The following is a 55762-nucleotide window of genomic DNA, read 5'->3' as shown; positions in this document are numbered from 1 at the left end:
ATCCGCCGCGGCATCCCGGCCAGGCCGACAAAGTGCATGGGGAAGAACGCCAGGTTCATGCCGACGAACGACAGCCAGAAATGCAGCTTGCCGAGGGTTTCGTCATACATGTGCCCGGTCCATTTCGGCAGCCAGTAGTAGGCCGAAGCGAAGATCCCGAAAATCGCACCGGGAACCAGCACATAATGGAAATGGGCGACCACGAAGTAAGTGTCGTGGTACTGGAAGTCCGCCGGGGCGATGGCCAGCATCAACCCGGAAAAACCGCCGATGGTGAACAGGATGACGAAGGCGATGGCGAACAGCATCGGCGTCTCGAAGGTCAACGAGCCCTCCCACATGGTGCTGACCCAGTTGAACACCTTCACCCCCGTCGGTACCGCAATCAGCATGGTGGCGTACATGAAGAACAACTCACCCACCACCGGGATGCCGACTACGAACATGTGGTGCGCCCAGACGATAAAGGACAGGAAGGCAATCGCACCGGTGGCATATACCATCGAGGTGTAGCCGAACAGCGGCTTGCGCGAGAACGCCGGGATGATCGAGCTGACCGCACCGAACGCCGGCAGGATCATGATGTACACCTCGGGGTGACCGAAGAACCAGAACACATGCTGGAACAACACTGGGTCACCACCACCGGCTGCGCTGAAGAAGCTGGTGCCGAAGTGGATATCCATCAGCATCATGGTCACCACCCCGGCCAGCACCGGCATTACCGCGATCAGCAGGAAAGCGGTGATCAGCCAGGTCCAGACGAACAGCGGCATTTTCATCAGGGTCATGCCGGGGGCACGTAGGTTGAGAATGGTGGCGATCACGTTGATCGCACCCATGATCGAACTGATGCCCATCAGGTGAATGGCAAAGATAAAGAAGGTCACGCTTTCCGGCGCGTAGGTAGTCGACAGCGGCGCATAAAAGGTCCAACCGAAGTTCGGCCCGCCACCGGGCATGAACAGGGTCGAAACCAGTAACAGGAAGGCCGCCGGCAACAACCAGAAACTGAAGTTGTTCATCCGCGGCAAGGCCATGTCCGGTGCGCCGATCATCAGCGGAATCATCCAGTTGGCCAGGCCGACGAAGGCCGGCATCACCGCACCGAAGACCATCACCAGCCCGTGCATGGTGGTCATTTGGTTGAAGAACTCCGGCTGGACAATCTGCAGGCCGGGCTGAAACAGTTCGGCGCGGATCACCATGGCGAAGGAGCCGCCGAGCAGGAAGGCGATGAAACTAAACCACAGGTACATGGTGCCGATGTCTTTGTGGTTGGTGGTCAGTACCCAGCGCATCAGGCCTTTGGCCGGTCCGTGGGCATGCTCATGACCGTGGCTGTGGTCGTCGATCACTGCGCTCATGTCCTGTCTCCTGCAGTCCGGTGACTGATGCGAGAACCTTCGTCAGGCCGGCTCATTTGCTTTCTGCCTGTTTGATCGCCAATACGTCTTTGGGCGTGACCATGTCGCCCTTGTTGTTGCCCCAGGCGTTACGTTCGTAGGTCACCACGGCGGCGATATCCACTTCTGACAGCTGCTTGCCGAACGCGGCCATGGCCGTGCCCGGCTTGCCGTGGAAGACAATGCTCAGGTGATCTTCTTTGGGTCCGGTGGCGATCTTCGAGCCCTTGAGCGCCGGGAACATTGGCGGCAGGCCCTGGCCTTCAGCCTGGTGACAGGCCACGCACGTGGTGTGGTAGACCTTGTCACCGCGCTCGACCAACTCCTGCAGGGTCCACTCCTTGCTGGTCAGCTCCTTGAGCTTGGCCGCCTCGGCCTTACGCTCACTCAGCCAGGTGTCGTAATCGGCTTTGGACTTGACCTCGACCACCACCGGCATGAAGCCGTGGTCCTTGCCGCACAGCTCGGTGCACTGGCCGCGGTAGATGCCCGGTTTCTCGACCCGGGTCCAGGCCTCGTTGACGAAGCCGGGAATGGCGTCACGCTTGACCGCAAAGGCCGGCACCCACCAAGAGTGAATAACATCGGCGGCGGTGACCAAAAAGCGCACTTTGGCACCCACTGGCAGCACCAGCGGCTGGTCGACTTCGAGCAGGTAATGCTCGTCCTTGGGGGCTTTGTTGTGGATCTGGTCGGCGGGGGTGGCCAGGTTGCTGAAGAACTCGACGTCCTGGCCCAGGTATTTGTAATGCCACTTCCACTGGTAGCCGGTGACCTGGATATCCACGTCCGACTCACTGGCATCGTAGATATCGATCAGGGTCTTGGTTGCCGGAATGGCCATGGCCACCAGGATCAGGAACGGCACCACCGTCCACATGATCTCGACCCACGTATGCTCGTGGAAATGCGCAGGCTGCTGACCGGTGGAACGACGGTGGATGATCATCGACCAGAACATCGCGCCAAAGACCACCAGGCCGATGATCACGCAGATCCAGAAGATGGTCATGTGCAGGTCGAACACTGCGTTGCTGACTTCTGTCGCCCCTGGCGCCATGTTCACGGTCCAGGCGGCGTTGGCCTGACCGAATACCGACCACAACAGGAGGCCCATCCAGACGTGTGGATGTCGCATCATTGCGGGTTCCCCTTATCGTTCTTGTTATCCCGGAGGCGTGGACCTACGGCTAAGGGTACGGCGGCCAAGACTGCGAACTTCGACGACCGAGCCCCTGCGAACTGCAGTCGGGCCTCATCAGCGAATCACTTTCAAACCGGAGTATAGACAGCGACCTTGACCACGCAACGCGATAAAAAGAAATCCACCCGCTGCAGTTGAACGTTTGCGCGCCAGCCCGCGACTTATCTGGTGTGAAGGCGTAATGATGGCATTTCGATATAATTGTCGACTATAAGTGGTCCGCGGTTATGCCAAATACGTCTTAGCCATTTTCAGAACCGAGCTACCTTATGTCTTCCGTTTGTCACGCCTTTACCCTGGAGTTGTCATGAACATCGCCGCGTTGCGCGAGCAGATCACCCGTGCCCATCAACATGAGACCGAAACCGGCCAACTGAAAGTACAACTGGTAAAACAACTGCCACACCTGCATCCCTCGATTCAGCTACCGGAACTCGACGCACAAGGGGCTTTGACCCGTTTCGTCAGCGCCTACATCGAACAGGTTCCAGAAATGCTTGAGGCGGCCAATGAAGTGGCCCGTGAAGCTGGCATCGAGTCTCAGATCAAGCCAGTGCTGAAGATCGCTGAGCAGTATTTCCTGCAGCCGCCAGCCATTACCGACACCCACCTCGGTCTGGGGTGCTTGCTGGATGAAGCCTACCTGGCGCATCGCCTGGTGGAAGAAGTGAATGACCTGTACATCAAGCACTTCAATCAACCGCTGATCCCGCTGGACACAACGGTGGCCAACCTGATCGCCCATCAACTGATCGGAGAAGAATTCGCCAACCAGCTGGATGAAGTGGTGCACCACTCGGTAGACGAAATGCTCGATGAAGAGAGTTTCGCCCTGGAGACAGTCGAGCAATACCGCGACAAACTCAGCAGCCCGGACACAGGCGCCGCGTGGAAACGCTGGCCGTGCCTGTCGCGGCAGTTGGGTGTAGGGCTGGATCTGGACCAGTCGGCTTGACCACTGACTGCTCCTGTAGCCGCTGCCGCTAGGCTGCGATCGGCCGTGAAACGGCTGTGTTTCGCAGTCGATCGCAGCCTCGTGCCTCGTCAGCGGCTACAGTTGCATCAGGTACCGAGCCCAGCCGTCGTGCGCACCCGCCCCTCAATCCGGCGCTTGAGTCGCCGCTGCTCGATCAGCAAGCGCGAGCCCTTGCTCGCGTTGGCCCGCCCCCAGTCTTCGAGCAGCTCCAGGCAGGAGTGGTCGATGTAGCTGAGGTTGGCCAGTGGCACATGCAGCGTGGTACCGGCAGGAATGCCTTCAAGCACTTGAGCCAGCGCCGGCACCTTGAGAAAGGTCGCCGCACCGCTCAAGCGCAGCTCCAGGTGCCCCGGTTCACCTAGGCTGACCACACCAATCTTCAGCCGCGCAGCCTTGAGCGCAAGCTTGAGTAAGGTCAGTGCAAAGCCCAGCAACACGCCGGTCAACAGGTCAGTAAAGATGATCGCCAGCGCCGTCGCCGCATAGGTGAACATCGGCATCCGTCCATAGCGGCTCAGACCACGAAACGCCTTGAAGTCGACCAATTTGATGCCGGTATAAACCAGCACACCCGCCAGACTCGCCACCGGGATCTGCTGCAGCACGCTACTGAGCACCACCACGAAGGCCAGCAACCAGACCCCGTGCAAGATTGCCGACAGGCGCGTCCGCGCACCGGCCTGGACGTTAGCCGAACTGCGCACGATTACGCCGGTCATTGGCAACGCGCCCAATACACCGCAGAGCATGTTACCCAAGCCCTGGGCTGACAGTTCGCGATCAAAATCCGAACGCTGACCGTTGTGCATACGGTCCACCGCTGCGGCGGACAGCAAGGTTTCGGCGCTGGCGATAAAAGCCAGGGCGAAGGCCGCCACCAATAAATTGGGATCAGCAAGATTAAGCAGGTCGGCCGGGCGCAACCAGTCGATAGCCTGGCTCAGGTCCGCCGGCACCTGGACGCGATTGACCGGCAGTGCCAGCCAGAGACTGATAACGGTCATCAAGGCGACACCGAGCAAGGCGCCGGGGACAAAACGCAGTGACTGTGGCCCAAAGCGCTCCCAACCCCACATCACCGCGATCGTGCCAACGCCCAATGCCGCAGCCTTCCAGCCGTTGTCCGGGCTCTCCAGCGGAAGTGCCTGGATGACTGTGGCAGGAAAACCCAACAGGTTAGCCAGACCCGACGGTTGCGGCGCACTGTCAAACATCACATGCACCTGGGACAAGACAATCAACACGCCAATACCGGCGAGCATGCCGTAGACCACTGCTGGCGCGGTAACCCGGAACCAGCAGCCCAGGCGCAGACGTCCGGCGAGCAGTTGCAGCACGCCAGCCAATAGCAGAATCGGCCCCAACATTGCCACGCCATGCTGGCGCACCAGCTCAAACACCAATACTGCCAAACCTGCCGCCGGGCCACTGACCTGCAATGGCGAGCCCGCCAGCCAGCCGACCACGATGCCGCCAATAATCCCGGTAATCAGGCCTTTGGCCGGAGGCATGCCCGATGCAATGGCAATGCCCATGCACAAGGGTAGAGCGACCAGAAATACCACTACCGATGCCAGTAATTCACGCGGCAACGCCGCTTTTAATTGTGTCTTGTTCACCGTGTTACTCCTTCTCTCACGTTTCGCAGCCATTCCAATGGCCGATCGCACAACCCCTGACACACGTGCAGGCGCATACCGCCAGCAGGCCGGCAAGGCAGTCAGGGAAACTCAAGGCAGCCGATGACCAGGCCGCACCGTAAAGGTGCAGCCGTCATTCAAATCATCGCGGGGGTGTCAGGAACGCTTAGTAGCGTCCTCTCGGTGTTGCGCAAGGGATTGGCTGGCCTGCAGCCAGGGGCAGGAAACTGTCGCTCGCCGCGTCATAGGCCTCGATCTGACTGGTTTCGATATCGTAGATCCAGCCATGGATAAAGAGCTGGCCGGCCGCCAGGCGCGAGGCTACCGAAGGGTGAGTACGCAAGTGATGCAACTGGGCAATGACGTTTTCCTTGGTGAGCACCTGCATGCTTTCATGCTCGCTACCGCAGGAACAGTTGTCCTCGACCACTGTACGGGCAACCTCGGCATGGCGCAGCCAGGCCTTGACCGTTGGCATCTTCTCGAGACTTTGCGGGTTTAGCACCGCGCGCATGGCACCGCAATCGGAGTGACCGCACACGATGATGTGGTGTACACCAAGTGCCAGAACGGCATATTCAATGGCGGTCGAAACGCCGCCGTTCATCTGCCCATAGGGCGGCACGACGTTGCCCACGTTACGGGTGACGAACAGGTCGCCGGGGGAACTCTGAGTGATCAGCTCGGGCACGATGCGCGAGTCGGCGCAGGTGATGAACATCGCACGAGGCTTTTGTGCGGTGGCGAGTTTCTTGAACAACTCCTGCTGTTCAGGAAAGACATCGTGGTGAAACCGCAGAAAGCCGTCAACGATATGCTTCAGGGCGGCATCGGCGCTCTCGGCAGGTGCTTGCGGAGCGACCTTGGATGGGTCCTTGACGGGCATGCTTCATCCTCTTTGACGGTTTAGGTTAAGTCCATTTTACCGGGTTGATGATTCAAACAGCGCATGTCATTTGGATGATGTACGCGCACCAACAATCACATCAGTTATTGGCTGAATTCCTACGCTACTCGGCGAAACTTAACTCAAACTTAATGGCGAGGCTCTAGAACGGGCGTTCCAGAGATCCAAAGAGTGGTTTGAATAATATCAAAAAAACATCAATGGCCAATACCCATTATTGAAATCAGAGCAGCGACATCTGCCCGCCAGGAGGACAAAATGCACTGCAATCAAGCGAATAGCGCTCGCGTAGGTTCAGTCCAAGACGACGAATCGTCTTGTTGAATCGCTGCGCCAGCAACTCGGCAAACACGCCTTCGCCGCGCATGCGTGCGCCAAAGCGGCTGTCGTACAACTCACCGCCGCGGCTCTGGCGTATCAGGCTCAGGACATGGCTGGCACGTTGTGGGTAATGATCCTGCAACCATTGTTCAAATAACGGCACTACCTCCAGCGGCAGGCGCAGCATCATGTAGGCCGCACTCACTGCACCGTTAGCCTTGGCTGCTTCCAGCAGATGCTCCAGTTCGCTATCGTTGATCATCGGAATCATTGGCGAGCACAACACGCCCACCGGAACACCAGCCTCGGTTAGCACGCGAATCGCCCGCAAGCGTGCCTTGGGCGCTGCCGCACGCGGTTCCAACGTGCGCTTTAGCTCATCATCGAGAGTGGTCAGGCTGATCATCACCTTTACCAGACGTTGCTGCGCCAGCTCGGTCAACAGGTCCAGGTCACGGAGGATCAACGAGCCCTTGGTCACGATGGTAACCGGGTGACGGTAACGCAGCAGTACCTCTAGCAGCCTGCGAGTCAGCTGTTGCTCACGCTCGATGGGTTGGTAGGGATCGGTGTTGGAACCCAAATTGATCGGTGCACAGACATAACCAGGCTTGCTCAATTGTTGCTCCAGCACAGCAGCGGCATTGGTTTTGGCGATCAGCTTGGTTTCGAAGTCCAGCCCGGGGGACAAGTCCCAATAAGCATGACTGGGACGTGCATAGCAGTAGATGCAACCATGCTCACAGCCACGGTAAGGATTGATCGAGCGGTCAAAGGGCAGGTCAGGCGAGTTGTTGCGAGTGATGATGCTCTTGGCGGTTTCGATACGCACTTCAGTACCCTGGGTCAGGGGCACTTCCTGATACCAGCCGTCATCCTCGGCTACCGAACAATTAGGCGCGAAGCGATTGTGCGGGTTGCTGGTCGTACCGCGACCGCGCAGGGGAGCTGAAGCAGCCATGGTGCACCTTGATACTGTTTTTTTATACAGTACAAGATGTTCCTAAGATGATCCAGCACCGCTGAGCGGCTATTTTCAAGACGGCGTCAAATCGTACCAGCGCAAAAATGGCGCGGCGCTCGAAGGACGCTTGAGAAACTCTTCGATGCCAACCTGCACCGATTGCGCGGCACCAGGTGCAAAAAGCGCCTCCTGTAGTTCACGCCCAGTGGCTTGGTTGAGCAACCCCTCCTGCTCGAAGCGACTGAACAGATCAAAGGCATACACATCCGCCCAGAGGTAGCCGAAGTAACCAGCTTCGTAACCAGCGGTCAGATGATCGAAGGCATGCAGTGGTCGTTCGAAATCAGCCAACGGCCAGGCGCCAGCCCTATCAAAACTGTCTGCAACACGCTGCAGGACACTGCGCCCATCATCCGGCTTGCCATGTAAGTCGAGGTCAAACAGCGACTTTGCCAACTCCACGGCCAGTTTCGGCTGCTCTTGCGCCTGAAGTTGCCCCAGGTAAGTCTGCAATGCCTGCACCGACAGCGGCTCCCCCGTCAGGTTATGCGACGATATGCTCGCCAGGTACTCGGCTGACCAGCACCAACGTTCAAGCAACTTGCCCGCAATCTCGACGCCACCGGGGCCAAGGTTCTGTACATCTGACAGGTGGTAATTAGACGTGCGCACCAGCAGGTGATGCAGGCAATGACCAAACTCATGGAACACCTTGCGCAAGTCCAGGTGGCTGAGCAACGGTGCAGCATCGCCCTGAGCCGGGACAATGCTGGTGAACAGTGCAGCAGCGGCCTTGTGGTAGCGACCTTCGGCATCGATGTGGCGATTCCAGGCATAGTAGGTCCATGCGCTATCCGCTTGTTTGCCATCTCTGCCAATGGCATCGATGTACAGGTACCCCAGGAGCGCGTGGTCCTGCACCACCTCAAATGCACGAACATCGGGATCCCAGGTCGAGATACTGTGATCTTCCGTCAGCACGACGCCGAATAGCTGCCGAGCGAAATCCACCAGAGCCTTTACAACCGTATCCAACGAGAAGCAGGCGCGCACTTCGTCCTCGGACAGACTCAGGGGCGTATTGCGCAACTGCTTACGCAGATAGGCGACGTCCCAGGGCTCAACCTGCGGCAGTCCCTGTTGCCGGGCAAAGTCCTGCAGCTGCTGATGCTCTTGTTGCAAGCCTGGTTGGATCTGCCGAGTCAGGTCTGCCAGGAATGCACGGACCTGTTCTGCTGACACGCCTTCTCGGCGCTGCAGATTGAACCGAATAAAGTTATCAAATCCGAGTAACTGCGCCTTTTCCTGCCGCGCATTGGCCAATGCCTGAAAAACCTGGCCATTGTCAAAATCAGGCGCGGGGCTGGCGCCGCGTCTCTGATACGCCCGATAGACCTGTTCACGCAGATCCCGATCATGCGCATGTTCGATGACCGCCAGGTAGGCTGCCTCCTCAAGGAGAATCAACCAACCGTCTAGCGCTTGGGCTTGCGCCGCCGCAGCCATAGCGTTGCGATTGTGTAGGGGCACCCCGCGCAAGCGTTGCTCATCGACAATGTGCACACTCCAGTTATCGCTGGAGCGGGTCAGGTTGTCGTAGAACGTGCTTTGCCCATCATTGATCTGTTGTTCCAGTACCTGCAGCTTCTCGCGCTGATCAACCGCGAGGTGGGCACCTGCCAGACGATAAGATTTCAGTATTCGTTGTAACGCCGTCTTGCTCTGCCAATCCAGGTTCAGGCCATAGGGGCTATCAGCCAGACGCTGGTACAGGTCCAAAAGCTCGGCGTTTTGCAGTTTCTGCAGAAAATACGCTTGGGCCAGATCCCAGCACTTACTCGCTGCTTGCTGCCAGTCGCCACCACGCAGGAGCAAGGGGGCGATGCTGTACAGGGTATTGTTCAGACGAGCGTCCAACGCATCCACCGCCAGTACCAGGTCATCCCAGGTGGGCAGCTTACGTTGCTGCACAATGATCGCATCGATAGCACTATGGTTATCGGCAATGATTTGCTCGATGGCGGGCTGCAGATGCTCGATACGCACCCTGGCGTAATCGATCAACTGCTCGTAGTGCAGAAGGGGGTTAGCGTTGTTCATGTGGGCTCCAGAGCGAGGTGGTAGAACACCTCACTCTGGGGCGCCGACTGGCGCTATCGGTACTATCTATCTGGCACCTGGGGCGGTGACGCCTCAAGTACAGCGACAGCTTTATTCAGCCGGTTTCTTCAGCTTGGGATTGGGAAAGAACTGCACCGTCTGCACTTTGGCCTCGGCCGGTTTCCCCTCGACTTTGTTTACTCGGGTACCCAGTTCCTTCGGCACCGACAACCCCTGCTCATTGAGGGTGTCGGAAAACCCACAGGCCACACACTCACGATGCGGAACACTGTCTTCGCTCCACATCATCAGCTTGTCCGGCTCGCTGCACGCCGGGCAGACCGCCCCGGCGATAAAGCGCTTTTTCGTCTTGATCACGGGCGCATCACTCATGCCGCCACTTCCTCACTCAGGCCACAATGGCGCAAGAGTGCATCGATTGACGGCTCACGGCCACGGAAGTCGACGAACAGCAGCATCGGCTCCTGAGAGCCGCCACGGGCCAGGATCGCTTCGCGGAAGGCGCGACCGGTCTCGGCGTTGAGCACACCTTCTTCCTCGAAACGCGAGAATGCATCAGCCGAGAGTACTTCAGCCCATTTGTAGCTGTAGTAACCCGCGGCATAACCGCCGGCGAAGATATGCGCAAAGCTGTTGGGGAAGCGGTTGTAGACCGGTGGGCGCATGACCGAGACCTCGTTGCGGATGCCTTCGAGCACCTCCAGCACACTGCGGCCATCGCCGTGGCTCGCATGCAGCTCGAAGTCGAACAACGAAAACTCCAATTGGCGGACCATCATCAGCCCGGATTGGAAGTTCTTCGCCGCCAGCATTTTCTCCAACAGGTCCTGAGGCAGGGCTGCACCGGTTTCGTAATGAGCGGAGATCAGCGCCAGCCCTTCAGGCTCCCAGCACCAGTTTTCCATGAACTGACTTGGCAGCTCGACAGCATCCCAGGCCACGCCATTGATCCCGGAGACACCTGCATGTTCGATGCGGGTCAGCAGGTGATGCAAGCCATGACCGAACTCGTGGAACAGGGTGGTGACTTCATCGTGAGTCAGCAGCGCCGGTTTGCCAGGGGCTGCCGGGGTGAAGTTGCACACCAGGTTAGCCACCGGACTCTGCAGGTGGCCACCCGCCGCACGACGGCGGTCGCGGGCGCCGTCCATCCAGGCTCCGCCACGTTTGTTGGCGCGCGCATAGAGGTCGAAGAAGAAGCGACCGACGTGCTGGCCGTGCTCCTTGATTTCGAACAGGCGCACATCCGGATGCCAGGTGTCGAAACCCTTGAGCTCGGCAATCTCGATGCCGTACAGGCGCTGGACGATGGCAAACAGTCCTGACAGCACCTTGTCGATCGGGAAGTACGCACGCAGGGTTTCCTGGGAAACGCTGTAGCGCTGCTCCCGCAGCTTCTCCCCGTAGAAGCCACTGTCCCAGCTTTGCAAGTCAGGGCAACCCTGCTCGGCGGCATAGGCCTTGAGCTGGGCCAGGTCCTGTACGGCAAACGGCTTGCTGCGTTTAGCCAGGTCACGCAGGAAGCTCAGCACCTGATCGCTGGACTCGGCCATTTTGGTCGCCAAACTCAGCTCGGCGTAGTTGGCATAACCAAGCAGTTCGGCCAGCTCCTGACGCAGGTCGAGGATTTCGCGCATCACCGGGCCGTTGTCGAACTGACCGGCATTCGGGCCCTGATCCGAAGCACGCGTGCAGTAGGCGGCGTAGATTTCCTCGCGCAGAGCGCGATCTTCGGCGTAGGTCATCACCGCGTAGTAGCTAGGAAACTCAAGGCTGATCAGCCAGCCTTCAAGCCCCTTGGCCTGGGCCGCAGCAGCCATCTGCGCTTTGGCTGAATCGGTCAGCCCGGCCAATGCTGCTTCATCAGTAACAAGCTTGGTCCAGGCTTGCGTAGCATCAAGCAGTTGATTGGAGAAGCGGCTGCCCAGTTCGCTGAGCTTGCTCTGCACTTCAGCGTAACGCTGCTGCTTATCGGCCGGAAGGTCGATACCCGACAGGCGGAAGTCACGCAGAGCGTGTTCGAGAATAGTCTTTTGTGCGACATCAAAGCCCGCCGCTTCAGGGCTGGCGATCAGCGCCTCATAAGCCTGGAACAGCTCGCGGTTCTGACCCATTTCAGTGGCGTAGGCGCTCAATGCCGGCAGGCAAGCCTCGTAGGCTTCGCGCAGTTCGGCGCTGTTGCACACGGCATTGAGGTGACTGACCGGACTCCAGGCGGCGCCCAGGCGGTCGTTGAGTTCGTCCATCGCCAGAACCAGACCGGCCCAGCTTGGTTGCTGACCTTGGGTTTTGAGGATTTCGGCAATAGCGGTACGGTTGTCGGCCAGGATCTGTTCAATCGCCGGCTGCACATGCTCGGCACGGATCGCCGAGAAGGGCGGCAAGTCATAAGACTGCAGTAGCGGGTTGGTCGCGCTCACGGTTAAACACCTTGGCAGAAGAAACACTGGACCATCTTAATTACAATCGACGCCGACCGCAGCCCTATCACTACCAAAGAGACTTACTATCATGGCCATGCGCAGCTTCCAGAACCATACCCCCCGCCTCGGCGAACGCGCCTTCGTCGACCGCAGCGCGGTGGTTCTGGGCGATGTCGAGATCGGCGCAGACAGCTCAGTGTGGCCGCTGACCGTGATCCGCGGCGATATGCACCGCATCCGCATTGGTGCGCGTAGCAGCGTGCAGGATGGCAGCGTGCTGCACATTACCCACGCAGGGCCGTTCAACCCGGATGGATTTCCGTTGCTGATCGGTGATGAAGTAACCATTGGTCACAAAGTCATGCTCCACGGCTGCACCCTGGGCAACCGAATTTTGGTTGGCATGGGCAGCACCATCATGGATGGCGCGGTGGTCGAAGACGAAGTGATCATCGGCGCTGGCAGCCTGGTGCCGCCGGGCAAACGCTTGGAAAGCGGTTTTCTCTATGTCGGCAGTCCGGTCAAGCAAGCCCGCGCGTTGAGCGAAAAAGAACGGGCATTCTTTCCGTACAGCGCCAGCAACTACGTAAAACTCAAAGACCAGCATCTTGCCGAAGGCTATCACCTGCCTGAGTGAACCTGCCTGCAGCCCCTATCGAGACAGCCATGCACCAGCAAAATATCCTTTTCGACCTCGACGGTACCCTGACCGACCCACGCCTGGGTATCACCCGTTCGATTCAGTACGCCCTGGCCAAGCTCGGCATTGATGAGCCGGATCTTGCGCGCCTGGAGCACTTCATCGGCCCGCCCTTGCTGCAGGCTTTCATGCAGTTCTACGGCTTTGACGAGGCCAAGGCTTGGGATGCGGTGAACTACTACCGTGAGCGTTTCAAGGTCACCGGTTTGTATGAGAACCAGGTGTTCGACGGTGTCCAGCCACTGCTGGAAGCGTTGAACGGGCAGGGCCGGACGCTGTACATCGCCACCTCAAAACCCTGGGAGTTCGCCCGCGAAATTGCCCGCCATTTCGAGTTCGATCACCACTTCAAGGTGATCTACGGCAGCGAACTCGACGGTACTCGTACCAATAAGGTCGAACTGATTGCCCATCTGCTGGCTGAGGAATCGCTGGACCCGGCGCAGACGCTGATGATCGGTGACCGCAAGCACGACTTGATTGGCGCCCGCAGCAACGGCCTTGAAGCGGCGGCGGTGGGTTATGGCTTTGGCAGTCATGAGGAACTGACGGCAGAACAACCGGCTTATCACTTTGCCACCTTGAGTGATATGCATCGGGCTTTTCTTCGGTCTTGAAGGCCTAGCCCGCTACAAGATGGACTGCTGTAGCCGCGAAGGGGCGGCCTTGTCGGCGATGCTTTTCAGCGCCTGCAGCCGCTCCTCTGGTGAACGTTGCCCCAAGGCTTCAACCCGGGCATAAAACACCTCCCAGTCCCTTCCAGATTGGGCAAAAAGCACCTCAAACACCGGTACCCACTGGTCATACAAACCAAAAGGCAGCAGCTTGGCGTTGTTCATCGGTGCATTGATCCAGGCGTCATACCGCCCGTTGCCGCCCCATTGGCTATCACGCAGGCTCCGGTAATCCCGGCGCAAGCGCTCGAACTCAGCGTGTTTGCCCGCACGCTTTACGGCATCGGTCAGCGGCGCCGCGTACAGTGTCTTGAGCCGTTCCCGGCTGGCCAGTACCAACCCAACGAACTGATCGCGTTGCTGGCTATCGTCCTCGGTTTGCGCAGCTAGCCCACGCGCCACCCGCCACTGACGGCTTCCCTCCTGCTCGACAAACGTGGCGAAGGACTCATTGAACGAGGTGTCATCCGCGACATACAGCCGCTGATGCGCAAGCTCATGGAAAATCACCGTAGCCAGGCGCTCATCCCCCCAGCGCAGCATGGTGTTGAGGATCGGGTCATCAAACCAGCCCAGGGTCGAATAAGCCTCTACGCCGCCAACATAGACATCCAGACCCTGTTGTTTCTGCAAGGCCGCTGCACCGCGGGCAGCGCCCTGGCTGTAATAGCCGCGATAGGCGACGCACCCGGCAATCGGGAAGCAATGGGTCTGGGGCTCGAGGGAAAACTCCGGGGTGGCAAACACATTCCAAACCACAAACGGTCGGCCAATGTCGGCATAGACCCGGTAGCTGCGGTTGTCCGGCAATTTGAGTTGTGCACTGGCGAAAGCGCGAGCCTGCTCAGCCTGGAGCAAATGTTGACGCAGTTTTGGAGCAGTGGAGGGATCCGCCACCAGCTCGGCCACCGGTTTGCGTGCCTGCAACAGCTGTAGCTGGCCGCTGGCCAACTGCCCGTAGTAATTAACGCTGGAGCAGCCGTTGAGCAGCCCGAGCGCCAGCACGGGAACCAAACAGCGAAAAGAATGGTCGAGTGCCCCAAGACTTGAGCGCAATAAAAGAAATAGTCGAAGCATCCGCGTCCCGTTATCCGCTCAAGTGCTCATCAGCTTCAAGACTATCCTGCCCGGCTGGAGTTTTGCCATGCGTACACTGCTTGTCATCAGCGGTCTTTTGCTTCTGTCCGGCTGCGCCGGTTTTTTACCGCAGCCTGATCCCAATCAAGCCTGGATCGATCTTGCCCCCGGCAAGGACGATACCCTGCACGCCATCGAAGTGGATGAGCGCGCCTGGGCTGATAAACGCTATTTTGAGGTACAGCCTGGCAGCCATGAGCTGACCGTGCGTTACCTGTTCCCAGTGACGCCCAGCAACATCGGCCCGGTCAGCGAACCGCTATGGCGTGATTGCCAGCTGAATGTGAAGTTCAAGGATTTCAATGCCGGACAACGGTATCAGCTCGAAGCCGGCAGCATCGGTTTTCGCCCTTGGGCCAAACTCTATGACGAGCAGCGAAACCTGGTCAGCACAGGGTTACCGGCGGGCTGTCAGCGCACCTGATAGCACGATTGGCGCTATGCTTGTGCTTTAGTAGTTCGCAAGCGGGAGTTTGCCATGCGCCAGCCAATGATGCTGATTGCCCTCAGTACCCTGGGGGCTTGCGCCAGCCCCTTGCCACCTGTCGATAGCAAACAGGCCTGGGTCGACCTGTACACCATGACCCCAGGCAAATTGCTGATGGCCGACCGCCTGGATGGCGAGCGCCTCAATGACGGGCGTTTCTTCCAGGTGACGCCTGGCGCCCATGAGTTGGTGGTCAGGTTCGATTACGAGGTCTATTCAGGCGGCTTCACCACCGATCCTACTGACCGCACCTGCTACCTGAAGGTCAAGTACGACAGTTTTCAGGCCGGCCAGCGCTATCGCCTGGAAGCCCGGGCACCGGCCATGCAGCCCAGTGCCTACCTGTATGACGCGCAGCGCAAAGTAGTCGCAGAAGAGTCCCACGACATCTTCTGCATCCCCTGATACCTAGCGATCATTTTTCTGGTAGATGATTTTCTTGGTGCCACCCTCACAGCTACCGACCACCATGTTCTGGTCGTGAACTTCGTCATTCTTGACGATTTCCAGAGTGTAGGAACTTACATTGTTGGCCTGGATCTTTGCCTCGATCTCGGCCTTGAGTTCTTCGCAGGGCTTGGGCGCAGCCAAAGCAGTAGTCGCCAGCGTCGATGCCAGCACAGCGATTGCGAGACGGATCATGGGACAGCTCCTTGTGGCGGCAGCGATTGTGCCGACACCTATTTGACCACAAGAAGCCTATCCCGGTTCTGCCTTAGCTCACCAAAGTGGCATCCAGGCTGATCTTCGCATTTAGCACTTTCGACACAGGACAACCCTCTTTAGCCTTGTTCGCCACCTCGAGGAATTTCGCTTCACTGGCCCCAGGCACCTTGGCCTTGAGGATCAGGTGGACAGCGGTAATGGCGAAGCCTTGCTCCTGCTTGTCCAGCGTTACCTCGGCGGTGGTGTCGATGCGCTCCGCAGTGAAACCCGCCTCACCGAGCATCATCGACAGGGCCATGGAGAAACAGCCGGCATGTGCGGCACCGATCAATTCTTCCGGGTTAGTGCCCGGCTGGCCTTCGAAACGGGTGTTGAAACCATAAGGGTTGTTTTTCAAGGCGCCACTTTCGGTAGAAATCTGACCTTTGCCATCCTTAAGGCCACCTTCCCAGATAGCCGATGCTGTCTTTTTCATAAAGCCTCCAGAGCTGCGCAGGCACACGGGCGTGCGCCTTACCTTAATTTCAGAGAGCCCTGACTCAGGCAAGTTCAGCCGGATTACTATCCCTGGCATTGATTCCTGCAGATGTGCCCATACAGAGAAGTAAAGGCCGCCGCCAGATGTCGGCCATACGACTGCCCAGGAGGCTCAATAGCCCATGACGCAACTTGCCGATATCAAGTTTTCCACCCTCGATCTGGTGCCGGTGCGCGCCGACAGCGGCCCGGCGCAATCGCTGCGTAATTCCCTGGACCTTGCCCAACACGTCGAGAAATTCGGCTACAACCGCTTCTGGGTGGCCGAACACCACAACATGGACGGTATTGCCAGCTCAGCGACCTCAGTGCTGCTCAGCTACCTGGCCGGCGGCACCTCGACCATTCGCGTCGGCGCCGGCGGCGTGATGCTGCCCAACCATGCACCGCTGGTGATCGCCGAGCAGTTCGGCACCCTGGCCAGCCTCTATCCAGGGCGCATTGATCTGGGCCTCGGTCGTGCCCCTGGCTCCGACCAGATGACGGCCCGCGCCCTGCGTCGCGAGCGTTCTGGCAGTGCTGACGATTTCCCCGACGATGTCGAAGAGCTGATGCGCTACCTCGGCCCGCGCACACCGGATCAGAAAGTCATTGCCGTGCCTGGCTACGGCACCGAAGTGCCGGTCTGGTTGCTCGGTTCCAGCCTGTTTAGTGCGCAACTGGCGGGGATGCGCGGCCTGCCTTATGCCTTCGCCTCGCACTTTGCGCCGCGCTACATGCATGAAGCGATTCGCGTGTATCGCAATCACTTCCAGCCCTCAGCTGTGCTCGACAAACCTTATGTGATGCTCGGTGTACCGCTGGTAGCGGCTGATACAGATGAGCAGGCCGAATACCTGGCGACCTCGGTGTACCAGCGCATCCTGGCGCTGATGCGTGGGCAAAGCCTGGTGCAGCGCCCACCGGTAGAGAGCATGGATGGCCTGTGGCTACCGCACGAACGTGAAGCGGTGGGTAGCTTCCTTGGCCTGGCGATGGTCGGTAGCCCGGAAAAGATCCGCGCCAAACTTGAGGTGTTGCTGGAACAGACCGAAGCTGATGAGCTGATCTTCACTTGTGATCTGTATGAGCATGCGGACCGGATTCGGTCCTATGAGTTGCTGGCGCAGACAGTGCTGAGCAGCTGAGGGCCGCGCAACTGCCTTACCTGGCCCTTCGTAGCCGCTGCCGCCAGGCTGCGATCGGGCGTGAAACGACCGCCAATCAGGCCCCATGTCGACAACTGATTGGCGACTGCTTCGCAGCCGATCGCAGCCTGGCGGCAGCGGCTACGAATCGGTAGCACTCTTACCGCTCAACCGCGCTTGTAGACGATTTCCTTGGTGCCACCTTCGCAGGTACCGACGACGTTGCCATCAGTGGCTGCGCCTTTATCAACAACTTCCAGCGAGTAGCCACTGACGCCTTTGGCGTCGAGCTTGGCGGCTATTTCGCTCTTCAATTCTTCACATGGCTTGCCGGCGGCCAGCGCAGTGCCCGCCAACGTCATCAAAGCCACTGCCACTACCAACTTCTTCATCGATCGCTTTCCTTGTTCAGATCAAAGTGGAGGAGGGCGCCGGAGCCTGTCCGGACGCCTCTGGACTGTGTAACTCAATTGACCCGCACAAGCCAGTGTCGCCATTTCAGCTATTGGCGATTCGGAAGCCTACTTTGAGCGTGACCTGAAAGTGCGCAGCCTTGTTGTCCTTGATATGGCCGCGGGTGTCGATCACCTCAAACCACTCAAGATGCTTGATGCTTTTACTCGCTTCGGCCAGAGCATTGTTGATCGCCTCTTCAATACTGGTAGGCGACGAGCCGACAAGTTCGATTTTCTTATAGGTATGGTGATCAGACATGAGCAATCTCCTTTTTCGAATGTGAGATAGAGCCTAGCAGCGCCGGGCTGTTTTACCTGCGAGAGGTAAATACCCGGAAAAGTTCGACTGCACTTTCTCGATAGTGCGTAGTCGGAATCTACACTGCTCAACTCAACCTCGAAGGAGAGTCACCATGGCCAACACCTCGCTGCGTAAAGCTTCGCTGCAAAGCATGGAAGCGGAAATCGAAAGCCTGCTCAAGTCATTGGAAAGCCTCAAGGACGATGCCTCGGACGAGTCGCGCAAGACCCTGAAAACCTTAAAAGCCAACGCCGAAAATGCCTTGCGTCACTCACGCAGCCTGCTCAGCGATGCCTATGAAGAAGTGAAGACCAAGACGCGCCAGACCGGTGTGGCTACCCGCGACTATGCCCAGGAACACCCCTGGACCACCGCCGGTGTCGCCGTCGGCGCCCTTGGCTTACTGGCCGCCTACCTGCTGTGCAAACGCGGCAACTAAGCCACCTGTCGCGCCAGCTCGGCGCGCAACCACCCGGCCAACTGCTCGGCGCGCCCGTCTGCGGCGCGTCGCGGCACCCACAAGGCCAACGCCGCTTGTGTCTCGCAAAACCCCCAGGGAGCCGCCAGGCGCCCAGCACGTAGGTCATCGGCGACCAACGGCTGCGGTGCAATGGCCACACCCAGGCCAGCGACGGCCGCTTCCAGCAAGTAGTACAGATGCTCGAAATCCTGACCGTAGCGCAGTGCTTCAGGGTTGATACCCTGTTGTTGCGCCCAGTTCGGCCAGGCCTGAGGGCGTGAGCTCGTTTGTAGCAATGTTTCTTCCAGCAGCGCCTGGGTGGGTGCCTGCTGCAAGCGGGCGAAGCCTGGGAAATGCGGGCTAAGCACCGGGCCTATCCGTTCCTGAGCCAACACATGCACCTGCATGTCGGTCGGCCACGGCGGCTCGGCGAATACCAGCAAGGCATCAAGCCCAGGGCGACGCGGATCGAGATCACCTTCGCCAGCCGACAAATGCAAACGCAGCTCAGGCAGCTCCGCCTTGAGCCTGCCCAGTCGAGGAATGAACCAGCGCGCCAGTAAGCTACCGGAGCAACCTAGGACAAAAGGCGCATCGGCACTACTCTGGCTCAGCTCGCCACACACACTGCGCAGGCGATCAAACGCGTCAAAGCTGGCATCGCGTAAACGTAGCCCGGAATCTGTGAGTTTAATGCCGCGCCCGTCTTTAACAAACAAGCTGACCCCCAGATGCGCTTCGAGCACCTTCAATTGCCGACTCACGGCCCCATGCGTAACGTGAAGTTGCTCGGCGGCCTGGCTAACGCTATTGAGCCGGGCAGTGGCTTCGAATGCCCTCAAGGCATTGAGGGGAGGCAGGTCCTGGCGCATAACGTGTGAGTTTTCCTGACAGGTTGTCGCAATCTTATCGGTTTTCAGGCGCGCGTGTCGTGGGTAGAGTAAAGCCATTCTCAGTCTTCACTACGCCCTGGAGCGACCCATGACCCAGACCAACTTCCGCGCCGGCCCCGATGCCAATGGCCTGTTTGGCGCATTCGGCGGCCGCTACGTGGCTGAAACCCTGATGCCGCTGGTGCTCGACCTGGCTCGCGAGTACGAAGCGGCGAAGGCCGACCCCGAGTTCCTTGAACAGCTGGCCTACTTCCAGCGCGATTACATCGGCCGTCCCAACCCGCTGTACTTCGCTGAACGCCTGACCGAACATTGTGGCGGAGCGAAAATCTTCTTCAAACGTGAAGAGCTCAACCACACCGGCGCGCACAAGGTGAACAACTGCATCGGCCAGGTCCTGCTGGCCAAGCGCATGGGCAAAAAGCGCCTGATCGCCGAAACCGGTGCTGGCATGCACGGTGTCGCCACCGCCACGGTTGCGGCGCGCTTCGGCCTGCCTTGCGTGATCTACATGGGTGCTACCGATATCGAGCGCCAGCAAGCCAACGTGTTCCGCATGAAGCTGCTGGGTGCCGAAATCGTTCCGGTGACCTCCGGCACCGGCACGCTCAAGGACGCCATGAATGAGGCCCTGCGTGACTGGGTCACCAACGTTGATGACACGTTCTACCTGATCGGCACCGTGGCCGGCCCACACCCGTATCCGGCGATGGTTCGCGACTTCCAGTCGATCATCGGCAAGGAAACTCGTGAGCAATTGCAGGCCAAGGAAGGGCGCCTGCCTGACAGCCTGATCGCCTGCGTCGGCGGCGGTTCCAATGCCATGGGCTTGTTCCATGACTTCCTTGACGACACCAGCGTACAGATTATCGGTGTCGAAGCTGGCGGCCATGGCGTCCACACCGACAAGCATGCCGCCAGCCTGACCGGCGGTGTTCCGGGCGTACTGCACGGCAACCGTACTTATCTGCTGCAGGACGCCGACGGCCAGATTACCGACGCCCATTCGATCTCCGCAGGCCTGGACTACCCCGGCATTGGCCCTGAACACGCCTACCTGCATGAAGTGAAACGCGTCGAGTACGTCAGCATCAACGACGAAGAAGCATTGGCCGCCTTCCACACCACCTGCCGCCTGGAAGGCATCATTCCGGCCCTGGAAACTTCCCACGCCCTGGCTGAAGCAATCAAACGCGCACCGACCCTGCCCAAGGATCACCTGATGGTGGTGTGCCTGTCCGGGCGTGGCGACAAAGACATGCAAACCGTGATGAGCCATATGGCTGCCCAGGAGAAACAGGCATGAGCCGTCTTGAACAACGTTTCGCCGAGCTGAAGGCTGAAGGCCGCTCGGCACTGGTCACCTTCATCACCGCGGGTGATCCGGGCTACGACGCTTCGCTGGAAATTCTAAAAGGCTTGCCCGCTGCTGGCGCCGACGTGATTGAGCTGGGCATGCCGTTCACCGATCCAATGGCCGACGGTGTCGCCATCCAGCTGGCAACCCTGCGAGCTCTGGAAGCAGGCCAGACCCTGGCGAAAACCTTGCAGATGGTTCGCGAGTTCCGCGAAGGCAACCAGACCACGCCGATTGTCCTGATGGGCTACTACAACCCGATCCACCGCTTTGGTGTCGAAGCCTTCGTTGCCCAGGCCAAGCAAGTCGGTGTCGACGGCCTGATCATCGTCGACCTGCCGCCCGAGCATGACGCTGAACTGGCCACCCCAGCCCAGGCCGCCGGGATCGACTTCATCCGTCTGACGACGCCGACCACCGACGATGTACGTCTGCCGCGGGTACTGGAGCGTAGCTCCGGGTTCGTCTACTACGTGTCGGTAGCGGGTGTCACCGGCGCCGGCTCGGCCACCACTGACCAAGTCAGCAGCGCCATTGAGCGCCTGCGTCGGCATACCGACTTGCCGATCAGCGTTGGTTTCGGTATCCGTACGCCAGAACAAGCAGCAGCGATTGCCAAGCTGTCCGACGGCGTAGTGGTGGGTTCGGCATTGGTCGACAAGATTGCTCAGGCGAAATCGACCGAGCAGGCTGTCGGTGATGTACTAGAGCTGTGCTCGGCGCTGGCCCAAGGTGTACGAGGTGCGCGCAAGGGTTGATTGCGCGGTGCGTCCATCGCCGGCAAGGCCGGCTCCCACAGGGCCCCGCTATACTGGGCTATTGTGGGAGCTGGCCTTGCCAGCGATGGCACCAATACACATCTCATTACTGCTCGAAGTTTGAAAGGTCCAATGGCCGGACCGCCCCCATCCAGATCGCATGATCACGGTGATCGGCCAAATCATCCCCAGTCAGCGGATGCAGGAACACCACCAACCCACGCCGATACAGCGCCAGCCAAGGCAATACCACCCCCACTACCTCCGGCCCAAAGGTCAGTTGACAGCTCCAGTCTGGGTGCGGTCCGACCGGCTTCTGGTGCATGCGCCCCATCGTTACCGGAAATAATTTAGCCGCCTCTTCGCACAACTGCCGGGCTTGCTCCAGGGTGCTGGCGTCGTAGTAGACGTGGGCGTGATAGCCCTTGATCCTCTGCACAGAAAACTCCTGACTTTTGCGAACCGATGCCTTACCACGGCAGTCAAATAATCACCCGTACACAACGGAGTGATGCTGTGAAAAATGCCGAAACCTATGCCCTCAAGGTTGCGTTATTTGGTGCATTGAGCAGCCTGGGCAGCGCGCTGATGGCGGAGTTGCTCAAGCGCCAACATGAGGTCATCGCTATCGTTGACGACCTCAACCAGTGGGCACCGCGCCCCGGCGTGCACTGCAAGCATGCCGGCCTGGACGACGCTGACCAGGCCGAGCAAGGCGTGGCAGGCAGCTCAGCAGTAATTTGCCTGCTGCCAGCACTGGCGCCGGACGACCCCCGCACTCAACTGCACCATGTCCGCGCACTGATTGACGGCATGTCTCGCACGACTATACGCCGGCTCCTGCTGGTCGGCGATTTCGACGTGCTGGAGCATGCCGACAAACATAGCGAACAACACCGCGAATGCGCAGGCCATATGGTCGACCTGCTGCAACGCAGCACCTTGCAATGGACGCTGATCAACGCCCCGGTACAAGTGGCTGGGCTGGGCATCGAACACTTTCACCACACCCATGGCACCCTTGAGCCAGGCTTGGCCGAGCTCCTGCAACGCCTGGCGCGGGTCGCCGCTGGCATGGTCGATACCCTGGAGCTGAAGCTGCATTATGGCGAGCATGTGAATTTCGTCTGCTAGCAATGCAGTTCTGCGCTCAGCCAGTCGCCAAAGCGCCGTTTGCGTGGTGACGGCATCACGTTGGGAACTTGCACACCAGCGCCAGACATCGCACCCTGTGCAGCCTGCGCTTGCGATAGAGAGTTTCCATGGCCCGGCTTGATCGCCACCGTCTGCTGCCGTTTCTCAGCTGGCTGCCCCGGCAAACCCGAGGCAGCGTGCGCCGTGACCTGATGGTGGGTCTAAGTGGTGCGATCCTGGCTTTGCCACAGTCTATCGCCTACGCCCTGATTGCCGGTCTGCCCGCTGAATATGGCCTGTATGCGGCGATCGTACCGGTGTTGATTGCTTGCCTCTGGGGCTCGTCCTGGCATTTGATCTGTGGCCCCACCGCGGCGATATCCATCGTTCTCTATACCAGTGTCAGCCCCTTGGCTGTCAGCGGCAGTGACGACTACATCACCCTGATCCTGTTGCTTACCTTTCTCGCCGGCGTGTTTCAGTGGTTGCTGGGGTTGTTGCGATTCGGCGCGCTGGTCAACTTTGTCTCGCAATCGGTGGTGCTCGGCTTCACCCTCGGCGCAGCGGTGGTCATCGCCCTCGGGCAACTGCCCAACCTGATGGGCATGGGCCTGCCCAGTCAGGCGACTGCACTGAAAACCCTGGAAAGTCTCCTGGAGCACGCAGGTGAAGTGGATTGGCCTTCTCTGACGTTGGGTCTTGGCACACTGGTGATTGGCGTTACCCTGAAACTGTTGCGCCCACGCTGGCCGGGGCTGTTGATAACGCTGACGCTGGCCAGTTTGCTGGTCTGGCTGCTGCCAGGTGTGTTCGGTCAGGTGCAGTTGGTCCCAGGCTTTGCCGGCCAGTTGCCGCCGTTGAGCCCATTGCCATTGCTTGACCTGGACCTGATCCTACGCCTGCTACCCAGCGCTGTGGCCGTGGGCATGCTAGGCCTGGTGACCAGCCTGTCGATTGCCCGTTCGATCGCTTCGCGTTCGGAACAACTGATTGACGCCAACCAGGAAATCCGCGCCCAAGGCCTGTCGAACATGGTGGGTAGCGTGTTCTCCGGCTACCTGTCGTCAGGCTCTTTTACCCGTTCCGGGTTGAGCTACGACGCTGGCGCCCGCTCACCCTTGGCCGGGGTCTTCTCGGCGTTGTGGGTGGCGCTGTTCGCCGTGGCCGGCGCCAGCTTGATTGCACATATCCCGATCCCGGCGATGGCCGCCAGCATTCTGTTGATCTGCTGGGGCCTGATCGATCATCGGGCAATGCGGGCGCTGTTCCGGGTCAGCCGTTCGGAGTTTCTGGTCATGGCCCTGACTGCTGCGGCAACCTTGCTGCTGGAGCTACAGACCGCCATCTACGCTGGCGTGCTGGCCTCGCTGTTTTTCTACCTGAAACGCACCTCACGGCCGCGCGTACAACACTCCCGCGAAGGAGATACCGACGTGCTGCGGGTGGGGGGGTCGATCTTCTTTGGCGCCAGCCACTACCTGCAGGTGCGTTTGCAACGCTGCCAGGGACCGGATGTGGTGATCGATGCCCGGCAGATCAACTTCATCGACTATTCCGGGGTCGACATGCTCCACCGCGAAGCCCGTCGATTGCGTCGGGCAGGCGGCAGCCTGACGCTACATCGGGCGCGTCCGCAGGTGATTGAAGAATTACATAAGCTGGAAGGGTTAACGCACTGCCCGATCCGCTTCGAGGAGTGAAACTATCGGCCAGGCCAAACAATTTGGTCGCCTCTTCGCATAACTGGCGAGCTGGCATCGTAGTAAGTATAGGTATGATAGCCCTTGATTCTCTACACGCTCACTGCTGAACTCTACTAACCAAAATTCGGAATACCAAGCTTCCTTCCATTACTCTACGCTGGCGAACTCTAGCGCGCGAAGCGCACTGACACGCAAGGCATCACGCCCTGTGCAGCCTGTGCTTTTAATTGAGACCTCAGCAATTTACTGATCAGCTTTTGTTGTATTTACTCCTAACAGACTCTAGCATGCTATATGTGTTTTCACTCAAAGGATCCTGTAAAAATGTATACAGCCAGATATTTAATAAGCTTGGGGTTAGCTATTATCGGCTGCTCTATTGGCTATACGATAATTATCATGTGGGGCATAAGAAAATTATTCTCACTAGAGCTAGAAGGCCAGCCCTACTGGATCATAAGCGGAATTTTGTTTGTCACCCTCAGCATTGCCGGATTAAAATTTTACATCCCAAGACTACGCAATATATGGTAACCATTGTCATACCAAACAGCTTGGACGCTTCTTCGCATACCTGGCGATCTTGCTTCATGGTGCTGGCATCGTAGTAAGCATGGGCATGGCAGCCCTTGATTCTGCTGAACTCTCCTGGCCAAAATTCGGGACACCAAACTACCTTCCACGACAATACACAGGGAATCACACCCTGCGCAGCTTGTGCTTTTGATTGAATCCGTAGAAGTTTACTGACTACTCTCTTGTTGCATTTACTCCTAGCTAGATCTAATATTTTTATGCATTCACATCCAAAGGACTCTGTAGAAATGTATACAATTAGATATTTAGTAAGCCTGGGCATAACAATTATTGCCGGCGCCATGCTCTACACAGCTATTATTATGTTTGGCATAACAAAACTATACCCTCTAGGAGAAACTCCATACTGGGTTACAAGCGGTACTTTGTTTGTTACCATTTCCGTTGCCGGCTTAAAATTTTACATCCCCAGGTTACGCAATACATGGCGATTATAACGACCTCACTAAAACATCAATTATTTATGGTTTCAGCTCGTTCTTCTGACACCATGGAGTTAATTGTAATCGAGTCAACTAACGCCTCAAAAAACAAAGCCAATCTTCCGGACTGCTGATACGCTGGTTCGTAATTAAGCGAATCTCGTCTGAAAAGCTGCACTGAATCCGTCTTTCGTATAAGTCGCACCATACCACTAGCCGATAAAAACAAGTCGATGGCACCATACGCCATATTCCCTTTGTAATCTTCTTCAAATATAGCTTGGTACGCACTCCTAGTTGGCCCACGTGCTGCTTCGATTGTCGGACCTTGATAAATATTCATCCCTCCTTCATAAATATTATTAACGCCATGCGCGACAAAAAACGCACCTACTGGCGCTCCCAAACCGTATGAAGACCCGGTAATCGCGATTCCAACTTCAACCTGCATGACGCCAGCTACGACCCCGATGCCATTTTGAGCATAAAAAGCCGCTTTGGAAGCCAGCTCGGCATACTCTGCGCTGATTTCTTGCACGCCATCCCAGGCACTTATTACACCTTCATTAACATCATTTATAATTTCGTTTACATAATCAGATATAACTGAACCAAACTGAAGCTGAATAATCCCATCATCAAAACGAGTAGCGCTTATGGTGCAACCCAATGCAACCAGGTCAGAGCCTGCTTTGGCCACATCATGAATATCACATGACTGCTCATTCACCTTCGTAACCCCAAGAAGCATAGGCACTTGTGCTTGCCTCGTGGTGTACCCAGCTAATGTCCCGATACCTAATAGCCAGAAGCTCCTGCGGCTGCGCGTCCCTCATATGAATGGCATGTGGCACCTGAACGCTTAAATTGGCAATACGTCCACCGGTTAACAACACGGTAAAGTACTTTTGGTGACCACCAACAGGTGAGGTGCGATAGAAATTGATTTTACACTCGATCTCTTCGCCTTCATGAAGGGCGCTGGCTAGCAACGGTGTAGATTTATCAATATTTTTTGTAATAACGACGGGCATATGTTTGCCACGACCACCTGACGTGCTGCCGTCATTACCACCTGCCATATTATGAGAGTAAGCCAGCACCATGATTTCGTCTTCGTGACCAGCTTGACACTTGTTCCCTATTGAATTTTGGCTAGAACAACCAGCGGAAATCAAACCTTGCTTTTTCCCGGTAATGGTCATGTAACTGTGATTAGCCATATCATCTTTCACTCCTGTGGTCAGAGTGAGCAGTCTATTGCGAATGAAGCAGGCCGACTGTAGGACGCGTCTGAAACGATATACAAAATATGTCGCACTTAGATTGCGCAGATCGATAAAAACCCGAGCAAGTAAGCAGCCCACCGCCTGCATCAGGCAGGCGGCAGCCTGACGCTGCATCGGGCGCGCCCACAGGTGATTGAGGAATTACACAAGCTGGAAGGGGGAGCGCTCTGCCCGATCCGCTTCAAGGAGTGAAACTATCGCGGGGCAAGCCTCAACCGCGGGCCAGTTGCCGACGCAGTTCATCCAACACCGGCGCGGTATCAGGCCGCACCCCACGCCAGATGAAGAACGCCTCGGCCGCCTGCTCAGCGAGCATGCCCAAACCGTCCAGGACCTTGGCGGCCTTGTGTTCGCTGGCCCAGCGGCAGAAGGGCGTCGGCTCTTTGCCGTACATCATGTCGTAGCACACGGTATTACCCGGCTCTATCAATGAGGCAGAAATCGGCGGCAGCTCACCGGCAAGGCTGGCAGACGTGGCATTGATGATCAGATCAACCGGCTCTTCCAGCCAGCTGAAGCCACTGGCAGCCACCGGCCCCAGGTCGGCGAACTCACGGGCCAGTTGTTCGGCTTTTTCCACGGTACGGTTGGCGATTACCAGTGAGGCGGGGTTGTGCGCCAACAGCGGCTCCAGCACGCCACGTACAGCACCACCGGCGCCGAGCAGGAGAATACGCTTGCCAGTCAATTGCACCCCGGCATTGACCGTCAGATCTCGGACCAGCCCAGCACCATCGGTATTGTCACCCTGCAAACTGCCATCCGCCTGTTTGCTCAGGGTGTTTACCGCGCCAGCGCGTTTAGCCCGCGGCGTCAGGCTATCGACCAGGCGATAAGCTTCTTCCTTAAACGGTACGGTGACGTTGGCACCCAGGCCCTGTTTGAAAAAACCCTGGGCACACATGGTGAAATCGTCCAGTGGCGCCAGCAAGGTGCTGTATTCCAGCTGTTGGCCGGTCTGGTCGGCAAACAGGCGATGGATCAGCGGCGATTTGCTGTGGCCGATCGGGTTGCCGAATACAACGTACTGGTCCATTCACGCGGTTCCTGGTTCAGGGCCGGAGCAACCGGCAAAGTTATCCACAGTGGTCTCAATGACCGGACTTGGCCTCGCCAAGCCAGTCGCGATCCTGCAGAAAATACTCGGTCAGGCGTGCTTCTTCACTACCCGGCGCAGGCTTCCAATCGTACCCCCAACGCACCTGGGGTGGCAGCGACATGAGGATCGATTCGGTACGACCACCCGATTGCAGACCAAACAAGGTGCCGCGGTCATAGACCAGGTTGAACTCGACGTAGCGGCCGCGACGGAATTCCTGGAATTCGCGCTGCTCGGCGGTGTAGGCCGCAGCCTTGCGGCGCTGGACGATGGGCAGGTAGGCCTCGATGTAGGCATCACCAATGGCGCGCATGAAGGCGAAGCAGGTGTCGAAGTCCCACTCGTTCAAGTCATCGAAGAACAGCCCGCCGATCCCGCGTGGCTCGCCGCGATGCTTGAGGTGGAAGTAACGGTCGCACCAGGCCTTGTAGCGTGGATAGACATCCGCACCGAAAGGCGCACAGGCGCGCTCGGCGACTTGGTGCCAGTGCAGACAGTCTTCTTCGTTGCCGTAGTAGGGGGTCAGGTCGAAGCCGCCGCCGAACCACCAGACCGCTTCTTCACCTTCTTTCTCGGCGATAAAGAACCGCACGTTGGCGTGTGAGGTCGGCACATGCGGGTTGTGCGGGTGAATAACCAGCGACACCCCCAAGGCCTCGAAACCACGTCCAGCCAACTCGGGTCGATGGGCGCTGGCCGAAGGCGGCAGGCCGCTGCCGAAGACGTGGGAGAAGTTCACCCCACCTTTTTCAATCACCTTGCCTTCACCGATCACGCGGGTCCGTCCACCACCGCCAGCTTCACGCGTCCAGGCGTCTTCGACAAAACGGGCGCCGCCGTCTTCGGATTCGAGGGCGGCACAAATACGGTCTTGCAAGTCGAGCAGGTAGGCTTTCACGGCCTCGGTGCGGCTAGTCATCAGGTCACCTGGAAGCGGGCATGAGCAAATTCGGCGCGTAGCATACCACCGGCAACCGGCTGGCCGCAGTTGACGGCGATCAAGCAAAGGCGTCCGATAGGGGTTTTGCGAACCCGACAGGAGAGTGCAGATGGCCAAGCGTATCCAGTTCAGCCAGCATGGGGGCCCAGAGGTCCTGCAACTGGTCGATTTCGAACCTGCCGCCCCCGGCCCACAGCAGGTGCTCGTACGCAATCAGGCCATCGGCCTGAATTTTATCGACACTTACTTTCGCAGCGGCCTGTATGCGCCACCGGCGTTGCCCTCGGGCTTGGGCACCGAAGGAGCCGGGGTTGTCGAGGCCGTCGGCGAGCAGGTCACACGACTCAAGGTCGGCGACCGCGTGGCCTATGCCGGCGGACCATTGGGCGCCTACAGCGAAGTACATGTGCTGCCGGAAGCCAACCTGGTCAAACTCCCCGACAACATCAGCTTTGAACAGGCTGCAGCGGTCATGCTCAAGGGCCTGACTGTGCAATATCTGCTCAAACAAACCTATGCGGTACAACCGGGCGACACCATTCTGTTCCACGCGGCCGCCGGTGGTGTGGGTTCGCTGGCCTGCCAATGGGCCAAAGCCTTGGGGGCGAAGTTGATCGGCACTGTCAGCTCGGCGGAAAAAGCCGAGCGGGCCAAAGCGCTGGGCGCCTGGGCGACCATCGACTATAGCCATGAAGATGTAGCTCAACGCGTGCTGGCGCTGACTGATGGCAAGAAGTGCCCGGTGGTCTACGACGGCGTAGGTCAGGACACCTGGCTGACCTCACTGGATTGCCTGGCGCCACGCGGGCTGATGGTCAGCTTCGGTAACGCCTCAGGCGCGGTCAGTGGCGTGAACCTGGGGATTCTGGCGCAGAAGGGTTCGCTGTATGTCACTCGCCCAACCCTTGCCAGCTACGCCAACAATGCCGAAAACACTCAGGCGATGGCTGATGACCTGTTTGCCATGATCGCCAGCGGCCAATTGACGGTGGATATCCAGCAACGTTACCCGCTGAGTGAAGCGGCCAAGGCGCAGACCGAGCTGTCGGCGCGGCGGACGGTGGGGTCTACGGTGTTGTTGCCTTGAGATTGAGTTGAGTTCAAGAGCCGGCAAGACCGGCTCCCACCAGGGTGCGGGAGCCGGTCTTGCCGGCGATAAGGTCTCAACCTGCCCGCACCACATCTCCAGTCACTAGATCGCGAATCACACTTGGATTGCGTCGCCCACCCAATGCGCCGCCCAGGACCAGGTCCAGTTGCCCACGGAAATACTGCTCGACGCGCAAACGTGACTTCGCAGCGGGACGGCCCTGAGGGTTGGCAGACGTCGATACCAGCGGCCCAACCAGAGAGCACAGCTCACGTATCACAGGATGGTCGCTGACACGCAGGGCTACGGTGTCGTGCACCCCGGTAATCCACTCCGGCAACATGTTCTGATGCGGCACCAGCCAGGTGTTCGGCCCAGGCCAGGTACTGCCCATGCGGTCGAGCCAGACTTCGGGGAAATCCTCGAACAAAAAGTCGAATTGGCGGATGTTATCGGCAACCAGGATCACCCCCTTGTCGACCGAGCGCGACTTGATCGCCAGTAAGCGATCCACTGCTTCCTCGTTCCAGGGATCACAGCCCAAACCCCAAACGGCCTCGGTTGGATAGGCAATAACCGCACCGGCCCGAATTTCACGCGCGGCTTGTTGCACACGCCAACTGCTCACCATTGCTATCACTCCGCATAAAGGCTAACCAGCAGTTTACTTAGCTAGGCCGGGCAAACCAACGCCCAGCTTCATTACACACCCGTCCGGCCACTTCAAGATCGGTTAACGCCGCCAGCACTTTGGACAACGGCCAGCCGCTACTGTTGGCCAGTGCTTCGCTGGTTTGCGGCGCTGCCAGCAACAAGGCTTCAAGCGCATGCCGGCTGCCAACGGCCTCGGCGTCCTGCACCGGCGGCAATCGCTGCCAGCCTTGCAGGGTTTCGACAATCTGCTCGACGCTCTCCACCAACAACGCCCCATCACGAATCAGCTGGTGACAGCCCTTGGACCCCGGATGATGGATCGAACCGGGAATGGCATAGACCTCACGCCCTTGTTCGGCTGCCAAGCGTGCGGTGATCAGCGAACCACTGGCCAAACTCGCTTCAACCACCAACACACCCAGCGACAGACCGCTGATGATGCGATTACGGCGGGGGAAATTAGCCGCCACCGGCCCGGCATCCAAGGGAAATTCGGAAATCACGGCACTGCCCTGTTCGATCATCGCCGCGGCCAACGCTCGATGCCGTTGTGGATAAAGTTTCTGCAGGCCAGTTCCCAACACCGCGACCGTCTGCCCATCGACATCCAGCGCAGCCTGATGGGCGGCACCGTCGATCCCCAGAGCCAAGCCGCTGGTGATCACAAATCCACCCTGTGCCAGGTGCCGGGAAAAGGCGGCAGCAGTGTCCAGTGCCGGGGGCGATGCGCGGCGACTGCCGACGATCGCCAGTTGTGGTTTTTCCAGCAGAGCAGGGTTGCCAGCGACAAACAGCAAGGGTGGCGCGGCATCCACTTCCGCCAGCAGGCCGGGGTAGGCAGGATCATCCCACATCAGCAAATGCTGGTCGCGACGCTCTAGCCAGGCCAATGCGGCTGCAGCGCCGTCGCGCACTTCAGGGCTACGCCGGGCATGAGCACTGACATCGGGAAGCCCCAACGCTCTCCAGGCACTGGCCGGCGCACTGAACGCCGCCGATGCGCTACCGAATGCCTGCAGGAGCGAATGAAAACGTTTCGGCCCTAGCCCAGGCAAACGGTGCAGGCGCAATCGCGCTTCGAGTTCGGCAGGTGAGCAGGCCCGATAAGCGGGTTGTGGCATAACGATCATCCTTGATCGAGTGAGTTGAACGCACACTGCACAAGCTGTGGATAACTCTGTTGATAATACTTTGACAACCGGTTGAAAGATTTCCCTGCCCGGCAGTTTTTGTGGCTGCCTGAAACCTTAGCTGACCTTTGCCAGGTGCCGAATGCGCTGAATCCCTTTATTATGTGTACTCATGTTTGTAATTCATCGCACAGTGCAGCTCATACGCTTATGGCCATTCTGAACATCCTCGAATTCCCGGACCCGCGTCTTCGCACCATCGCCAAACCGGTGGACGTAGTCGACGACGGCGTTCGCCAGTTGATCGATGACATGTTTGAAACCATGTACGAAGCCCCTGGCATCGGCCTGGCGGCAACCCAGATCAACGTGCACAAACGCATCGTGGTCATGGACCTGAGCGAAGATCGCAGCGAACCACGGGTGTTCATCAACCCCGAGCTCGAGATGCTCACCGACGAAATGGATCAGTACCAGGAAGGTTGCCTGTCGGTACCCGGGTTCTACGAGAACGTTGATCGCCCAGTACGGGTCAAGGTCAAGGCGCTGGATCGCGATGGCAAGCCCTACGAGCTGATTGCCGAAGGCCTGCTGGCCGTGTGCATCCAGCACGAATGCGATCATCTTAACGGCAAATTGTTCGTCGATTACCTGTCGACGCTCAAACGTGACCGAATCAAGAAAAAGCTGGAAAAACAGCATCGCCAGCAAGCTTGATCTCCTCTTTCCAAAGGCTTGCTCCGGCAAGCCTTTTTCTTTTTAAGCGAGAACTCCATGCGCATTGTCTTTGCAGGCACCCCAGAGTTTGCCGCCGAACACCTCAAGGCCTTGATCGACAGCCCCTACGAAGTGGTGGCCGTCTACACCCAACCAGACCGTCCGGCCGGGCGCGGGCAAAAGCTGATGCCCAGTGCGGTCAAGCAACTGGCTGTGGATAACGGCATTCAAGTCCTGCAACCGCCGACCCTGCGCAATGCTGAAGCTCAAGCTGAACTGGCTGCGCTGCAGCCGGACCTGATGGTCGTGGTCGCCTACGGCCTGATCCTGCCGCAAGCGGTGCTGGACATCCCGCGCCTGGGTTGCATCAACAGCCATGCCTCGCTGCTGCCACGCTGGCGCGGTGCCGCGCCGATCCAGCGCGCGGTGGAAGCCGGTGACAGCGAAAGCGGCGTGACCGTGATGCGAATGGAAGCCGGCCTGGATACCGGTCCGATGCTGCTGAAAGTGTCTACCCCAATCAGCGCCACCGACACCGGCGGCAGCCTGCATGACCGTCTTGCCCAGATGGGCCCACCAGCAGTCCTGCAAGCCGTCGCCGGCCTGGCCGCTGGCACGCTGCAAGGTGAAGTCCAGGACGACAGCCTGGCCACCTACGCCCACAAGCTGAACAAAGACGAAGCGCGCCTGGACTGGAGCCGCCCAGCCGTCGAGCTGGAGCGCCTGGTTCGCGCCTTCAATCCCTGGCCGATCTGCCACAGCACCCTCAACGGTGAAGCAGTGAAAGTGCTCGCTGCGAGCTTATCCACAGCTAGCGGCGCACCAGGTGAAATCCTTGAGGCCAGCAAAGACGGTCTGATCGTTGCCTGTGGTGAACAGGCCTTGTGCCTGACCCGCCTGCAACTGCCGGGTGGCAAGGCGCTTAACTTCAGCGACCTGTTCAACAGCCGCCGCGAGAAGTTCGCTACCGGCACGGTACTCGGTCAATGAACCCACGTCTGGCAGCCGCCCGCGCCCTGGCGGCAGTACTCAGCGGCAAAGCTTCTTTGAACAGCTCGTTGCCCGCTCAACTGGACAAAGTCGAGTTGCGTGACCGTGGCCTGACCCAGGACCTGGCGTTCGGTACCGCACGCTGGCAGCCAAGGCTCTCGGCCTTGGCTGAACGTCTGCTGCAAAAACCGTTCAAGGCAGCCGATGCCGATGTCGAAGCCTTGCTTCTGGTTGGCCTGTATCAACTGCTCTACACCCGCGTTCCCGCTCATGCGGCAATCGGTGAAACGGTTGGCTGTGCCGACAAGCTGAAAAAGCCTTGGGCCAAGGCCCTGCTCAATGCCGTACTGCGCCGCGCGCAACGCGAAAGCACCGACATCTTCGCGGAGCTTGAGCGTGATCCAGTGGTGCGCACAGCCCATCCGCGGTGGCTGCAGAAGTCGCTCAAGGCCTTCTGGCCTGACCAGTGGGAAGCCATTTGCGCCGCGAACAATGCCCACCCGCCGATGATCCTGCGGGTCAATCGCCGTCACCACAGTCGTGAGGGCTACCTTGAACTGTTGCGGGCAGCGGGCCTTGAAGCCAGCGCCTGCCAATACAGCGTCGATGGCATCCTTCTCGCCCAGGCCTGCGATGTGCGCGGTCTGCCTGGGTTCGATCAGGGCTGGATCAGCGTCCAGGACGAAGCGGCGCAACTGGCTGCCGACCTGCTCGACCTCGCGCCTGGCCAGCGGGTGCTCGATGCCTGCTGTGCACCTGGCGGCAAGACCTGCCACCTGCTCGAAGCCGAGGCAAAACTGGAGGCCGTGGTTGCCATTGACCTGGAAGCCAAACGTCTGGTGCGGGTCCGGGAAAACCTCGACCGTCTGGGCCTGGATGCCCAGCTGATTGCCTGTGATGCCCGCGATACCGCCAGTTGGTGGGACGGCAAGGGTTTCCAGCGCATCCTGCTGGATGCACCGTGCTCTGCCACCGGCGTCATTCGCCGTCATCCAGACATCAAGATGACCCGCCAGGCCGACGATATTCCGGCCTTGGCTGCGTTGCAGGGCGAGCTACTCGACGCCCTGTGGCCGACCCTCGAAGTCGGCGGCATCCTGCTGTATGCCACCTGCTCGAGCCTGCCGACGGAAAACACTGAAGTCATCGAGGCATTCCTCGCCCGTACGCCAGGTGCCCGCGAGCTGGACCTGGCGACCCAGGCCGGCCTGCGCCAGCCGCACGGCCGCCAGTTACTGGCCCAGGAAGGCGGACACGATGGCTTCTACTATGCCAAGCTGATCAAAATCGCCGCCACGCGCGGATAACAAGAGAAGGGAAGAGCGGATGAAGATCATCATCCTGGGCGCAGGACAGGTCGGCGGTACGCTGGCCGAGCACCTGGCCAGCGAAGCCAACGACATCACTGTGGTCGACACCGATGGCGAGCGCCTGCGCGACCTCGGCGACCGCCTGGACATCCGCACCGTCCAGGGCCGCGCCTCGTTCCCAACAGTTCTGCGCCAGGCTGGTGCCGACGATGCCGACATGCTGGTAGCGGTGACCAACAGTGACGAGACCAACATGGTCGCCTGCCAGGTCGCCTACACCCTGTTCCACACCCCAACCAAGATTGCCCGGGTGCGTGAGTCGGCCTACCTGACCCGCGCCGGCCTGTTCGACAATGACGCCATCCCTGTCGATGTACTGATCAGCCCTGAGCAAGTGGTAACCCATTACATCAAGCGCCTGATTGAGCACCCAGGTGCCCTGCAGGTGATCGACTTCGCCGAAGGCAAAGCCCAGCTGGTAGCGGTCAAGGCTTACTACGGCGGGCCGTTGGTCGGTCAGCAACTGCGCCAGATCCGTGAGCACATGCCCAACGTCGATACCCGCGTCGCGGCGATCTTCCGCCGTGACCGGCCGATTCTGCCCCAGGGCGACACGGTGATCGAGGCCGACGACGAAGTCTTCTTCATTGCCGCCAAAGCTCACATCCGTGCGGTGATGGGTGAGTTGCGACGCATCGATGAGACCAACAAGCGGGTGGTCATCGCCGGTGGCGGGCAGATCGGCGAACGCCTGGCCGAGGCAATCGAAAGTCGCTACCAGGTGAAGATCATCGAGATGAACCCGGCACGCTGCCGTTACCTCTCCGACACCCTGGACAGCACTGTAGTGTTGCAAGGCAGCGCCTCGGACCGTGACCTGATGCTTGAAGAGAACATCGCCGAAGCCGATATCTTCCTGGCCCTGACCAACGATGACGAGGCCAACATCATGTCCTCGCTGCTGGCCAAACGCCTGGGCGCGCGCAAGGTGATGACCATCATCAACAACCCGGCTTATGTCGACCTGGTCCAAGGTGGTGACATCGACATCGCCATCAGCCCGCAGCTGGCCACCATTGGCACCTTGCTCGCCCACGTGCGCCGTGGCGACATCGTCAGCGTGCACTCACTGCGCCGCGGTGCAGCTGAGGCTATCGAGGCGATCGCCCATGGCGACTCGAAATCGAGCAAGGTGATCGGCAAGGCCATCGAAGACATCGCCCTGCCGCCAGGCACCACCATCGGCGCGATCATTCGTGACGAAGAAGTGCTTATCGCCCACGACGACACAGTGATCGAAGCAGGTGACCACGTGATCCTCTTCGTTGTGGATAAGAAGTACATCCGTGACGTCGAGAAGCTGTTCCATGTAGGGTTGAGCTTCTTCTAAGAGGGAGCAGACATGCGCGAATCACTGGAAAAGATGCTGGCCAAGGGTGTGGATAACGCCCTGCTGCGCTTCGGCCTGGGCAAAGCCTGGCTGGACGAAGGCAATGGCGTCGAGGCCGCTGTGCACCTGCAACGCTGCGTCGAATTCGATCCGAAGTATTCGGCGGCGTGGAAACTGTTGGGCAAGGCGTATCAGCTGCAGGGTGACCTGGCAGGTGCACGGCAGTCTTGGCAGCAGGGGTTGGAAGCGGCCAAGGCGCATGGTGACAAGCAGGCCGAGAAAGAGATGACGGTGTTTCTCAAGAAGCTGGATAAAGCGGTTTAGGACCGCTCCTACAGGCTGGATACCTCGTAGCCGCTGCCGCCAGGCTGCGATCGACTGCGTAGCAGTCGTAATCCAGGCACCTCGGTGGGGCAGGATTTACGGCCGCTTCGCGACCGATCGCAGCCTGGCGGCAGCGGTTACAAAGAGTCAGTACCAGCGCGCCTCTCCGGGCGGACGCTTCTTGAAGCGCTTCATGCTCCACATGTATTGGCTCGGATAAGCCCGCACATAGCGCTCAACCACCTGACTCATCGCAGCAGCCGAGGTCTCGGTATCTTCGCTGTACATCGCTTCAGGGGCCGCTTCCAGGATCACCTTGAAGCCGGAACCGTCCGGCAGGCGCAGGGCATGCAGGAACACCCCAACCGCCTTGCCGCCTGCGAGCATGTTGGGCACGAACTTGCTGGTCAGCGCCTTGGTGGCAAAGAAAGGCACGAAGACGCCCGCCGACTCGGCTGGCTCCGGGTCTGCCGGAATACCCACCTGACCCCCTTTGCGCACTTCCTTGATAATGCTCAGGATGCCTTCCTTGGTGGAAGCCGCCACGCGGTTACCCAGCTGCACACGCTGTTCACGCAACAGATCATCGACCGCCTTAAGCTTGGGCGGACGGTAGAAAATAATCGGTTTGCACTGGTTGCAATAGAAGTGATTAAGCACTTCCCAGTTGCCCAGGTGGCTGGTGATGCCAACCACACCCTTACCCGAGGCCAGCGCCGCCTGCAGCACTTCCAGGCCTTCAACTTCGCGAACCAGATCAATCGAGCGTTGAGCGGGCCAGATCCAGGCGCAGGCGCTTTCGGTAAAGGATTTGCCGATGTCCTTCAGGGTCTGACCGACCAGTTTCTCGCGTGCCACCGGATCCATCTCCGGAAAACACTTGGCCAGGTTGATACGCACCACCTCGCGCGAACTGTTCGGCAGCTTCCACATCAGCCAGCCAATGGCCGCTCCGACTCGCTGCACCGCACCCCAAGGAAGCTTGGCAAACAATCGCAACGCCCCGACCATCAAGGCGCCCTTGAACTTATCCACAGGCTGGTTCCTCTTTCTGCAAGCCGACCATTGTACTCCTCAGCGCAGCAACGCGGCGTAGCGATCACAATCGATGGTGTGATCCATGACCATGCCAGTGGCCTGCATGAAGGCGTAGCAGATGGTCGGCCCAACAAAAGTGAAGCCAGCCTTTTGTAATGCCTTGCTCATGGCCTTGGCTTCATCAGTGACGGCCGGAACGTCACTACGCTGGCTGAAATGATTGATTTTCGGTGCGCCGCCGACAAATGACCAAAGCCACTCGCCGGGGTTCTCCAGCTCCAGCCAGGCACGTGCATTGCGTCGTGCAGCGTTGAGCTTGAGACGGTTGCGGATAATGCCGGGGTCGAGCATCCGCTCCTCAATCTCTTCGTCACTCATCTGCGCCAGACGCTGCGGATCAAAGCCGAACAGCACTTGACGATAACGCTCTCGCTTCTTCAGCACCGTGATCCACGACAGCCCAGCCTGGAAGCCTTCGAGCAACAGCATCTCGAACAACTGACCCGGCTCGCGCTGCGGCGTGCCCCACTCCTGATCGTGATAAGCCTGGTAAAGCGGATCATCGGTACACCAAAAGCAACGTGGCATAAGGCTCCAAGGGTAGAGGCTCGGACGAATCGGGTTATACTCCCGCTCTTTATATTCGCAGCCCTAGAAACAGGTGAATTTTGTGAGCCAGCCTACGCCAGCCGTGCGTACCTTCCAAGACTTGATCCTCGCCCTGCAGAACTACTGGGCCGAGCAAGGTTGTGTGGTACTTCAGCCCTACGATATGGAAGTAGGCGCCGGCACTTTCCATACCGCCACGTTCCTGCGCGCCGTCGGCCCAGAAAACTGGAACGCCGCCTATGTACAGCCGAGCCGTCGCCCGGCTGACGGTCGCTATGGTGAAAACCCCAACCGCCTGCAGCACTACTACCAGTTCCAGGTCGTGCTCAAGCCAAACCCGGCGAATTTCCAGGAACTGTACCTGGGCTCGCTGAAGGCCATCGGCCTCGACCCGCTGGTGCACGACATTCGTTTCGTCGAAGACAACTGGGAATCGCCGACCCTCGGTGCCTGGGGTCTGGGTTGGGAAATCTGGCTCAACGGCATGGAAGTCACCCAGTTCACCTACTTCCAGCAAGTAGGCGGTCTTGAGTGCATGCCGGTCACCGGTGAAATCACCTATGGCCTGGAGCGTCTGGCCATGTACCTGCAGGGTGTCGACTCGGTCTACGACCTGGTCTGGACCGACGGTCCGTTCGGCAAGGTGACCTATGGCGACGTGTTCCACCAGAACGAAGTGGAGCAATCGACCTACAACTTCGAACACGCCAATGTCGAGAAGCTGTTCGAACTGTTCGATTTCTACGAAAGCGAAGCCAATCGCCTGATCGAGCTGGAGCTGCCGCTGCCGACCTACGAAATGGTCCTCAAGGCCTCGCACACCTTCAACCTGCTCGACGCCCGCCGTGCTATCTCGGTGACCGCACGTCAGCAGTACATCCTGCGCGTACGTACCCTGGCCCGGGCCGTGGCGCAAAGCTACCTGCAAGCCCGCGCCAAGCTGGGCTTCCCGATGGCGTCCCCCGAATTGCGTGATGAAGCATTGGCCAAGCTGGAGGCTGCACAATGAGTGCTCAAGATTTCCTGGTTGAACTGGGCACCGAAGAACTGCCGCCAAAAGCCCTGAGCGCCCTGGCTGACGCGTTTCTCGCCGGCATTGAAAAAGGCCTGCAGGCCGCTGGCCTGAACTACAACGGCAAGCAGGTATACGCCGCACCGCGCCGCCTGGCCGTGCTGATCCGTCAGCTGGACACCCAGCAGCCGGACCGCAGCATCAACGTCGATGGCCCGCCCCGTCAGGCCGCGTTCGATGCCGAAGGCAATCCGACCCAAGCGGCGCTTGGTTTTGCCAAGAAGTGCGGCGTAGAGCTGGCAGAAATCGACCAGAGCGGCGCGAAGCTGCGCTTCTCCCAGCACATTCCAGGCAAGGCCACCGCCAGCCTGCTGCCCACCATCGTTGAAGATTCGCTGAACGACCTGCCGATCCCGAAGCGCATGCGTTGGGGTGCTCGCAAGGAAGAGTTCGTGCGTCCGACCCAATGGCTGGTAATGCTGCTGGGCGACACAGTCGTCGACTGCACCATCCTCGCCCAGACGGCAGGCCGTGATTCGCGTGGTCATCGCTTCCACCACCCGGAAGACGTGCGCATCAGCGCTCCAGCGAACTACCTGGAAGACCTGCGCAAGGCCTACGTGCTGGCTGATTTTGCCGAGCGTCGCGAGATCATCAGCAAGCGTACCGCCGAACTCGCCCTGCAGCAGGAAGGTACTGCCATCGTACCGCCGGCGTTGCTCGATGAAGTGACCGCGCTGGTTGAGTGGCCAGTGCCACTGGTCTGCTCGTTCGAGGAACGCTTCCTCGAAGTGCCACAGGAAGCGTTGATCACCACCATGCAGGACAACCAGAAGTACTTCTGCCTGCTGGATGCCGACGGCAAGCTGCTGCCACGCTTCATCACTGTGGCCAACGTCGAAAGCCGCGATCCAAAGCAGATCGTCGAAGGTAACGAGAAGGTCGTGCGCCCACGCCTGACCGACGCCGAGTTCTTCTTCAAGCAAGACAAAAAGCAGCCACTGGCAAGCTTCAACGAGCGCCTCAAGAACGTGGTGTTCCAGGCTCAACTGGGTAGCGTCTACGACAAAGCCGAGCGCGTTTCCAAGCTGGCTGCATTCATTGCCCAGCGCATTGGCGGCGACGCCGAGCGCGCGGCCCGTGCCGGCCTGCTGTCGAAGTGCGATCTGGCTACCGAGATGGTCGGTGAGTTCCCTGAAATGCAAGGTGTTGCCGGCTACTACTACGCCCTCAACGATGGCGAGCCAGAAGATGTTGCCCTGGCCCTGAACGAGCAGTACATGCCGCGCGGTGCCGGTGCGGAACTGCCGTCGACTCTGACCGGCGCGGCCGTGGCCATCGCCGACAAGCTCGACACCCTGGTCGGTATCTTCGGTATCGGCATGCTCCCGACCGGTAGCAAAGACCCCTACGCTCTGCGTCGTGCGGCGCTGGGCGTGCTGCGGATCCTGATCGAGAAGCAGCTGGACCTGAACCTGAACGAAGCAGTGGAATTCGCTGTTGCTCAATTCGGCGCCAAGGTTAAAGCCGCAGGTCTGGGCGACCAGGTGCTGGAGTTCGTCTTCGACCGTCTGCGTGCGCGTTACGAAGATGAAGGCATCGACGTTGCTACCTACCTGTCGGTACGTGCCCTCAAGCCGGGCTCGGCCCTGGACTTCGACCAACGCGTACAGGCTGTACAAGCCTTCCGTCAGCTGCCTGAAGCCGCTGCCCTGGCCGCGGTGAACAAGCGCGTGTCGAACCTGCTGAGCAAAGCAGAAGGCGCGGTAGCGTCCACGGTTGAGCCGAAGTACTTCGACAATGCCAACGAGTTCTCCCTGTACTCGGCAATCCAGCAAGCCGATCAGGCCGTGCAACCGATGGCTGCTGCGCGTCAGTACAGCGAATCGCTGGCACGTTTGGCGGCACTGCGTGAACCGGTCGACGCCTTCTTCGAGGCGGTGATGGTCAACGCCGATGACGCTAATGTACGAGCCAACCGTTATGCCTTGCTCAGCCGCCTGCGCGGTCTGTTCCTGGGCGTGGCCGACATTTCGCTGCTGGGGTAAGTCTTGAAACTGCTGATTCTCGATCGAGACGGAGTGATCAACCAGGACTCCGACGCCTACATCAAGTCGCTGGAAGAATGGATACCCATCCCCGGTTCGATTGAGGCCATTGCGCAGTTGAGCAAAGCCGGCTGGACGGTGGCAGTCGCCACCAACCAGTCCGGTATCGCTCGCGGCTACTACGACCTGGCAACCCTCGAGGCCATGCATACGCGCCTGCGCGCACTGGTGGCCGAACAGGGCGGCGAGGTCGGCCTGATCGTGCATTGCCCACATGGCCCGGATGACGGCTGTGATTGCCGCAAACCCAAGCCGGGCATGCTGCGAACCATCGCCGCGCATTACCAGCTTGATCTGGCCGGCGTGTGGTTTGTCGGTGACAGTAAGGGTGACCTGGAAGCCGCATTGACCGTCGATGCTCAACCGATTCTGGTAAAAACCGGAAAAGGCGAGAGGACCCTGAGCAAGGGAATTCCTCAAGGAACGTTGATTTTCGATGATCTGGCAGCCATCGCCAGAGAACTTATCCACAAATAGGGCGTCTGCGAACCAGGCGCACTTTTACTAGGCGGGCAAGCCCGCAACGGTACATGCCGCTATGTCGATCCTGCAGGCGATCAGAATTTTTCTTTTTTACCTGCTGCTGGGTACCAGCTCCTTGCTGTGGTGCACCCTGAGCTTTTTTATCGCGCCGTTTCTGCCATTCAGCGCCCGTTACCGCTTCATCAATGTCTACTGGTGCCGCTTCGCACTGGTGTTGGTGCGGGTATTCCTGAACATCAAGGTCAAGGTAACTGGGGCCGAAAACATCCCCAAGCAACCCTGTGTGATTCTGTCCAATCACCAGAGCACCTGGGAGACCTTCTTCCTCTCTGCCTATTTTTCACCGTTGAGCCAAGTGCTCAAACGTGAACTGCTGTACGTGCCGTTCTTCGGCTGGGCCATGGCCATGCTGCGGCCAATCGCCATTGATCGTGACAACCCCAAGGCCGCCCTCAAGCAAGTCGCCAGCGAAGGCGACAAGCTGCTCAAGGATGGCGTCTGGGTCCTGATCTTCCCGGAAGGCACCCGTGTGCCGTTCGGTCAAATCGGCAAATTTTCCCGCGGCGGCACCGCCCTCGCAGTAAATGCGGGTCTGCCAGTCCTGCCGATTGCCCACAACGCCGGCAAGTTCTGGCCCAAGGAAGGCTGGAGCAAACGTGCCGGAACCATCGAAGTGGTAATCGGTGCGCCGATGTTCGCAGAAGGCACTGGCCCACGCGCCATTGCCGAGCTCAACGACCGCGCAGCGGCCTGGAACGAGCAGACCCAGCGCGACTTGGGGTCATTGCCTGCGCAAGCACCTAACGCTGCTCAGGGCGTTGCCTGACGAACTGTGGATAACTTGTGTACAGTATTTGGATCTTTCTCTTAAAAATTAGCTAAGTGCTTAATTTACTTACTTATTTCTCTGTATGACTGTTTTCTGAAAATCGTGCATAAGTTTTTCAACGGCATAAAAAAACCGGCGCTTAGCCGGTTTTTTTGTAGCGCTAAAACCTCAGACTTTATCGATATCCACATCACGGGTTTCTTTCAGGCAGAACAGCCCCACCACCAGGCTGACACCAGTGATCAGCACTGGATACCACAGCCCGTAGAAGATATCGCCGGTGTACACCACCAAGGCAAACGACACGGTGGGCAGAAAGCCGCCGAACCAGCCATTGCCGATGTGGTACGGCAGTGACATCGAGGTGTAGCGAATCCGCGTCGGGAACAACTCCACCATGACGGCCGCCAGCGGGCCGTAGGTCATGGTCGCGATCAGGATCATCGCTACAATCAGCACCACCACCATCGTCTCGTTCACGGCAGCAGGATCTGCCTTGGCCGGGTAGCCCGCCTTGTCGATAGCCGCCCGCAGCGCGGCTTCATCGAAACCATTGATACGCTGGTCACCGACTGTGACCACCAGTTCAGTACCGGCGGGGACGGATTCAGAGCTGTAGGGCAGGCCTTGCTTGACCAGAAAGGTCTTGGCCTTGTCGCAAGGGCTATCAAAGCGCGCCTTACCCACTGGATCGAACTGGAAGGTGCAGCTTTGTGGATCGGCCATGACCACAATCGGCGCCTGACGGCTGGCGGCGTCAATTTGCGGGTTGGCGTAATGGCTCAGGGCCTTGAACAGCGGGAAGTAGAGCAGGGTAGCAAGCAGCAGGCCAAGCATCAGAATCGGTTTGCGGCCAACGCGATCCGACAACCAGCCGAAGAACACGAAGAACGGCGCACCGATCACCACACTGATAATCAACAGGGTATTGGCTTGAGCCGGGTCCATCTTGAGCATCTGGGTGAGGAAGAACAGTACGTAGAACTGCGCGGTGTAGAAGGTCACCGCTTGCCCTGCGTTGATGCTGAACAACGCAGTCAACACCACCTTGAGATTGGGCCAGGAACCAAAGGATTCACGGATCGGCGCTTTACTGGCCTTGCCTTGGGCCTTCATTTTCACGAAGGCGGGGGATTCGTGCATGCTCATGCGGATCCAGGTGGAGATCGCCAGCAGCACAATCGACAGCAGAAATGGCAGGCGCCAGCCCCAGACTTCAAACTGATCGCCACTGATGTATCGGCTGCCCAGCACAACCACCAGCGACAGCAGTAGCCCTAGGGTAGCCGTGGACTGAATGAACCCGGTATGGAAGCCGCGCTTGCCGGCTGGCGCATGCTCAGCCACGTAGGTCGCAGCACCGCCGTATTCGCCGCCTAACGCCAGGCCCTGCAGCATGCGCAGGATCACCAGGATGATCGGTGCGGCAATGCCGATGCTAGCGTAAGTCGGGAGCAATCCGACTGCGAAAGTCGACACTCCCATCAGCACGATGGTCACCAGGAAGGTGTACTTGCGTCCGATCATGTCGCCCAATCGGCCGAACACTAGGGCGCCGAACGGCCGCACCAGAAAGCCGGCGGCAAAGGCCATCAAGGCAAAGATAAAGGCAGTGGTGTCGTTCACACCGGCAAAGAACTGCTTGCTGATGACCGCGGCCAGTGCCCCATAAAGAAAAAAGTCATACCACTCGAAAACTGTCCCGAGGGATGACGCGAAAATGATCTTGCGCTCTTCACGGCGGCTGTTGCTCACCGTAGCCGCGCCCTGCTCCTGAGTGTATTCCGACATCGTTGCTGTCCTCGGCCTGAAGGCCCCAGTGATTATTCTTGTTGTTCCACTGTCGACGCTGGCAGACCGCGTCCGGCGTCGTTGTTGCTACGCACCCTGGTCAGGGCGTCGGTACTGCGTTTTCTTCATCGATCCGAGCTGTGGATAACATTCCCCGAATTATCAATTGCGCCGCCTTCTCGGCAATCATCAAGGTAGGTGAGCAGGTATTGCCGGAAACAATCTGCGGCATGATCGAGGCATCGGCGACGCGCAAGCCCGGTACGCCGTGCACGCGAAGCTGATCGTCAACCACGTCCAACGGGCCATGGCCCATCCGGCAGGTGCCGACCGGATGGAAAATCGTCGTACCGATCTGGCCGGCGGCTTCGTGCAGTTGTTCTTCACTTTGCAGGTCTGGCCCGGGCAAATATTCACGCGGGCTGAAAGCCGCCAAGGCAGGGGCCTGGACAATCTTGCGGGTAATTCGAATGGCCTGGGCGGCAACCTGCAGGTCCTGCGGGTCACTGAGATAGTTGGGGTCAATCAGTGGCGCATCGTCCGGGTTGGCGGAGCGAATATCGATGCGTCCACGGCTCGCCGGCCGCAAGTTGCACACCGATGCGGTAAACGCCGGGAAGCGATGCAGTGGCTCGCCGAAGCGCTCGAGCGATAGCGGTTGCACATGGTATTGCAGGTTGGCCGAGGCGTGTTCCGGCCCGGAGCGCACAAATGCTCCCAACTGGCTCGGCGCCATGGCCAGTGGACCGCTGCGGTCGTACAGATAGCGAAGGCCCATGCCCAGCTTTCCCCACGCGCTGTTGGCGACCTGGTTGAGGGTACGCGCGCCATTGACCTGGTAAATCAGCCGCAGTTGCAGGTGGTCCTGCAGGTTGCCGCCAACCCCGGGCAATTCATGCCGCACCGCTATCCCCAGGCTCTCCAGCAAACCCCGCGGGCCGATGCCCGAACGCTGCAGGATACCGGGCGAACCCACCGAGCCTGCGCAGAGGATAATCTCGCGACGGGCACTGAAGTGCTGCCAACGGCCTTGCCAACGTGCCCGTACCGCAGAGGCACGACCTGCGTCGAGGGTTACCTGATCGACCAGAACATCGGTGAGCACGGTCAAATTGGGGCGATTGAGGATCGGGCGCAGAAAGGCCTTGCCCGAATTCCAGCGAATGCCGGCGCGCTGGTTAACCTGAAAGTATCCACAGCCTTGATTATCGCCGCCGTTGAAATCAGCAACCCTGGCGATACCACTTTGCGCAGCGGCATCACGGAAGGCATCGAGAATCGGCCAGGAGTAGCGTTGTTGCTCAACCCGCCATTCACCCGTACTGCCGTGGATATCACTGGCACCGGCAAAGTGGTTTTCGCTGGCTTTGAACAACGGCAAGACATCGTTCCAGGCCCAACCGGCGTTGCCTTGCTCGGCCCACCGGTCGTAGTCACCGGCCTGGCCACGCATGTAGATCATGCCATTGATCGAGGAACAGCCACCGAGCACCTTGCCCCGTGGGTAACCTAAGGCGCGACCATTAAGCCCAGGTTGCGCTTCGGTCTTGAAGCACCAGTCGGTACGCGGGTTACCGATGCAATACAGGTAACCCACTGGAATGTGAATCCAGGGATAGTTGTCCTTACCGCCCGCTTCGAGCAACAACACCCGGCAGCCGGAATCGGCAGACAATCGATTGGCCAGTAAGCATCCGGCAGGACCGGCACCCACAACCACGTAATCGTAGACAGGATCGGCTGATGGCATGGGCAACCTCGCGCCTGATTATTATTCTTGTCCTGGTCCATGTTATTGATTAATTTCGAGATGAAAACGTTAGATTTCACTCAAGTGCTGTGCGTTTTAACACAACGTCCCGTGAACACCTGATTCACAAGGAAAAGCATGTTCGACTGGAATGATCTGCGATTTTTTCTCGAGTTACAGCGCAGCGGTCGCCTGCTGACCGCGGCCAAGCGCCTCAACACTACCCACAGCACCGTGGCCCGGCACATCGACAATATCGAGCAGAGCCTGGGTACTGCCCTGTTCGTTCAACACGCCCAAGGTTACGAACTGACGCCCTCCGGCCAGGCCCTGCTCAAACATGCCGAAGCCATGGAAAACGTCGCACTACTGGCCCAAGAAGAGATTACCCAGGCCATCACTCCATTGGGCAAGATCCGCCTGGGTGTCACTGAAGGCATCGGTATCATGTTCTTCACCCCGCGCATGGGTAGCCTGTTCGAACGCTATCCGGGATTGGAGGTGGAACTGGTCGCTGTGCCGCGCTTTGTCAGCATCCTCAACCGCGAAGCAGAAATCAGCATCCACCTGGAACGGCCTAATGCTGACCTGTTGATCACCCGCAAACTCACTGATTACCGCCTGGCGCTGTACGCCAGCCCCGAGTACCTGGCCCAGGCACCTGCACTCGATCACCGCGAAGACCTGGCCAAGCACAACTGGATCGGCTACGTCGACGACCTGTTGTTCAGTCAGGAATTGCTGTTTCTCAACAGCTTCTGCCGCGCACCGAATGTCGTGTTTCGCAGCACCAGCGTCATCGCCCAACAGCAGGCCGCCCGCGCCGGATTAGGCATTGCCGTGCTGCCCAATTACATGGCCCGGCATGACCCGGCGCTGGTGCGAGTACTGCCCAATGAAACCATCCAGCGCAGCTACTGGATCTGCACCCGCCGCGAACTGCACAAGTCGGTTCGCTTGCGGGTGGTCTGGGATTTTCTTCTGGCGCTGTGCGCGCAGGAGCAGGATGCCTTGCTGGCGGAGTAGGGCTCACGTACTCAGGGTCTTCACCACCAGCAGCACAGCCGAACAGATGCCGACCGTGGCGAACAGTTGCTGGAGCCGTGGTCCGGCCAGGCGGCTGGCAAACTGTCGGGCGACCAGCAGCCCCAGCACAGCACCACCTGCAAACGGTGCGCCCACCGTCCAGTGCATGACCCCACCAACGCTGGCGCTGACCACACTACCCGTGGACACCAGGGCAATCACCGCCAGAGACGTGGCAACGATGCTCTTCATGTCCAGATTGGTGTAGCGGCTCAGTGCCGGAATAATCACAAAGCCTCCGCCCACTCCCAGCAAACCCGACAGCAGCCCGGACAACGCCCCTGTAAATGCTAACGCTCGGGCACAGGGCAGAGTCCAACGCAGGCGCCCCTGCAACGGATTAAGCACGCATGGCATGACCGTACGCTTGCCCAGTGGTGGTTCACCGCGCAGCTCGCGTCGTGCCTTGAGCAACATGCGTGCGCAGGCGTAGATCAACACCACGGCGAAAGTCAGCGCTAATGGCTCGTTGGGCAGTTGATGCGCCAGCATCAGTCCCAACGGCGCGGCGACAATACCAATCAGCGCGACAAAGGCCGCAGCACGATAACGCACCACACCCTGACGCAGCCCCAACACAGCACCGACCGCAGCAGCCATACCGACAGCCAGAAGGCCGACCGGGGCAGCCTCGACCATCGATAAGCCAAGGCCAAAGACCAGCAACGGAACGGCAAGAATGCCTCCCCCGGCACCGGTCAGCGCCAACACGGCACCGATGATCGCGCCCAATCCACCAGCAAGGAATTGCTGTTCGATCACTGCTGTACCTCAGTCGGTGCAGTTTGCGGTTTGGCCAACCACTCCCGGCCCTTGAGCATGCAGCGCCAGTACAATGGCGGCAGGATCTGCGCTTTGAGCAACCAGGCCAGGCGTGTCGGACGACGACCATCGAGCAGCCAACGCGGGAAGCTCGGCGCCAGCTTGCCGCCATAGGTGAACTCGGCCAGAACGATCTTGCCGCGCTCAACAGTCAACGGGCAGGAGCCGTAACCATCGTAATGGGCCAGCTTGGGCAAGCGCCCGAGAGCAACCAGCACGTTGTTGGCGACCACGGGGGCCTGTTTGCGTGCGGCGGCGGCAGTCTTGGCGTTGGTGGTGTTGATGCCGTCACCCAGGCCATGAACATTGGCGTAACGCTTGTGACGCAGGGTTGCCGGGTCAACATCGATCCAGCCAGCAGCATCAGCCAATGGGCTGTTACGAATGAAGTCAGGGGCCACCTGGGGCGGAACCACATGCAGCATGTCGAATGCATGGACGTGAGTTTCGGTACTGCCATCGGGCAGGGTGCGAACAAAAGTCGCCTTCTTGGCTGGGCCATCGACCGCTACCAAGCGGTGGGCGTACTGCAGGTCGACGGCGTACTTGTCGATGTACTCCATCAGTGCCGGCACATAGTCGGGAACGCCAAACAACACCCCGCCAGCGTTGAAGAACTGCGCTTGCACTTGTCCCAGGCGGCCGTTGCGCAGCCAGTGGTCACACGACAGGTACAAGGCTTTTTGTGGCGCACCTGCGCACTTGATCGGCATAGGCGGCTGAGTGAACAGCGCCCGCCCTTCGCGCAGGTTCTGTACCAGCTGCCAGGTGTAGGGCGCCAGATCGTAGCGGTAATTGGAGGTCACACCATTGCGACCAAGGGTCTCACTCAAGCCTTCGATCGCGTTCCAATCGAGCGTCAGACCAGGACAGACCACCAGTTGCTCGTAGCTGAGCAGGCGGCCGTTATCCAGGGTCACGGTCTGTGCCTGGGGGTCAAACGTCTCGACCCGTGCCTTGATCCAGCGCACGCCGCCAGGAATGGTCGAAGCCATGGTCCGAGCAGTGGAGCGGGCCTGGAAGATCCCGGCACCCACCATAGTCCAGCCCGGTTGGTAGTAGTGGACGTCAGCGGGATCGATGATCGCGACATCCAGCGAAGGGTCACGGCAGATCAAGCTGGAAGCGGCAGCGATACCGGCAGCGCCGGCGCCGACTATCAGCACTTTATGATGGTCGCCTTTCGGCACCTCGGCAGAGGAAAGTGGAGCATGCATGGCAAGTGGTCCTTCTAATAATAATTCTGGGGTGTAGCTCAGAGCACGTTGAGCGGAATCTTCAGGTAGCGCACACCGTTCTCTTCAGGTTCGGGCAGTTGGCCGCTGCGCATGTTGATCTGCACTGAAGGCAGGATCAGTACCGGCATCTCCAGGGTGGCATCACGGGCTTCACGCATAGCGACGAAGCTGTCTTCGCTGACGCCTTCATGGATATGAATATTGCTGGCGCGCTGTTCGGCCACCGTGGTCATGTAACGCAGTTCGCGCCCACCTGGCAGGTAGTCATGACACATGAACAACTGGGTTTGCGCGGGGAGGGCGAGAATGCGTTGGATTGAGCGATACAACGTGCGCGCACTGGCGCCGGGAAAGTCACAACGGGCGGTGCCGTAGTCAGGCATAAACAGCGTATCGCCGACAAAGGCGATGCAGTGTCCATCGACTTCCACCACGTAGGTCATACACGCTGGGGTATGCCCAGGGGTGTGCAGGGCACGGGCCTGCAGACTGCCGATGGTAAACGCCTGCTCATCATCGAACAGCACATCGAACTGGCTGCCATCGCGGGCAAACCCTTGGTCGGCATTGAACAGCGCACCAAAGACCTTCTGCACCTGGGTAATCTGACTGCCAATAGCAATCTGGCCACCCAGGGCTTGCTTGAGATACGCCGCCGCCGATAGATGATCAGCGTGCACATGGGTTTCCAGAATCCATTGAACCTTGCCGCCCAGTTCGTTAACCCGAGCCACCAGCTTGTCGGCTGACGCACTGTCGGTGCGCCCGGATTTCGGATCGTAATCGAGCACACTGTCGATCAAAGCACAGTGCCCACTGCCACGGTCCATCACCAAGTAGCTGATGGTCGAGGTCGCACTGTCGAACAGCGCCTCCACATACAAGTTGCCGCCGATGATCATTACCGCTCTCCAGATAATTCCGTGTGCCATGGCGTTAAGCCGTGCGCGCATGGATCAGGCTGTCATCAAGATGCGTGCCAGTGAGCAAATGCCTATTTCATTGACTGCCAGCGACCTGCTCCGGCACAGACTGCCAAATTTACTGTCAGCGAATGGCAGTTGCTGGCAGTTTTTGGCAGTCCCTCTCGCCTTCAGTTAAGCTGCTGGTGAGCTTTCCCTGGTGCCTTATGTCTTATTCATCGCGAAATATTCCCGACCCCACTGTACAGGCGCTGGTGTCCTATCTTGAGCACGACACTCAGCCAACCATTGTCTTGGATACCGACTACAACATTCTCGCTGCCAACGGCGCCTATCAGCGTCAGTTCGGTGTTGACGGCCAGGCCGCCATCGGCGGTAAATGTCATCGGGTTTCCCATCATTACGCTGTGCCGTGCGATCAAGCCGGCGAGCTGTGCCCAATGCGCAAGGCCTGGGACAGTCGCACGCCGGAACGGGTGCTGCATGTCCATCACACACCGCGCGGCCCCGAACATGTCGATGTCGAGTTGCGCCCGATCCTTGATCAGCACGGTGAAGTCGTGGCGTTCGTCGAGCGCCTGACCAGCATCGCCGTGGCCTCCGCTCAACCTCAACAACAAGGTTTGGTAGGACGCTCAGCCGCATTTAAAGATTCCCTGTCCAGCCTGCAGCGGGCAGCCCCTGCACAGATCCCCGTGCTGCTGCAGGGAGAGTCCGGGACCGGCAAGGAGCTCTTTGCCCGTGCCTTGCACTTGGGCAGCCCACGCGCCAATGGCCCGCTGGTGGTAGTCGACTGCACAGGCCTGACCGAGTCATTGTTCGAAAGCGAGCTGTTCGGTTATGAGAAAGGCGCGTTCACCGGGGCGCTACAACGCAAGATTGGCCTGGCTGAAGCGGCCCATGGCGGCACCTTGTTTCTCGATGAAATCGGTGAAGTGCCACTGGCCATGCAGGTCAAGCTATTGCGCTTGATTGAGTCCGGCAGCTTTCGCCCGGTCGGAAGCCTGCGCACGGTCCACTCGGACTTCAGGCTGGTCTCAGCCACCCACAAACCGCTCAAGGAAATGGTCGCGGCGGGCACCTTTCGTGAAGACCTCTATTACCGCATTAGCGGCTTCCCGATTCGCTTACCGGCACTGCGCGAGCGGGTCGATGATCTGCCGCTGCTGATTGAAAGCCTGCTACAACGCATGGTCGGCAAGACCGCACCACACGTCGATAGCGAAGCACTAAAACTGCTCAGCCTGCACAGCTTTCCTGGGAACATTCGCGAGCTGCGCAACATCCTCGAGCGGGCGCGCCTGTTCACGGACGACGGTATTATTCGCGCCGAGCATCTGCCCGCTGAACTGGGCAGTGGGGTAGGCAGACCTGAGCCAGGCCTGCGTCGACGCAAAAAGGACAACCTCGGACAACTGGCTCAAGCCCTACAAAGCTTCGGCGGTTCACGCAGTGAACTGGCTCGCCACCTGGGCGTCAGTGAACGTACGCTATACCGGCGATTACGTGAGCTCGGACTTTGACGCGCTGGCGCTTCGGCTGACATCGGCGTCTGCGCGGCCAGCCCGCCCTGCACGATCACATCTATTCGCCGCTATCCAAGCGGGATTCGATTAGGTGTTGCTGTAATGCTGAAGTAGCGTAGCGATCACCGGCACCAAGCAGATGGCCACAACATCCAATGCTCGGGATTTACCCCATTGAGGGGTACGCAAGCGCCAGCGGAAATACCAGGGGCCAGTGCCTGAGATCAGTCCGATGCCCGTGATCAATGTCACCAACATGAACGATAGAAATTGGTCGGTAGTTCCTTGGCTTCCCACTAGAGCGACAGGCAGGCTGTCGCTCAGCAAGCAATACAACCCAAACAACCCTACAAGCAGAATCCCCAAGCCTATCGGCCATAGGGGAATACCGGCTGCCTCATCTTCAGGCTCGCTCAAGGTCGATGGCGTATCACGCTGCACCTGGTTGAGCTGATCGAAGCTCTTCTCGCTCACCGGGAATTCAGACCACTCCCGCTCAGGCAAAGCACTGGAGGCAGGGGCCACCAATACCTCTCCTGGAGCACCAAAGTCCAATCCCCAGGCCGCATCGTGGCTGGCACGTTCTTCGATCGACAGCCCGGCACGGATGACATCGATGGTATAGCCGCCAAAGACAACGCCATCAGCCACATACATCCAATCATCCAAGTCGCTCAACGGCACTTCAATCACATCGCCGGCACTCAGGGATGTCACCCACTGCGGGGAATTGATGAGGATGCCCTTGATGGTTTCACCGTCGAATTCGACATCGCTGACCCACATGTTCTCCTGGGTGGGCGTTGCTGCGTTCGAAGGGGGCACAGCGAAACCAATTTTGACCGCAGCAAAATCGAGGGCAGGAACAATGCGCCGTCGCTCCGAGGAGAGCTCTCGGCAGAAATGCTTGAAGGTGAGTTGAGCGTTACGGCGTGCCAAGACCAACGCTTCGGATTCACCCTCAACGTCGTAAATGGTTTTTGTCGTCATACACAGAGGAGTCCTTTCCAATAAACAGCGGTAGAGGCCACTGGGTAACGAGCTTACAAGATTGAAGCGTGGGTGAACGTGCAAGGTTAACACTGCAGCCTTTTGGGAACTCGCCCCTATCGACCGCTGGGCAAGGGGGCTCGGGTCTCTCTCTGGACAAGGCTCACACGATACGTCGTATAGGTATCGCCGTCGGGCAGATAGAGGTCACTGCTGTAATCAGTAACCGCACCTTTGATCTTGATCTTCAAACCGTTGCCAACACGCTGAATGACAACATCTTTGAGGTCAGTATCCAAAACCAGAAACGGCGGCTTCTTGCCTAGACGCACGGTATTGGAGTTCTCGCCATCAAGCCAAGCAGAGAAGCCCAAGCGAGGTACTTCTTCCTTTTGGCTTTACGGGTTTGCGATTCAGTCATACGCAGTGCTCCATTCCTTTGCTCATGCAGGGTTGTGATCGCGGATCTTGATGGCGAAAAAAAGGCCAGCCCGTTTGGGCTGGCCTTAAATCGTTTTTGAGAAGCTACAAACAATGTAGCGTCACAACATTGAATCCCCCCTGGTTTCGTAGGCACCTCCATACCTAAGAACCAGCCGACAAAGCGAGGAAAAATTCAGCACGCGCACTTACTTGCTTAACGAAAATCGAAGAGTTCGACGTGCAGATTAGCCTGCGGAATCCGGTTCATATCCATCAATTCCCGGACCTTGGCCAGTAAGGCTTTAGGGCCGCAAAAACTTACGTGGACATTGTCTGGATTGCGTTCAGCTACCGCCTGGCGCAAGGTCTCGGCCATCGGTTCGATGCCACCGACATTAGTAACGAATTCTGCCCCACGCTTCTTGGCCATGGCTTGCAACTCCTCGGCCGGAGGGAAGGCACGTGAGGGCTTGAAGCAATAGACCAAGGTCGCTTTTTCGAAGTCTTTAGCTTCTGGGTCTTGCAACCAGGAAATGAACGGTGAAATACCAACACCTGCGCCGATCCAGATTTCCCGCTCAGCCTGATGGGGACGTTTAAAGCGGCCGTAAGGGCCGTACAGTGTGGCGCGCATTCCAACTTTTGCGCACTTGCTCAGCGCTTTGGTGTAATCCCCCAGCTCTCTGATCATGAACGCAATCTGCCCATTAGGCCCCTTAGCACTAGCGATGGTGAAGGGGTGGGGCTCGCGCAGGCCCTTTTGCTCCATTGCCAAAAACGCAAACTGTCCGGCTTTGAAATCAAAGCCTTTCTGGAGCGGTTCCAAGGTTAAATGTAGTGCATCATTTTCTCTGATTACGGCGGCCACCCGGTACTCACCCGCACGGGCAACGAATGGATAAAGCACCAGTTTGTAAAGAGCGGCGACCAGGCCTAGTCCGCACAATAGTGCCAGCCAAATACCCGAAGGGCTGAGCAGGGTGATCGGCGATTTGAAACTGAGCCAATGCAAGATCACGATCACAAACAGAGGGCCAGAAAGCTTGTGCCACCAGCGCCACAGGCTGTAGGGAATATTGCGGTTCAGCGCCAGTAGCACTATCAAGCCCAAGGCGACATAACTCAACTGGCGTACCAGTCGCGTCCAGTACCTGGGCAGTTCCAGAATGGCCGCGCTGTTCCAAACGTCCAGATTTGCCTTGAATACAAAGTGATAGGTGGCAAACACAAGAGCCCATATGCCGAGCCACTTGTGCGCCTCATAGGTGCGGTCCAAGCCGCCAAACAGGTTCTCAACTACACGCCAACGACTGGCCAACAAGCAGGAAACCGCCATGTAGGCCAAAGCGCTGGCCCCGAGTACCAGGCTAAGCGTTGCCGATGTCAGCCACGTATCGGAAGGTATATCGATCAGAATGGTTAATGTCGTAATCAGCAAAACGCCGATTATGCAATGCGAGGTTTTCAACTTGAATACTCCAATTATTAATTAGGTGCCGCAAGGCTGAAAGCTCACCGTCCAAAGGCCTACATCTTCTCTGTGTTGTTAAAAATCCATTAGGCGATCAAGGAAATGTCAGTTCCATCCTGGCACTTCCGTTGAAGTCACCAGGGGTCACAGTACCGACAGTTCTGAGTACCGATTTAACGGTTACCGGGGTATAAGAAATGTCAGCGGTGAAGCTGTAAGCTGCACCGAAGGGCGCATCACCTACAGTTAACTGTGAATATAAGCCGGTTACGCCTTTGAGCGGCACCATCCCTTCAATCGACAGGCTCACTTTGGTGCTCTTGTTACAGGTAACATAGGCCAAGGCTTGGGCACTATCGTAAGCAACTGTCTCTAGCGTCAGGTTGCCGTGATGCAATTCAATGGAACCGAGGATACTGCAGCTTGATGTTTCTTCCTCTGGCGGTGGCAGTGTGATTTCTCCCGCCAAGGTAGTGGCCATTTTGCAGGTCATAAATTGATTATTGGTTTTATAGTCGCAGACCATGAAAATAATACTTTTCATCGACTCTGAGGTCACGAGTGGCATAATGACGCCGCCGGCAAGCTTGCTGTTAGCCAGTTCACTTAACACAGCAGACGCATTATCAGTAGGCGTTAAACTTGGGCCTAAATAGATGGGTGCCTGCGACACCCTTCCCACAAACGCGAAAATGATCCAGATACCATTTTTTGAAGGCCACTCGACCGTCATGGTTGATGGGACGTGGCTTTTTGCCGGTTCCGTCACGAAAATGTTATCCATGTCACCAAACATGCCATAGGATTGTGTACCAGGGACTTTTTCTATATAAAGCGATCCTGCAGCCGGAGCGGAAAATATCAAAAACACTAAAAATGGTATATATTTCATTTGGGTAACTCGCTGCTATTGGTAATCGCACAAAGGTGCAATCTCTTACTAGTCGTAATTTGCGGAAATACTCACGCTGGCTGAAAACTCGCCCCCTGTAAACTGGGTGCCTGGAAGTGCTGTCAGCGTTGCAAGGATAGTATTGTTGTTTGCAGCGGTCGTTTTGATGCTGGTATTGGCTTGCCAGACAGTTCCCAGGCGCATATTGGTTAGCTTGATCCCCAGCCCCTCAACATCTGTGTTTATCACGTCCGGGCTATAACCGGGCGTGCCGGTCAATTTCAACGTGATTGAGGCCGCCTCGTTTCCACAGGTAACGTTTAGATCAATGGGTACGCTGTACTGACCCGTGGCGATTTTCGAGACATCGACATCGGTGAACTTCACATCGAGTGAATTACCGAGGTTGAATTTGCATGCAGGCTGGGTAATGCTGCCGGTGATGTTCGCCATCGCAACATCTGTTCC

General features: G+C 58.5%; 56 protein-coding genes (2 of these 56 cut by a window edge). 23 read left to right on the top strand and 33 right to left on the bottom strand.

From position 1 onward, the window contains the following. Both ctaD and coxB read right to left on the bottom strand, forming a co-directional pair. Window positions 1–1367, bottom strand: the 5' portion of a protein-coding gene (gene ctaD / locus CX511_RS01080) for a cytochrome c oxidase subunit I (protein WP_045186462.1). 223 nt of this gene lie to the left of the window's left edge; the window shows 1367 of its 1590 coding nt (coding positions 1–1367); its start codon is at window positions 1365–1367; the stop codon falls past the left edge of the window. A 52-nt stretch (window positions 1368–1419) separates the two neighbouring features. Next, complete coding sequence (gene coxB / locus CX511_RS01075; protein WP_045186460.1) at window positions 1420–2547, bottom strand: cytochrome c oxidase subunit II; 1128 nt, start codon at window positions 2545–2547, stop codon at window positions 1420–1422. 370 nt (window positions 2548–2917) lie between these two features. Between coxB and CX511_RS01070 the strand changes: the two genes are divergently transcribed. Then, window positions 2918–3565, top strand: coding sequence for a hypothetical protein (locus CX511_RS01070; protein WP_045186458.1), 648 nt, complete (start codon window positions 2918–2920; stop codon window positions 3563–3565). A gap of 107 nt (window positions 3566–3672) precedes the next feature. Here the strand turns inward: CX511_RS01070 and CX511_RS01065 are convergent, their stop codons facing one another. From CX511_RS01065 to prlC, 6 genes are all read right to left on the bottom strand, one after another. After that, window positions 3673–5238 carry a SulP family inorganic anion transporter gene (locus CX511_RS01065; RefSeq protein ID WP_177409707.1) on the bottom strand — a complete coding sequence of 522 codons (1566 nt, stop codon included), beginning with the start codon at window positions 5236–5238 and terminating at the stop codon, window positions 3673–3675. A 154-nt stretch (window positions 5239–5392) separates the two neighbouring features. Further along, the gene (locus CX511_RS01060; protein WP_045186454.1) at window positions 5393–6112 is read right to left on the bottom strand and encodes a carbonic anhydrase; all 720 of its coding nucleotides are present in this window, start codon (window positions 6110–6112) and stop codon (window positions 5393–5395) included. Between the two features lie 244 nt (window positions 6113–6356). After that, entirely contained in the window at window positions 6357–7415 is a 1059-nt protein-coding gene (locus CX511_RS01055) for a PA0069 family radical SAM protein (protein WP_045186451.1), read from the bottom strand. A 75-nt stretch (window positions 7416–7490) separates the two neighbouring features. Further along, entirely contained in the window at window positions 7491–9518 is a 2028-nt protein-coding gene (locus CX511_RS01050) for a M3 family metallopeptidase (RefSeq protein ID WP_101293822.1), read from the bottom strand. 111 nt (window positions 9519–9629) lie between these two features. Next, entirely contained in the window at window positions 9630–9911 is a 282-nt protein-coding gene (locus CX511_RS01045; RefSeq protein WP_101293823.1) for a YheV family putative zinc ribbon protein, read from the bottom strand. Continuing rightward, on the bottom strand, window positions 9908–11959 hold the full coding sequence (gene prlC, locus CX511_RS01040) for an oligopeptidase A (protein WP_045186445.1): 2052 nt from the start codon (window positions 11957–11959) through the stop codon (window positions 9908–9910). The genes CX511_RS01045 and prlC overlap by 4 nt, the downstream gene beginning before the upstream one ends. A gap of 91 nt (window positions 11960–12050) precedes the next feature. Between prlC and CX511_RS01035 the strand changes: the two genes are divergently transcribed. Together CX511_RS01035 and CX511_RS01030 are read left to right on the top strand one after the other, a co-directional pair. Continuing rightward, complete coding sequence (locus CX511_RS01035) at window positions 12051–12599, top strand: gamma carbonic anhydrase family protein (protein ID WP_101293824.1); 549 nt, start codon at window positions 12051–12053, stop codon at window positions 12597–12599. A gap of 29 nt (window positions 12600–12628) precedes the next feature. Further along, window positions 12629–13279 carry an HAD family hydrolase gene (locus CX511_RS01030; RefSeq protein ID WP_045186443.1) on the top strand — a complete coding sequence of 217 codons (651 nt, stop codon included), beginning with the start codon at window positions 12629–12631 and terminating at the stop codon, window positions 13277–13279. 12 nt (window positions 13280–13291) lie between these two features. On the opposite strand, the gene CX511_RS01025 is transcribed toward CX511_RS01030, so the two are convergent. Then, entirely contained in the window at window positions 13292–14413 is a 1122-nt protein-coding gene (locus CX511_RS01025) for an aminopeptidase (protein WP_045186441.1), read from the bottom strand. 67 nt (window positions 14414–14480) lie between these two features. On the opposite strand from CX511_RS01025, the gene CX511_RS01020 reads away from it, so the two are divergent. Together CX511_RS01020 and CX511_RS01015 are read left to right on the top strand one after the other, a co-directional pair. Next, a complete protein-coding gene (locus tag CX511_RS01020) occupies window positions 14481–14897 on the top strand; it encodes a PA0061/PA0062 family lipoprotein (RefSeq protein ID WP_045186439.1) in 417 nt (138 codons plus the stop codon). Between the two features lie 54 nt (window positions 14898–14951). After that, entirely contained in the window at window positions 14952–15365 is a 414-nt protein-coding gene (locus tag CX511_RS01015; RefSeq protein WP_045186436.1) for a PA0061/PA0062 family lipoprotein, read from the top strand. Window positions 15366–15368: 3 nt separating this feature from the next. Here CX511_RS01015 and CX511_RS01010 read toward each other — a convergent pair whose 3' ends face one another. Both CX511_RS01010 and CX511_RS01005 read right to left on the bottom strand, forming a co-directional pair. Further along, entirely contained in the window at window positions 15369–15602 is a 234-nt protein-coding gene (locus CX511_RS01010) for a DUF1161 domain-containing protein (protein ID WP_101293825.1), read from the bottom strand. A 73-nt stretch (window positions 15603–15675) separates the two neighbouring features. Beyond that, entirely contained in the window at window positions 15676–16128 is a 453-nt protein-coding gene (locus CX511_RS01005) for an OsmC family protein (RefSeq protein ID WP_101293826.1), read from the bottom strand. A 157-nt stretch (window positions 16129–16285) separates the two neighbouring features. Here CX511_RS01005 and CX511_RS01000 point away from each other — a divergent pair, with 157 nt between their 5' ends. Continuing rightward, complete coding sequence (locus CX511_RS01000; protein WP_101293827.1) at window positions 16286–17290, top strand: LLM class flavin-dependent oxidoreductase; 1005 nt, start codon at window positions 16286–16288, stop codon at window positions 17288–17290. Window positions 17291–17457: 167 nt separating this feature from the next. Here the strand turns inward: CX511_RS01000 and CX511_RS00995 are convergent, their stop codons facing one another. Continuing rightward, entirely contained in the window at window positions 17458–17682 is a 225-nt protein-coding gene (locus CX511_RS00995) for a DUF1161 domain-containing protein (RefSeq protein WP_045186425.1), read from the bottom strand. A gap of 106 nt (window positions 17683–17788) precedes the next feature. Next, on the bottom strand, window positions 17789–18004 hold the full coding sequence (locus CX511_RS00990) for a dodecin (RefSeq protein ID WP_045186424.1): 216 nt from the start codon (window positions 18002–18004) through the stop codon (window positions 17789–17791). 154 nt (window positions 18005–18158) lie between these two features. Between CX511_RS00990 and CX511_RS00985 the strand changes: the two genes are divergently transcribed. Further along, a complete protein-coding gene (locus tag CX511_RS00985) occupies window positions 18159–18485 on the top strand; it encodes an ElaB/YgaM/YqjD family protein (protein WP_045186422.1) in 327 nt (108 codons plus the stop codon). Here CX511_RS00985 and CX511_RS00980 read toward each other — a convergent pair. Continuing rightward, window positions 18482–19378 carry a LysR family transcriptional regulator gene (locus tag CX511_RS00980; protein ID WP_177409708.1) on the bottom strand — a complete coding sequence of 299 codons (897 nt, stop codon included), beginning with the start codon at window positions 19376–19378 and terminating at the stop codon, window positions 18482–18484. The genes CX511_RS00985 and CX511_RS00980 overlap by 4 nt on opposite strands. Before the next feature lie 109 nt (window positions 19379–19487). Between CX511_RS00980 and trpB the strand changes: the two genes are divergently transcribed. After that, a complete protein-coding gene (gene trpB / locus CX511_RS00975; RefSeq protein WP_045186419.1) occupies window positions 19488–20705 on the top strand; it encodes a tryptophan synthase subunit beta in 1218 nt (405 codons plus the stop codon). Beyond that, entirely contained in the window at window positions 20702–21514 is an 813-nt protein-coding gene (trpA, locus tag CX511_RS00970; RefSeq protein WP_045186417.1) for a tryptophan synthase subunit alpha, read from the top strand. The genes trpB and trpA overlap by 4 nt, the downstream gene beginning before the upstream one ends. Window positions 21515–21620: 106 nt before the next feature. Here trpA and CX511_RS00965 read toward each other — a convergent pair whose 3' ends face one another. Beyond that, a complete protein-coding gene (locus CX511_RS00965; protein WP_045186415.1) occupies window positions 21621–21953 on the bottom strand; it encodes a DOPA 4,5-dioxygenase family protein in 333 nt (110 codons plus the stop codon). A gap of 77 nt (window positions 21954–22030) precedes the next feature. Here CX511_RS00965 and CX511_RS00960 point away from each other — a divergent pair, with 77 nt between their 5' ends. Together CX511_RS00960 and CX511_RS00955 are read left to right on the top strand one after the other, a co-directional pair. Then, window positions 22031–22648 (top strand): NAD(P)-dependent oxidoreductase, encoded by a 618-nt coding sequence (locus tag CX511_RS00960; RefSeq protein ID WP_045186413.1) that lies wholly within the window; start codon window positions 22031–22033, stop codon window positions 22646–22648. A gap of 128 nt (window positions 22649–22776) precedes the next feature. Continuing rightward, window positions 22777–24348 (top strand): SulP family inorganic anion transporter, encoded by a 1572-nt coding sequence (locus CX511_RS00955; protein WP_101293828.1) that lies wholly within the window; start codon window positions 22777–22779, stop codon window positions 24346–24348. Window positions 24349–25401: 1053 nt separating this feature from the next. Here the strand turns inward: CX511_RS00955 and CX511_RS00950 are convergent. From CX511_RS00950 to hemF, 4 genes are all read right to left on the bottom strand, one after another. Continuing rightward, window positions 25402–26100 (bottom strand): DUF4225 domain-containing protein, encoded by a 699-nt coding sequence (locus CX511_RS00950; protein ID WP_231353360.1) that lies wholly within the window; start codon window positions 26098–26100, stop codon window positions 25402–25404. Further along, window positions 26093–26593, bottom strand: a complete 501-nt coding sequence (locus tag CX511_RS00945; protein WP_045186406.1) for an Hcp family type VI secretion system effector — start codon at window positions 26591–26593, stop codon at window positions 26093–26095. The genes CX511_RS00950 and CX511_RS00945 overlap by 8 nt, the downstream gene beginning before the upstream one ends. Before the next feature lie 277 nt (window positions 26594–26870). Beyond that, a complete protein-coding gene (gene aroE, locus CX511_RS00940; protein ID WP_045186405.1) occupies window positions 26871–27695 on the bottom strand; it encodes a shikimate dehydrogenase in 825 nt (274 codons plus the stop codon). A gap of 55 nt (window positions 27696–27750) precedes the next feature. After that, on the bottom strand, window positions 27751–28677 hold the full coding sequence (gene hemF, locus CX511_RS00935) for an oxygen-dependent coproporphyrinogen oxidase (RefSeq protein WP_045186404.1): 927 nt from the start codon (window positions 28675–28677) through the stop codon (window positions 27751–27753). A 130-nt stretch (window positions 28678–28807) separates the two neighbouring features. On the opposite strand from hemF, the gene CX511_RS00930 reads away from it, so the two are divergent. After that, window positions 28808–29785 (top strand): NADPH:quinone reductase, encoded by a 978-nt coding sequence (locus CX511_RS00930; RefSeq protein WP_045186403.1) that lies wholly within the window; start codon window positions 28808–28810, stop codon window positions 29783–29785. 76 nt (window positions 29786–29861) lie between these two features. Here CX511_RS00930 and tsaC read toward each other — a convergent pair whose 3' ends face one another. Next, the gene (gene tsaC / locus CX511_RS00925) at window positions 29862–30419 is read right to left on the bottom strand and encodes an L-threonylcarbamoyladenylate synthase type 1 TsaC (protein ID WP_045186402.1); all 558 of its coding nucleotides are present in this window, start codon (window positions 30417–30419) and stop codon (window positions 29862–29864) included. 37 nt (window positions 30420–30456) lie between these two features. After that, a complete protein-coding gene (dprA, locus tag CX511_RS00920) occupies window positions 30457–31563 on the bottom strand; it encodes a DNA-processing protein DprA (protein WP_045186401.1) in 1107 nt (368 codons plus the stop codon). 219 nt (window positions 31564–31782) lie between these two features. On the opposite strand from dprA, the gene def reads away from it, so the two are divergent. The 5 genes from def to CX511_RS00895 are packed head-to-tail and all read left to right on the top strand — an operon-like array spanning window position 31783 to window position 36303. Then, complete coding sequence (def, locus tag CX511_RS00915) at window positions 31783–32289, top strand: peptide deformylase (RefSeq protein ID WP_045186398.1); 507 nt, start codon at window positions 31783–31785, stop codon at window positions 32287–32289. Between the two features lie 57 nt (window positions 32290–32346). Next, window positions 32347–33279 carry a methionyl-tRNA formyltransferase gene (fmt, locus tag CX511_RS00910; RefSeq protein WP_045186396.1) on the top strand — a complete coding sequence of 311 codons (933 nt, stop codon included), beginning with the start codon at window positions 32347–32349 and terminating at the stop codon, window positions 33277–33279. Then, entirely contained in the window at window positions 33276–34586 is a 1311-nt protein-coding gene (rsmB, locus tag CX511_RS00905) for a 16S rRNA (cytosine(967)-C(5))-methyltransferase RsmB (protein WP_045186395.1), read from the top strand. Before fmt ends, rsmB begins: the two co-directional genes overlap by 4 nt. A gap of 19 nt (window positions 34587–34605) precedes the next feature. Beyond that, the gene (gene trkA, locus CX511_RS00900) at window positions 34606–35979 is read left to right on the top strand and encodes a Trk system potassium transporter TrkA (protein WP_038605126.1); all 1374 of its coding nucleotides are present in this window, start codon (window positions 34606–34608) and stop codon (window positions 35977–35979) included. 12 nt (window positions 35980–35991) lie between these two features. Then, window positions 35992–36303 (top strand): tetratricopeptide repeat protein, encoded by a 312-nt coding sequence (locus CX511_RS00895; protein ID WP_045186393.1) that lies wholly within the window; start codon window positions 35992–35994, stop codon window positions 36301–36303. Window positions 36304–36450: 147 nt separating this feature from the next. Here the strand turns inward: CX511_RS00895 and CX511_RS00890 are convergent, their stop codons facing one another. Continuing rightward, entirely contained in the window at window positions 36451–37338 is an 888-nt protein-coding gene (locus CX511_RS00890; protein WP_101293831.1) for a lysophospholipid acyltransferase, read from the bottom strand. A gap of 39 nt (window positions 37339–37377) precedes the next feature. Then, entirely contained in the window at window positions 37378–37929 is a 552-nt protein-coding gene (locus tag CX511_RS00885; protein WP_045186391.1) for a DNA-3-methyladenine glycosylase I, read from the bottom strand. Window positions 37930–38011: 82 nt separating this feature from the next. On the opposite strand from CX511_RS00885, the gene glyQ reads away from it, so the two are divergent. The 4 genes from glyQ (at window position 38012) to CX511_RS00865 (ending at window position 42379) form a co-directional block, all read left to right on the top strand. Continuing rightward, window positions 38012–38959: a glycine--tRNA ligase subunit alpha gene (gene glyQ / locus CX511_RS00880; protein ID WP_045186390.1), complete on the top strand. Its 948-nt coding sequence runs from the start codon at window positions 38012–38014 to the stop codon at window positions 38957–38959. Next, a complete protein-coding gene (glyS, locus tag CX511_RS00875; protein ID WP_101293832.1) occupies window positions 38956–41010 on the top strand; it encodes a glycine--tRNA ligase subunit beta in 2055 nt (684 codons plus the stop codon). Before glyQ ends, glyS begins: the two co-directional genes overlap by 4 nt. Before the next feature lie 3 nt (window positions 41011–41013). After that, window positions 41014–41547 (top strand): D-glycero-beta-D-manno-heptose 1,7-bisphosphate 7-phosphatase, encoded by a 534-nt coding sequence (gmhB, locus tag CX511_RS00870; RefSeq protein ID WP_045186387.1) that lies wholly within the window; start codon window positions 41014–41016, stop codon window positions 41545–41547. Between the two features lie 61 nt (window positions 41548–41608). Beyond that, window positions 41609–42379 carry a lysophospholipid acyltransferase family protein gene (locus tag CX511_RS00865; protein ID WP_045186385.1) on the top strand — a complete coding sequence of 257 codons (771 nt, stop codon included), beginning with the start codon at window positions 41609–41611 and terminating at the stop codon, window positions 42377–42379. Between the two features lie 171 nt (window positions 42380–42550). On the opposite strand, the gene CX511_RS00860 is transcribed toward CX511_RS00865, so the two are convergent. Both CX511_RS00860 and CX511_RS00855 read right to left on the bottom strand, forming a co-directional pair. Beyond that, the gene (locus tag CX511_RS00860; RefSeq protein ID WP_045186384.1) at window positions 42551–44173 is read right to left on the bottom strand and encodes an MFS transporter; all 1623 of its coding nucleotides are present in this window, start codon (window positions 44171–44173) and stop codon (window positions 42551–42553) included. Window positions 44174–44273: 100 nt separating this feature from the next. Continuing rightward, complete coding sequence (locus CX511_RS00855; protein WP_101293833.1) at window positions 44274–45923, bottom strand: GMC family oxidoreductase; 1650 nt, start codon at window positions 45921–45923, stop codon at window positions 44274–44276. Between the two features lie 138 nt (window positions 45924–46061). On the opposite strand from CX511_RS00855, the gene CX511_RS00850 reads away from it, so the two are divergent. Then, entirely contained in the window at window positions 46062–46949 is an 888-nt protein-coding gene (locus CX511_RS00850) for a LysR family transcriptional regulator (RefSeq protein ID WP_045186380.1), read from the top strand. 3 nt (window positions 46950–46952) lie between these two features. Here the strand turns inward: CX511_RS00850 and CX511_RS00845 are convergent, their stop codons facing one another. Genes CX511_RS00845 through CX511_RS00835 form a run of 3 tightly spaced genes read right to left on the bottom strand, consistent with a single transcriptional unit; the run spans window position 46953 to window position 49971 of the window. Further along, on the bottom strand, window positions 46953–47771 hold the full coding sequence (locus CX511_RS00845; RefSeq protein WP_045186379.1) for a sulfite exporter TauE/SafE family protein: 819 nt from the start codon (window positions 47769–47771) through the stop codon (window positions 46953–46955). Continuing rightward, entirely contained in the window at window positions 47768–49048 is a 1281-nt protein-coding gene (locus tag CX511_RS00840; RefSeq protein WP_101293834.1) for an NAD(P)/FAD-dependent oxidoreductase, read from the bottom strand. Before CX511_RS00840 ends, CX511_RS00845 begins: the two co-directional genes overlap by 4 nt. A gap of 38 nt (window positions 49049–49086) precedes the next feature. Further along, entirely contained in the window at window positions 49087–49971 is an 885-nt protein-coding gene (locus CX511_RS00835; protein WP_101293835.1) for an MBL fold metallo-hydrolase, read from the bottom strand. A 227-nt stretch (window positions 49972–50198) separates the two neighbouring features. Here CX511_RS00835 and CX511_RS00830 point away from each other — a divergent pair, with 227 nt between their 5' ends. Then, entirely contained in the window at window positions 50199–51515 is a 1317-nt protein-coding gene (locus tag CX511_RS00830) for a sigma-54 interaction domain-containing protein (protein ID WP_220639095.1), read from the top strand. Window positions 51516–51605: 90 nt separating this feature from the next. Here the strand turns inward: CX511_RS00830 and CX511_RS00825 are convergent, their stop codons facing one another. From CX511_RS00825 to CX511_RS00805, 5 genes are all read right to left on the bottom strand, one after another. Beyond that, a complete protein-coding gene (locus CX511_RS00825; RefSeq protein WP_052675599.1) occupies window positions 51606–52508 on the bottom strand; it encodes a DUF2314 domain-containing protein in 903 nt (300 codons plus the stop codon). Between the two features lie 116 nt (window positions 52509–52624). Then, entirely contained in the window at window positions 52625–52882 is a 258-nt protein-coding gene (locus CX511_RS00820; protein WP_052675598.1) for a hypothetical protein, read from the bottom strand. Window positions 52883–53145: 263 nt separating this feature from the next. Further along, a complete protein-coding gene (locus CX511_RS00815) occupies window positions 53146–54399 on the bottom strand; it encodes a ferredoxin reductase family protein (RefSeq protein WP_045186374.1) in 1254 nt (417 codons plus the stop codon). 97 nt (window positions 54400–54496) lie between these two features. After that, complete coding sequence (locus CX511_RS00810) at window positions 54497–55294, bottom strand: MrpH family fimbial adhesin (RefSeq protein ID WP_143527807.1); 798 nt, start codon at window positions 55292–55294, stop codon at window positions 54497–54499. Between the two features lie 48 nt (window positions 55295–55342). Then, window positions 55343–55762, bottom strand: the 3' portion of a protein-coding gene (locus CX511_RS00805; protein ID WP_101293836.1) for a fimbrial protein. It continues 84 nt past the right edge of the window; only the last 420 of its 504 coding nucleotides appear in the window; its start codon lies beyond the right edge, outside the window — the gene reads right to left on this strand; it ends in the stop codon at window positions 55343–55345.

The organism is Pseudomonas sp. S06B 330 (genome assembly GCF_002845275.2).
Lineage (GTDB): Bacteria > Pseudomonadota > Gammaproteobacteria > Pseudomonadales > Pseudomonadaceae > Aquipseudomonas.
The sequence above is the reverse complement of the archived record's forward strand: the minus strand, read 5'-3'. Positions and strand labels throughout refer to the sequence as shown.

Excerpts from the sequence above, each read along its gene's own strand:
- coxB (WP_045186460.1), bottom strand. The coding sequence starts at position 2,547 with ATGATGCGACATCCACACGTCTGGATGGGCCTCCTGTTGTGGTCGGTA.
- CX511_RS01070 (WP_045186458.1), top strand. The coding sequence starts at position 2,918 with ATGAACATCGCCGCGTTGCGCGAGCAGATCACCCGTGCCCATCAACAT.
- CX511_RS01065 (WP_177409707.1), bottom strand. The coding sequence starts at position 5,238 with ATGGCTGCGAAACGTGAGAGAAGGAGTAACACGGTGAACAAGACACAA.
- CX511_RS01060 (WP_045186454.1), bottom strand. The coding sequence starts at position 6,112 with ATGCCCGTCAAGGACCCATCCAAGGTCGCTCCGCAAGCACCTGCCGAG.
- CX511_RS01055 (WP_045186451.1), bottom strand. The coding sequence starts at position 7,415 with ATGGCTGCTTCAGCTCCCCTGCGCGGTCGCGGTACGACCAGCAACCCG.
- CX511_RS01050 (WP_101293822.1), bottom strand. The coding sequence starts at position 9,518 with ATGAACAACGCTAACCCCCTTCTGCACTACGAGCAGTTGATCGATTAC.
- CX511_RS01045 (WP_101293823.1), bottom strand. The coding sequence starts at position 9,911 with ATGAGTGATGCGCCCGTGATCAAGACGAAAAAGCGCTTTATCGCCGGG.
- CX511_RS01035 (WP_101293824.1), top strand. The coding sequence starts at position 12,051 with ATGGCCATGCGCAGCTTCCAGAACCATACCCCCCGCCTCGGCGAACGC.
- CX511_RS01030 (WP_045186443.1), top strand. The coding sequence starts at position 12,629 with ATGCACCAGCAAAATATCCTTTTCGACCTCGACGGTACCCTGACCGAC.
- CX511_RS01025 (WP_045186441.1), bottom strand. The coding sequence starts at position 14,413 with ATGCTTCGACTATTTCTTTTATTGCGCTCAAGTCTTGGGGCACTCGAC.
- CX511_RS01020 (WP_045186439.1), top strand. The coding sequence starts at position 14,481 with ATGCGTACACTGCTTGTCATCAGCGGTCTTTTGCTTCTGTCCGGCTGC.
- CX511_RS01015 (WP_045186436.1), top strand. The coding sequence starts at position 14,952 with ATGCGCCAGCCAATGATGCTGATTGCCCTCAGTACCCTGGGGGCTTGC.
- CX511_RS01010 (WP_101293825.1), bottom strand. The coding sequence starts at position 15,602 with ATGATCCGTCTCGCAATCGCTGTGCTGGCATCGACGCTGGCGACTACT.
- CX511_RS01000 (WP_101293827.1), top strand. The coding sequence starts at position 16,286 with ATGACGCAACTTGCCGATATCAAGTTTTCCACCCTCGATCTGGTGCCG.
- CX511_RS00995 (WP_045186425.1), bottom strand. The coding sequence starts at position 17,682 with ATGAAGAAGTTGGTAGTGGCAGTGGCTTTGATGACGTTGGCGGGCACT.
- CX511_RS00990 (WP_045186424.1), bottom strand. The coding sequence starts at position 18,004 with ATGTCTGATCACCATACCTATAAGAAAATCGAACTTGTCGGCTCGTCG.
- CX511_RS00985 (WP_045186422.1), top strand. The coding sequence starts at position 18,159 with ATGGCCAACACCTCGCTGCGTAAAGCTTCGCTGCAAAGCATGGAAGCG.
- CX511_RS00980 (WP_177409708.1), bottom strand. The coding sequence starts at position 19,378 with ATGCGCCAGGACCTGCCTCCCCTCAATGCCTTGAGGGCATTCGAAGCC.
- trpB (WP_045186419.1), top strand. The coding sequence starts at position 19,488 with ATGACCCAGACCAACTTCCGCGCCGGCCCCGATGCCAATGGCCTGTTT.
- trpA (WP_045186417.1), top strand. The coding sequence starts at position 20,702 with ATGAGCCGTCTTGAACAACGTTTCGCCGAGCTGAAGGCTGAAGGCCGC.
- CX511_RS00955 (WP_101293828.1), top strand. The coding sequence starts at position 22,777 with ATGGCCCGGCTTGATCGCCACCGTCTGCTGCCGTTTCTCAGCTGGCTG.
- CX511_RS00945 (WP_045186406.1), bottom strand. The coding sequence starts at position 26,593 with ATGGCTAATCACAGTTACATGACCATTACCGGGAAAAAGCAAGGTTTG.
- aroE (WP_045186405.1), bottom strand. The coding sequence starts at position 27,695 with ATGGACCAGTACGTTGTATTCGGCAACCCGATCGGCCACAGCAAATCG.
- hemF (WP_045186404.1), bottom strand. The coding sequence starts at position 28,677 with ATGACTAGCCGCACCGAGGCCGTGAAAGCCTACCTGCTCGACTTGCAA.
- CX511_RS00930 (WP_045186403.1), top strand. The coding sequence starts at position 28,808 with ATGGCCAAGCGTATCCAGTTCAGCCAGCATGGGGGCCCAGAGGTCCTG.
- tsaC (WP_045186402.1), bottom strand. The coding sequence starts at position 30,419 with ATGGTGAGCAGTTGGCGTGTGCAACAAGCCGCGCGTGAAATTCGGGCC.
- dprA (WP_045186401.1), bottom strand. The coding sequence starts at position 31,563 with ATGCCACAACCCGCTTATCGGGCCTGCTCACCTGCCGAACTCGAAGCG.
- def (WP_045186398.1), top strand. The coding sequence starts at position 31,783 with ATGGCCATTCTGAACATCCTCGAATTCCCGGACCCGCGTCTTCGCACC.
- fmt (WP_045186396.1), top strand. The coding sequence starts at position 32,347 with ATGCGCATTGTCTTTGCAGGCACCCCAGAGTTTGCCGCCGAACACCTC.
- rsmB (WP_045186395.1), top strand. The coding sequence starts at position 33,276 with ATGAACCCACGTCTGGCAGCCGCCCGCGCCCTGGCGGCAGTACTCAGC.
- trkA (WP_038605126.1), top strand. The coding sequence starts at position 34,606 with ATGAAGATCATCATCCTGGGCGCAGGACAGGTCGGCGGTACGCTGGCC.
- CX511_RS00895 (WP_045186393.1), top strand. The coding sequence starts at position 35,992 with ATGCGCGAATCACTGGAAAAGATGCTGGCCAAGGGTGTGGATAACGCC.
- CX511_RS00885 (WP_045186391.1), bottom strand. The coding sequence starts at position 37,929 with ATGCCACGTTGCTTTTGGTGTACCGATGATCCGCTTTACCAGGCTTAT.
- glyS (WP_101293832.1), top strand. The coding sequence starts at position 38,956 with ATGAGTGCTCAAGATTTCCTGGTTGAACTGGGCACCGAAGAACTGCCG.
- CX511_RS00865 (WP_045186385.1), top strand. The coding sequence starts at position 41,609 with ATGTCGATCCTGCAGGCGATCAGAATTTTTCTTTTTTACCTGCTGCTG.
- CX511_RS00860 (WP_045186384.1), bottom strand. The coding sequence starts at position 44,173 with ATGTCGGAATACACTCAGGAGCAGGGCGCGGCTACGGTGAGCAACAGC.
- CX511_RS00855 (WP_101293833.1), bottom strand. The coding sequence starts at position 45,923 with ATGCCATCAGCCGATCCTGTCTACGATTACGTGGTTGTGGGTGCCGGT.
- CX511_RS00850 (WP_045186380.1), top strand. The coding sequence starts at position 46,062 with ATGTTCGACTGGAATGATCTGCGATTTTTTCTCGAGTTACAGCGCAGC.
- CX511_RS00840 (WP_101293834.1), bottom strand. The coding sequence starts at position 49,048 with ATGCATGCTCCACTTTCCTCTGCCGAGGTGCCGAAAGGCGACCATCAT.
- CX511_RS00835 (WP_101293835.1), bottom strand. The coding sequence starts at position 49,971 with ATGATCATCGGCGGCAACTTGTATGTGGAGGCGCTGTTCGACAGTGCG.
- CX511_RS00830 (WP_220639095.1), top strand. The coding sequence starts at position 50,199 with ATGTCTTATTCATCGCGAAATATTCCCGACCCCACTGTACAGGCGCTG.
- CX511_RS00825 (WP_052675599.1), bottom strand. The coding sequence starts at position 52,508 with ATGACGACAAAAACCATTTACGACGTTGAGGGTGAATCCGAAGCGTTG.
- CX511_RS00810 (WP_143527807.1), bottom strand. The coding sequence starts at position 55,294 with ATGAAATATATACCATTTTTAGTGTTTTTGATATTTTCCGCTCCGGCT.